The organism is Blautia coccoides, from assembly GCF_034355335.1.
Taxonomy (GTDB): domain Bacteria; phylum Bacillota; class Clostridia; order Lachnospirales; family Lachnospiraceae; genus Blautia; species Blautia producta.
The window spans coordinates 3,086,296-3,143,076 of the sequence record NZ_CP136422.1 but is presented as its reverse complement, the minus strand read 5'-3'; the positions used below and the strand labels follow the sequence as shown (position 1 = coordinate 3,143,076).

General features: G+C 44.9%; 60 protein-coding genes and 2 pseudogenes (2 of these 62 cut by a window edge). 7 read left to right on the top strand and 55 right to left on the bottom strand.

Annotated elements, in window-relative coordinates; genetic code table 11:
* The 10 genes from proB to BLCOC_RS13945 form a co-directional block, all read right to left on the bottom strand.
* On the bottom strand, nt 1-351 hold the 5' end (the start) of the coding sequence (gene proB, locus BLCOC_RS13990; protein WP_115622520.1) for a glutamate 5-kinase. The gene continues 492 nt to the left of window position 1, outside the view; 351 of the gene's 843 nt are visible here — the first part of the coding sequence; its start codon is at nt 349-351; its stop codon lies off the left edge, out of view.
* Nucleotides 352-429: 78 nt separating this feature from the next.
* On the bottom strand, nt 430-1,338 hold the full coding sequence (locus BLCOC_RS13985; protein ID WP_029469082.1) for a glycine betaine ABC transporter substrate-binding protein: 909 nt from the start codon (nt 1,336-1,338) through the stop codon (nt 430-432).
* A gap of 1 nt (nt 1,339) precedes the next feature.
* Entirely contained in the window at nt 1,340-1,930 is a 591-nt protein-coding gene (locus BLCOC_RS13980) for an ABC transporter permease (protein ID WP_131918393.1), read from the bottom strand.
* On the bottom strand, nt 1,931-2,563 hold the full coding sequence (locus BLCOC_RS13975) for an ABC transporter permease (protein WP_029469084.1): 633 nt from the start codon (nt 2,561-2,563) through the stop codon (nt 1,931-1,933). It lies immediately after the preceding gene.
* A gap of 1 nt (nt 2,564) precedes the next feature.
* Nucleotides 2,565-3,515 (bottom strand): ABC transporter ATP-binding protein, encoded by a 951-nt coding sequence (locus BLCOC_RS13970; RefSeq protein WP_049924074.1) that lies wholly within the window; start codon nt 3,513-3,515, stop codon nt 2,565-2,567.
* 297 nt (nt 3,516-3,812) lie between these two features.
* A complete protein-coding gene (locus BLCOC_RS13965) occupies nt 3,813-5,213 on the bottom strand; it encodes a trimethylamine methyltransferase family protein (protein WP_115622519.1) in 1,401 nt (466 codons plus the stop codon).
* Between the two features lie 60 nt (nt 5,214-5,273).
* Nucleotides 5,274-6,539 (bottom strand): MFS transporter, encoded by a 1,266-nt coding sequence (locus BLCOC_RS13960; RefSeq protein WP_115622518.1) that lies wholly within the window; start codon nt 6,537-6,539, stop codon nt 5,274-5,276.
* 534 nt (nt 6,540-7,073) lie between these two features.
* A complete protein-coding gene (locus tag BLCOC_RS13955; RefSeq protein WP_040198432.1) occupies nt 7,074-8,360 on the bottom strand; it encodes an IS110 family RNA-guided transposase in 1,287 nt (428 codons plus the stop codon).
* 148 nt (nt 8,361-8,508) lie between these two features.
* The gene (locus tag BLCOC_RS13950; RefSeq protein ID WP_115622517.1) at nt 8,509-9,156 is read right to left on the bottom strand and encodes a cobalamin B12-binding domain-containing protein; all 648 of its coding nucleotides are present in this window, start codon (nt 9,154-9,156) and stop codon (nt 8,509-8,511) included.
* Between the two features lie 13 nt (nt 9,157-9,169).
* Complete coding sequence (locus BLCOC_RS13945) at nt 9,170-9,988, bottom strand: dihydropteroate synthase (protein WP_226827667.1); 819 nt, start codon at nt 9,986-9,988, stop codon at nt 9,170-9,172.
* 226 nt (nt 9,989-10,214) lie between these two features.
* On the opposite strand from BLCOC_RS13945, the gene BLCOC_RS13940 reads away from it, so the two are divergent.
* From BLCOC_RS13940 to BLCOC_RS13930, 3 genes are read left to right on the top strand one after another with little or no spacing between them, the layout of a single operon-like run.
* On the top strand, nt 10,215-10,865 hold the full coding sequence (locus tag BLCOC_RS13940; RefSeq protein ID WP_165392515.1) for a cobalamin B12-binding domain-containing protein: 651 nt from the start codon (nt 10,215-10,217) through the stop codon (nt 10,863-10,865).
* A complete protein-coding gene (locus tag BLCOC_RS13935) occupies nt 10,849-11,562 on the top strand; it encodes a GntR family transcriptional regulator (protein WP_029469089.1) in 714 nt (237 codons plus the stop codon). Before BLCOC_RS13940 ends, BLCOC_RS13935 begins: the two co-directional genes overlap by 17 nt.
* Before the next feature lie 36 nt (nt 11,563-11,598).
* Nucleotides 11,599-12,261 carry a DUF1638 domain-containing protein gene (locus BLCOC_RS13930; protein ID WP_029469090.1) on the top strand — a complete coding sequence of 221 codons (663 nt, stop codon included), beginning with the start codon at nt 11,599-11,601 and terminating at the stop codon, nt 12,259-12,261.
* A gap of 75 nt (nt 12,262-12,336) precedes the next feature.
* On the opposite strand, the gene BLCOC_RS13925 is transcribed toward BLCOC_RS13930, so the two are convergent.
* From BLCOC_RS13925 to BLCOC_RS13865, 13 genes are all read right to left on the bottom strand, one after another.
* The gene (locus BLCOC_RS13925; protein ID WP_115622515.1) at nt 12,337-12,828 is read right to left on the bottom strand and encodes a hypothetical protein; all 492 of its coding nucleotides are present in this window, start codon (nt 12,826-12,828) and stop codon (nt 12,337-12,339) included.
* Nucleotides 12,829-12,957: 129 nt separating this feature from the next.
* On the bottom strand, nt 12,958-14,205 hold the full coding sequence (locus BLCOC_RS13920) for a DUF3048 domain-containing protein (RefSeq protein WP_018593950.1): 1,248 nt from the start codon (nt 14,203-14,205) through the stop codon (nt 12,958-12,960).
* 17 nt (nt 14,206-14,222) lie between these two features.
* Nucleotides 14,223-14,717, bottom strand: a complete 495-nt coding sequence (gene ybeY, locus BLCOC_RS13915; RefSeq protein WP_018593951.1) for an rRNA maturation RNase YbeY — start codon at nt 14,715-14,717, stop codon at nt 14,223-14,225.
* Between the two features lie 240 nt (nt 14,718-14,957).
* Nucleotides 14,958-15,962, bottom strand: a complete 1,005-nt coding sequence (locus BLCOC_RS13910; RefSeq protein WP_018593952.1) for a PhoH family protein — start codon at nt 15,960-15,962, stop codon at nt 14,958-14,960.
* Between the two features lie 496 nt (nt 15,963-16,458).
* Nucleotides 16,459-17,658: a hypothetical protein gene (locus BLCOC_RS13905; protein ID WP_115622514.1), complete on the bottom strand. Its 1,200-nt coding sequence runs from the start codon at nt 17,656-17,658 to the stop codon at nt 16,459-16,461.
* A complete protein-coding gene (locus tag BLCOC_RS13900; protein ID WP_018593954.1) occupies nt 17,642-18,349 on the bottom strand; it encodes an ATP-binding cassette domain-containing protein in 708 nt (235 codons plus the stop codon). The genes BLCOC_RS13905 and BLCOC_RS13900 overlap by 17 nt, the downstream gene beginning before the upstream one ends.
* Before the next feature lies 1 nt (nt 18,350).
* Complete coding sequence (locus BLCOC_RS13895; protein ID WP_018593955.1) at nt 18,351-18,527, bottom strand: hypothetical protein; 177 nt, start codon at nt 18,525-18,527, stop codon at nt 18,351-18,353.
* Between the two features lie 143 nt (nt 18,528-18,670).
* On the bottom strand, nt 18,671-19,972 hold the full coding sequence (locus BLCOC_RS13890; protein WP_115622513.1) for an ATP-binding protein: 1,302 nt from the start codon (nt 19,970-19,972) through the stop codon (nt 18,671-18,673).
* Nucleotides 19,969-20,688, bottom strand: coding sequence for a LytR/AlgR family response regulator transcription factor (locus BLCOC_RS13885; protein ID WP_115622512.1), 720 nt, complete (start codon nt 20,686-20,688; stop codon nt 19,969-19,971). Before BLCOC_RS13885 ends, BLCOC_RS13890 begins: the two co-directional genes overlap by 4 nt.
* A gap of 92 nt (nt 20,689-20,780) precedes the next feature.
* On the bottom strand, nt 20,781-21,113 hold the full coding sequence (locus tag BLCOC_RS13880) for a DUF5655 domain-containing protein (RefSeq protein WP_242999087.1): 333 nt from the start codon (nt 21,111-21,113) through the stop codon (nt 20,781-20,783).
* Nucleotides 21,114-21,126: 13 nt separating this feature from the next.
* On the bottom strand, nt 21,127-22,353 hold the full coding sequence (locus BLCOC_RS13875; RefSeq protein WP_242998952.1) for a metallophosphoesterase: 1,227 nt from the start codon (nt 22,351-22,353) through the stop codon (nt 21,127-21,129).
* 11 nt (nt 22,354-22,364) lie between these two features.
* Nucleotides 22,365-23,081: a nitroreductase family protein gene (locus tag BLCOC_RS13870; RefSeq protein ID WP_115622510.1), complete on the bottom strand. Its 717-nt coding sequence runs from the start codon at nt 23,079-23,081 to the stop codon at nt 22,365-22,367.
* A gap of 48 nt (nt 23,082-23,129) precedes the next feature.
* Nucleotides 23,130-23,657, bottom strand: coding sequence for a nitroreductase family protein (locus BLCOC_RS13865; protein WP_115622509.1), 528 nt, complete (start codon nt 23,655-23,657; stop codon nt 23,130-23,132).
* Between the two features lie 172 nt (nt 23,658-23,829).
* On the opposite strand from BLCOC_RS13865, the gene BLCOC_RS13860 reads away from it, so the two are divergent.
* The gene (locus tag BLCOC_RS13860; protein WP_115622508.1) at nt 23,830-24,444 is read left to right on the top strand and encodes a TetR/AcrR family transcriptional regulator; all 615 of its coding nucleotides are present in this window, start codon (nt 23,830-23,832) and stop codon (nt 24,442-24,444) included.
* On the opposite strand, the gene BLCOC_RS13855 is transcribed toward BLCOC_RS13860, so the two are convergent.
* The 7 genes and pseudogenes from BLCOC_RS13855 to BLCOC_RS13825 all read right to left on the bottom strand — a co-directional run bounded on the left by BLCOC_RS13855 (nt 24,395) and on the right by BLCOC_RS13825 (nt 32,250).
* Entirely contained in the window at nt 24,395-24,799 is a 405-nt protein-coding gene (locus tag BLCOC_RS13855) for an ACT domain-containing protein (protein ID WP_018593963.1), read from the bottom strand. The two genes, BLCOC_RS13860 and BLCOC_RS13855, sit on opposite strands and share 50 nt — an antisense overlap.
* Before the next feature lie 153 nt (nt 24,800-24,952).
* Complete coding sequence (locus BLCOC_RS13850; RefSeq protein ID WP_018593964.1) at nt 24,953-26,185, bottom strand: sporulation protein YqfD; 1,233 nt, start codon at nt 26,183-26,185, stop codon at nt 24,953-24,955.
* A 20-nt stretch (nt 26,186-26,205) separates the two neighbouring features.
* On the bottom strand, nt 26,206-26,481 hold the full coding sequence (locus BLCOC_RS13845) for a YabP/YqfC family sporulation protein (protein ID WP_018593965.1): 276 nt from the start codon (nt 26,479-26,481) through the stop codon (nt 26,206-26,208).
* Nucleotides 26,482-26,597: 116 nt separating this feature from the next.
* Nucleotides 26,598-27,134 carry a DUF2284 domain-containing protein gene (locus tag BLCOC_RS13840; RefSeq protein ID WP_026255334.1) on the bottom strand — a complete coding sequence of 179 codons (537 nt, stop codon included), beginning with the start codon at nt 27,132-27,134 and terminating at the stop codon, nt 26,598-26,600.
* A gap of 51 nt (nt 27,135-27,185) precedes the next feature.
* Nucleotides 27,186-27,332: pseudogene (locus BLCOC_RS27605) on the bottom strand (pyridoxamine 5'-phosphate oxidase family protein); the annotation flags it as partial.
* Nucleotides 27,333-27,434: 102 nt separating this feature from the next.
* Nucleotides 27,435-30,146 (bottom strand): hypothetical protein, encoded by a 2,712-nt coding sequence (locus tag BLCOC_RS13830; protein ID WP_115622507.1) that lies wholly within the window; start codon nt 30,144-30,146, stop codon nt 27,435-27,437.
* Entirely contained in the window at nt 30,124-32,250 is a 2,127-nt protein-coding gene (locus tag BLCOC_RS13825; protein ID WP_029469102.1) for an efflux RND transporter permease subunit, read from the bottom strand. The genes BLCOC_RS13830 and BLCOC_RS13825 overlap by 23 nt, the downstream gene beginning before the upstream one ends.
* A gap of 265 nt (nt 32,251-32,515) precedes the next feature.
* Here BLCOC_RS13825 and BLCOC_RS13820 point away from each other — a divergent pair, with 265 nt between their 5' ends.
* Nucleotides 32,516-33,118: a TetR/AcrR family transcriptional regulator gene (locus BLCOC_RS13820; RefSeq protein WP_026255335.1), complete on the top strand. Its 603-nt coding sequence runs from the start codon at nt 32,516-32,518 to the stop codon at nt 33,116-33,118.
* Between the two features lie 66 nt (nt 33,119-33,184).
* Here the strand turns inward: BLCOC_RS13820 and BLCOC_RS13815 are convergent, their stop codons facing one another.
* From BLCOC_RS13815 to BLCOC_RS13735, 17 genes and pseudogenes are all read right to left on the bottom strand, one after another.
* A complete protein-coding gene (locus tag BLCOC_RS13815) occupies nt 33,185-33,964 on the bottom strand; it encodes a GNAT family N-acetyltransferase (RefSeq protein ID WP_115622506.1) in 780 nt (259 codons plus the stop codon).
* A gap of 18 nt (nt 33,965-33,982) precedes the next feature.
* Nucleotides 33,983-34,687 carry a 3'-5' exonuclease gene (locus BLCOC_RS13810; protein WP_115622505.1) on the bottom strand — a complete coding sequence of 235 codons (705 nt, stop codon included), beginning with the start codon at nt 34,685-34,687 and terminating at the stop codon, nt 33,983-33,985.
* Between the two features lie 55 nt (nt 34,688-34,742).
* Nucleotides 34,743-35,213, bottom strand: coding sequence for a hypothetical protein (locus BLCOC_RS13805; RefSeq protein ID WP_115622504.1), 471 nt, complete (start codon nt 35,211-35,213; stop codon nt 34,743-34,745).
* A 97-nt stretch (nt 35,214-35,310) separates the two neighbouring features.
* Nucleotides 35,311-35,919, bottom strand: coding sequence for a sce7726 family protein (locus BLCOC_RS13800; RefSeq protein ID WP_115622503.1), 609 nt, complete (start codon nt 35,917-35,919; stop codon nt 35,311-35,313).
* 2 nt (nt 35,920-35,921) lie between these two features.
* The gene (locus BLCOC_RS13795) at nt 35,922-36,911 is read right to left on the bottom strand and encodes a DUF4003 family protein (RefSeq protein WP_115622502.1); all 990 of its coding nucleotides are present in this window, start codon (nt 36,909-36,911) and stop codon (nt 35,922-35,924) included.
* Nucleotides 36,908-37,810, bottom strand: coding sequence for a damage-control phosphatase ARMT1 family protein (locus BLCOC_RS13790; protein ID WP_226827637.1), 903 nt, complete (start codon nt 37,808-37,810; stop codon nt 36,908-36,910). Before BLCOC_RS13790 ends, BLCOC_RS13795 begins: the two co-directional genes overlap by 4 nt.
* Before the next feature lie 213 nt (nt 37,811-38,023).
* Complete coding sequence (locus BLCOC_RS13785) at nt 38,024-40,033, bottom strand: M56 family metallopeptidase (RefSeq protein ID WP_115622501.1); 2,010 nt, start codon at nt 40,031-40,033, stop codon at nt 38,024-38,026.
* A 3-nt stretch (nt 40,034-40,036) separates the two neighbouring features.
* A complete protein-coding gene (locus BLCOC_RS13780) occupies nt 40,037-40,426 on the bottom strand; it encodes a BlaI/MecI/CopY family transcriptional regulator (RefSeq protein ID WP_018593979.1) in 390 nt (129 codons plus the stop codon).
* A 277-nt stretch (nt 40,427-40,703) separates the two neighbouring features.
* Nucleotides 40,704-41,885, bottom strand: coding sequence for an iron-containing alcohol dehydrogenase (locus BLCOC_RS13775; protein ID WP_115622500.1), 1,182 nt, complete (start codon nt 41,883-41,885; stop codon nt 40,704-40,706).
* A gap of 275 nt (nt 41,886-42,160) precedes the next feature.
* Entirely contained in the window at nt 42,161-42,805 is a 645-nt protein-coding gene (locus tag BLCOC_RS13770; RefSeq protein WP_044953838.1) for a Dph6-related ATP pyrophosphatase, read from the bottom strand.
* 341 nt (nt 42,806-43,146) lie between these two features.
* A pseudogene (locus BLCOC_RS13765) lies at nt 43,147-43,356 on the bottom strand (helix-turn-helix domain-containing protein); the annotation flags it as partial.
* Between the two features lie 11 nt (nt 43,357-43,367).
* Entirely contained in the window at nt 43,368-43,859 is a 492-nt protein-coding gene (locus BLCOC_RS13760) for a DUF2975 domain-containing protein (protein ID WP_029469112.1), read from the bottom strand.
* Nucleotides 43,860-44,175: 316 nt separating this feature from the next.
* Entirely contained in the window at nt 44,176-45,054 is an 879-nt protein-coding gene (locus BLCOC_RS13755; protein WP_115622498.1) for a GNAT family N-acetyltransferase, read from the bottom strand.
* Between the two features lie 157 nt (nt 45,055-45,211).
* The gene (locus tag BLCOC_RS13750; protein ID WP_115622497.1) at nt 45,212-45,781 is read right to left on the bottom strand and encodes a GNAT family N-acetyltransferase; all 570 of its coding nucleotides are present in this window, start codon (nt 45,779-45,781) and stop codon (nt 45,212-45,214) included.
* Between the two features lie 240 nt (nt 45,782-46,021).
* Entirely contained in the window at nt 46,022-46,213 is a 192-nt protein-coding gene (locus BLCOC_RS13745; RefSeq protein ID WP_115622496.1) for a hypothetical protein, read from the bottom strand.
* A 66-nt stretch (nt 46,214-46,279) separates the two neighbouring features.
* Nucleotides 46,280-46,804: a DUF3877 family protein gene (locus BLCOC_RS13740; protein WP_018593989.1), complete on the bottom strand. Its 525-nt coding sequence runs from the start codon at nt 46,802-46,804 to the stop codon at nt 46,280-46,282.
* A gap of 95 nt (nt 46,805-46,899) precedes the next feature.
* Entirely contained in the window at nt 46,900-47,232 is a 333-nt protein-coding gene (locus tag BLCOC_RS13735; RefSeq protein ID WP_018593990.1) for a DUF6054 family protein, read from the bottom strand.
* A gap of 246 nt (nt 47,233-47,478) precedes the next feature.
* Here BLCOC_RS13735 and dapA point away from each other — a divergent pair, with 246 nt between their 5' ends.
* Together dapA and BLCOC_RS13725 are read left to right on the top strand one after the other, a co-directional pair.
* Nucleotides 47,479-48,441 carry a 4-hydroxy-tetrahydrodipicolinate synthase gene (dapA, locus tag BLCOC_RS13730; protein WP_029469120.1) on the top strand — a complete coding sequence of 321 codons (963 nt, stop codon included), beginning with the start codon at nt 47,479-47,481 and terminating at the stop codon, nt 48,439-48,441.
* A 95-nt stretch (nt 48,442-48,536) separates the two neighbouring features.
* Nucleotides 48,537-48,815, top strand: coding sequence for a hypothetical protein (locus BLCOC_RS13725; protein ID WP_029469121.1), 279 nt, complete (start codon nt 48,537-48,539; stop codon nt 48,813-48,815).
* A 148-nt stretch (nt 48,816-48,963) separates the two neighbouring features.
* On the opposite strand, the gene BLCOC_RS13720 is transcribed toward BLCOC_RS13725, so the two are convergent.
* The 8 genes from BLCOC_RS13720 to BLCOC_RS13685 all read right to left on the bottom strand — a co-directional run.
* Nucleotides 48,964-49,644: a YjjG family noncanonical pyrimidine nucleotidase gene (locus tag BLCOC_RS13720; RefSeq protein ID WP_115622495.1), complete on the bottom strand. Its 681-nt coding sequence runs from the start codon at nt 49,642-49,644 to the stop codon at nt 48,964-48,966.
* 124 nt (nt 49,645-49,768) lie between these two features.
* A complete protein-coding gene (locus BLCOC_RS13715; RefSeq protein WP_115622494.1) occupies nt 49,769-51,010 on the bottom strand; it encodes a hypothetical protein in 1,242 nt (413 codons plus the stop codon).
* Between the two features lie 13 nt (nt 51,011-51,023).
* Nucleotides 51,024-51,503: a 23S rRNA (pseudouridine(1915)-N(3))-methyltransferase RlmH gene (gene rlmH, locus BLCOC_RS13710; protein ID WP_029469124.1), complete on the bottom strand. Its 480-nt coding sequence runs from the start codon at nt 51,501-51,503 to the stop codon at nt 51,024-51,026.
* Nucleotides 51,500-52,195, bottom strand: coding sequence for a DNA alkylation repair protein (locus BLCOC_RS13705; RefSeq protein WP_115622493.1), 696 nt, complete (start codon nt 52,193-52,195; stop codon nt 51,500-51,502). Before BLCOC_RS13705 ends, rlmH begins: the two co-directional genes overlap by 4 nt.
* Nucleotides 52,196-52,277: 82 nt before the next feature.
* Nucleotides 52,278-53,672: an NADPH-dependent glutamate synthase gene (gltA, locus tag BLCOC_RS13700; RefSeq protein WP_029469125.1), complete on the bottom strand. Its 1,395-nt coding sequence runs from the start codon at nt 53,670-53,672 to the stop codon at nt 52,278-52,280.
* Nucleotides 53,672-54,559 carry a sulfide/dihydroorotate dehydrogenase-like FAD/NAD-binding protein gene (locus tag BLCOC_RS13695; RefSeq protein WP_018593998.1) on the bottom strand — a complete coding sequence of 296 codons (888 nt, stop codon included), beginning with the start codon at nt 54,557-54,559 and terminating at the stop codon, nt 53,672-53,674. The genes gltA and BLCOC_RS13695 overlap by 1 nt, the downstream gene beginning before the upstream one ends.
* Before the next feature lie 122 nt (nt 54,560-54,681).
* Nucleotides 54,682-55,809, bottom strand: a complete 1,128-nt coding sequence (locus BLCOC_RS13690) for a chitobiase/beta-hexosaminidase C-terminal domain-containing protein (protein WP_115622492.1) — start codon at nt 55,807-55,809, stop codon at nt 54,682-54,684.
* Between the two features lie 33 nt (nt 55,810-55,842).
* Nucleotides 55,843-56,781, bottom strand: the 3' portion of a protein-coding gene (locus BLCOC_RS13685) for an FtsK/SpoIIIE family DNA translocase (RefSeq protein WP_115622491.1). It continues 1,596 nt past the right edge of the window; only the last 939 of its 2,535 coding nucleotides appear in the window; the start codon falls outside the window, past its right edge; the stop codon is at nt 55,843-55,845.

Below are 56,781 nucleotides of genomic sequence, written 5' to 3'. Positions count from 1 at the left end.
ATTGATCATGGTGTATTTTGTCATAAGCACTTGGGCTGCAGTCTGATTGTATTCTGCAAAGAGCTTCTGATAGATCATCATAAGCCTGGCCTGTCCCACAGCAGCGCAAGCCTGCTTTTCGGCCAGCTCCTCCGGACGCCTGCGAATGCCCATGGCACTTCTTCCAACAGCGATAGCCCCGGATGACACCACGATGACATCCTTCCCTTGGTTGTGAAGGTCTGCCAGTTCTCTGACCAATATTTCCATTTTTGTGAGATTTAAACGGCCTGTCTCCTCATGGGTCAGGGAGGAGGAACCGATTTTTACCACGACTCTTTTTTTATCTTTTAGTTTTTCACGTAAGTTCATGCGTTTCGCTCCATAATTTTTATATCTTTTTTATATTACACTATTTTCACCCGTTCGTCCAGAGGAGCTTTGATTCGGTTATGAGAGAAAACCGTTTTCTTTTAAATAATCATATGCCACCTTGTAGGGATCTTTGTTTTCCACATCTATCATATAGTTCATTTCTGTACACAGTTCGTTGCTGAATTTGCCTTCCAGAGAATCGAATACCTCTTCCAATTCGGGGTAATCTTTAAATAAATCAGCTCTCACCAGATAAGCGCCATTGTATTCCGGGAAAAATTTTTTATCATCTTTCAGAGTGGTAAGTTCAAATTTGCGGTTCAATCCGTCTGTTGTATATACAATGGTAACATCCATGTTACCGGAACTCATTCCTGTATATTTGAGTCCTCGGTCGATGGTAATTCCCTCTTGAAAGGAGAGACCGTAAAAATCTACAAACGCATCATAATGGGTAGACCCTTCATCGAAGAACTCATGCTCAGCCGCAAAAACCAGATCGGGTGCGTGCTTTTTCAGATCGCTGACGCATTTAAGATTATATTTTTCGGCAAGTTCTTTATTCACAGCAACAACATAAGTGTTTTCTTCTCCCAGCTTAGGTGTCAGCATAACATTTGCGGATTCCTTCCCCAGTTGATTGGCATAGTCATAAAGAGAAGTTCCTTCCGGGACATCCGAAGGATCTTTGCCCAGATAGGCTGCCAATAACGAGCCGTCGTAGGACATATAAATATCCATCTTTCCTTCTTTTATCTGCTCAAATGCCAGATTGCTTGCCATTGAATCCTGTACATCTACTTTTAACGAAGTCTTATTTTCAATCAGGATTTTTGCCACCTGGGTAAAAAACTTCATCTCCGCAAAATCTCCGTCAATAATGGTGACCGTATTCTTATCCTTTTTATCTGAACAACCGGAAAAGGCACATACCAGAACAAGACATGCAGAAAGTAGAAATGCTCTGTTCTTCCATTTTTTCATATTATATTAATCTCCCTATTTTCTTTTCATAAAATCCAAGAAGGTAGTCAAAACACATGGACATGACTAACAATACCAAGGTTCCTTCCAGGATCAGATTCAGGTTTTGTATCCGAATCCCTTGGTACAGAATGCTGCCCAGTCCTCCGCCGCCCACAAATGTTCCGAAGACAGCCACACCGACTGCATTGACTACAGTAATACGGATACCTGTTAATATGAAGGGAAAAGCCAGCGGAAATTCTACTTTCACGAGCTTCTGCCGGCGGTTCATACCCATAGCGTCCGCCGTCTCTTTCAGCAGAGGATTCACATGATTCAGGCCTGTATTCGTATTCCGTACAACAGGCAGCAACAGGTAAAGAATCATGGCAGTAATGACGGTAAGGGAATTTGCCCCGAAGACAGTCATGAGCAGACCCATTACGGCAAGAACGGGAACCGTCTGAATCAAATCCACGGCGGTGAGCACTATTTTCCCCAACTTCTCATGGTAATAGGTAAAGATACCAAGAGGAATGCCTACTGCTATGACAACTGCACAGGAGACTACCACTAAATATAAATGTTCAAATACCAGTTCAAGACTCATTTAATCCTCCTGTATTCCTTTTGAGACAACTATTTTTTCCAGCCTGTCAATCAGCAGGCGGAATACAATAGCCAGTATTGCAATTGGGATTGAACCAATCACAATATATTCCTTGACATTTGCATCAATTCCCCTGTAAATAAATTCGCCCAGTCCGCCTTGGCCGATCATAGCTGCAAGTATGGCCCAGCTCACGGTATAGATAAGGGACATTCGGACTCCGGAAAAAATTGCCGGCATGGCAAGGGGAAGTTCCACCTGAAAAAAAATCTGCTTGCGGTTCATACCACATCCCTGTGCAACTTCTATGATACCCGGTTCCACTTCCACAAAGCCCTGATAAGCATTCTTCAGGATGGGGAATATGGCATAAATACTCAGCGCCAACACCACTGTAAACTGGGTCATTCCAAATTTAAGCATTAATAGTCCAATAAACACAATGCCGGGAACCGTCTGAAATACACTGATCACAGGCAATATAAACCCGGCGGCTTTCCGATACCTGGAAAGTACCCCTGCCAGAACCAGGGCTATGACAACTGCAATACCTACACTCACCAATACATATCCTATATGCTGAAGGATGGCTATTCCTAATTTTTCAGCGTATTTATCAATAAATTCCTGCATATCACACCTGCTTGATAGAATTGAGGATCAGGCTCTCCACAGTAATCTCTCCCACTACAGATCCTGACTGGTTTTGGACATAAATTTTCCTGTTGTTAGACAAATCATAATTTCTCCCGATAGTTTCCAGGCTGTCTGTCTCCCGGACAAAAACAGCCCTTGCCAATTCCACAGATCCCGCAAGGGGCTGCATCAGGTCTTTGGCAGACGTTTGTTCTTTTTGGGCTTCTACTTCCTGCAGACGTATGAACTGAGCAACCGTCTCATTTGCAGGATGCAGCACCATCTCTTTTGGGGAAGCTGTCTGGAGAATTTTCCCCTGATCCATAAAGACGATCCGGTCAGCCAGCTTCATGGCTTCATGCATATCATGCGTGATAAACAAAACAGTTATATGCAAATTTTTCTGGATTTTTTTCACTTCATTCTGTAGAATTTCCCTGGTTATCGGATCAAGGGCTCCAAATGGTTCATCCATAATAATAATAGGCGGATTGACCGCCATGGCTCTCAAAACTCCGATCCGCTGCTGCTGTCCGCCGGACAACTGGCGGGGATATTTCTTGGCATAGGAATCATAGGGCATATTCACCATGGACAATAATTCTCTAACCCTCTCTTTTGTTTTCTCCTTGTTCCATTTTAAAATTTGGGGAACAACCGAAATATTTTCCTCCACGGTCATATTAGGGAAGAGACCAATTTGCTGGATTACATATCCAATCATTGTCCGAAGCTGAATCAAGTCCATTTCTTTATTGTCTATGCCGTTGATCAGTATATTCCCATCCGATGTCTCAAGCAGACGGTTCAGCATTTTAATGGCAGTTGTCTTTCCACACCCCGACGGCCCGATTATAACAACAAACTCTCCGTCTTCCACCTTCATGTTTATGTCCTGAATGATCAGTTGATCACCATAATACTTCCTGACATTTCTGTATTCAATCATTCTTTTTCTCCGTCGAAAACACTCTGTAAGCTGTTGTGATAAATATTGTAATAATCATTCTATCTCATTTGTCTGCAATATTCAATGCATCCATATGTATTCTTGCAAAACAAATATAACCGTTCAGTCTTCCACTGTCACGCAAGGTGTTGCCTTTAATTGCAAAACAATCCCGGGACAGCTACGCGCCGGGCTATGGTTTATGCAGTCTGTATGCATAATTTTACGCTATGAACCCGGAAGGCTGAATAGTAACAATCAAATGACGGCAGTCCGCACGGGCTGCCGTCATTCCGGTTACAGATATTTTTCAATGATTGCCAGTTGTTCTGCCGAAATATCCGGTGCCTTGTAATCTGCGAGGCGCTGTTTCACCACCTGAGAAGCTTTTTCTTTTACACTGATGCTTCCCTCAGATTCCCAGGACTTGTAATCTTGTTTGACAAAAATATCAGGGACAAAATGTTCCGCACGGTATTCCTTGGGTGTTCTCCCTTTCAGGAAGCTTCCTCTTGGTCCCACTGCTTGGATTCCGGACGTATAATCTTTTGTCTTGTCAATCGCAATACCTTTATACAGCCGTTTTACCATTTTGATCAACTGTTCATCCACTACATATTTCTCAAGGGATGTAACATTAAATCCGCTTAACATTCCGGCTGCGAAATAAACCAGATCCACATCGCTCAGTGTGCCGCACATGAGATTTAAAGCAGACTCAGCTCCTGCCTGATAGTCAATATCTATGGCATCATTCAGCGCTCCAGATGCCCGGAAAGGCATATGATAATATTTTGCCATTTTTGCCGTAGCAAGAGAAATCAGCGCTGTCTCACTTGAACCCAGAGACATGGATGCCTTCCTGAGATTCGTTGATGTGGAGGTATTGCCATAAAACACGGGAAGTCCCGGTTTCATAAGCTGGATCAGCGTGATTGCGGCCAGCAATTCCGCATTATTCTGAATAACCGTTCCAAGAAGTGACGCCTGGCTTGTCAGTACGGGGAGTGAACAGGTTGCCAACTGGATCGGCTGGTTGCGTTCACAGTAAACATAAAGTGCATCCAATGCCTCTTTGATATAAGCCAGCGGGGAAATAGGACTGACACATCCAATCAGTACATGGCCTTTCTCCACACCTGTAAACTGAGCAACCATATCGATCAAATGGGAGGCGATCATTCCCGTATCTTCTTTTGCAGTCATCAGGGCAGTGATGGAGACCGGCAGTGTGGTGTACTTCAATAATGCCGCCATCATATGATATACTCTTTCGTTCCGGTCGATATCATAGACATCGCACAGATTCAAGTGTGTCATGTCGAGACAGTCACTTGTCTGTACCAGTTTACAGATATTTACATAATCATCCATAACCGCAAAGCGGAACTTATTCTCATCAAGGATGTATGGCGGACTACCTGCAGTACACATGGTCTTGCTCCCTCTTCCCATGGAATAAAGGGTTCCGTCCGGCCTGTAAATCTCGAAGGAATCAACTACTGTGGAGAGAGCTTTGTCTACTAATTCTTTTGTAAAATACACAGTGACTCCATCGATCTTTGCCCCATTCTTTTTGAAAATCTCAATGGCCTTTGCGTCGTCAAAAACACATCCTGTCTCGGCCAATACCTTCAGGGACTGTTCATGGATAAAGTCCGCGTCTTCCTGCGTAAAGAAAAATTTTTCTAATTCCATATTATTTTTTTCTCCCTTATTTTAAATCTGCTTCGTTACCGTTTTGTACCTTCACAGTTATTATGCCTGTTTCTTTTCCAATTTCTTTTTGTAAACTCTGACCATCCATGCACAGAACAATGCACCTGCAGCACTTACTGCAAGGACTCCGAAGATTCTCGTATATGCCCCCGCCGTATCATAAGTATCCAGCCATTTTCCGGCAATGGGTGAAACAAACATATCCGGAATAAAACCAACCACGGAAAGGATACCGGATGCAGAGCCAAAGATTGCCGTTGGTACTTTTGTCTCGGTCATCATTGAGGAAGTCACTCCATAAGCTCCATTTAGGAAAAATGACAGGGCAATGATCAGAATTACCGAAGGAATAATAAATCCGGAGGTCTTCGGCGCAAAGGCCATGACCACAAGACTTGCTCCGGTGATAAGTGTACATACTATAATTGTTTTGGATGGAGTCTTTTTCTCCGCAATGCCTCCTATGATCGGAGATGAAAAAAGGCTTGTCCCATAAGTCCTTATGGTTCCCACAACAGATGCAATGGCTGCCGTGGCTCCAATGGCAGTGAGGAAGGAAACGGTATATGCCAAAGAAGTATATATTGTATAGATAAAGAACATACATAAGGTGGTGAGCCAGACCCCCGGATGCTTAAAAGCCTGTACTATTTCGTTTAAGTTGAATTTTTGGCGTTCCCCCTCGAATTCATCCTTGAATTTTGGGATAAATATGAAGGATAAAACTGCAAATATTGCATTAATGATTGCAAAGAACATCAATACAACATTAAACCCTTTGGTCGGATCCGCAAACATGCCAAAGATACCGATGGAAACAAAGCTGATAATAAGTCCTACCACGCCCACAATGCCATAAGAGAATCCAATGGTGGTGGAGTAGTTCTCCTCGGTGCTGACAAGGCGGATGGCTTTATAACGAATGCCCCAGAAAATCAGTGTTGTACATAATCCGAATAACAAAAATATCACTTTTAATTCTGTATAACTCGGTACCGTTGAATACCAGAATGTGAGTACAGCACTCATGGCAAATCCAAGGGTAGCCAGATATTTAACTCTGACCTTGTCGGCCAGAACACCTCCGGGTAGATAAGCAATTGTGGCTGTAGTTCCATACAATCCATACAAAACACCCAACTGCGAATTTGTAATCTTCAGACCGTCAATAACTTGGTCATAAAACGTATATCTTGCCAGATATGTCAGATAGACCACATAGGCTCCAGAACTGATGATCGCCACCACCATCCACTTGGTAAATTTGCTGACAGAACCGGCTGATGATTGTAACTCTTTGCCCATAAAAACCTCCCTATATAGTCAAGTGTTTTTTCCTTATTTTTCAAGGAATTTTTAGTTACATATCTCAGATGAATGAGCCGTGAAGATGGGTATTTCTGTGTATCTGGTACGAAAATAGCTGATTTTGGGCATACAAAATAAAACGTCTCATTATTCCGCTTTATATGGCCTTGTGTATGCCCCTCCATCTATGGCAGCTTACCTCCCGTGTCTACCAGGATCATCCCACCTGTCGGTGTGAGTCCTAACTTCCTTCGTTCTGCCTGCCCATATCCAGGGTGTCAGCTTAGCTCCTTTGCAGGGTCTTGCCCTATGGTATTTATTTCTGCCGACTACTGGCTCATTCTTTATTTTAAGTCTTACTGACCTGTTAATATCCTTCCTGTACCGGCACCTTTCGGTGGACGTTTTTCCGGTCCATCCCTGATATTTCCAGCTTTTCTGTCATAGCTGGATTCAGCTTTCAATCCTCTTTGAAAGTTCAATCCAACCATGACAGAGCAGTGCTTTTAGTACTTGGATCGTTTGGTTTCGTTATGCTGTCTGCATCTGCGGATGCTTGATATCACCCAGCAGCCTTGCAGCGTCATAATCGACTCCTTTTGTCAGGATCGTATAAAACACCCTGATCACCTTACATGCCACTGCCACTACTGACTGCATCTTTTTCAGCGGATTCTCTTTTCTCGTCCGATAGTATTCATGGATCTCTCGAAATTCCGCATTCTTTCCGACTAGTGATATCGCCGCTTCATACAGTACATATCTCAGTCGTTTTCTTCCTCGGTAGCTGATACGGCTCTCTCCATTATGCTTGCCTGAATCGTTCGCCACGATCGCATAGCCTGCAAGCTTTTGCAGCTGTTTGGGGTTGTCAAAACGTCTAATGTCGCCCACCTCTGCAATAAATCCACTTACTGTCACCATACCGATCCCTTTGATCTCCAGCAGCTTATCTATATATGGTATTTCTTTCAGCTTACCTTCTATCTTTTGCACCAGTTCTTCCAGTCTTGATGTATATACATCCATGTCGTCCAGCAGATTTTTCAGTTCCATTCTCGCTGCCTCCGGTGCTTCCTTACTGCCTACGCTGTGCTCTGCAGCTGATACCAGGGTCTTTGCCCTCTTCATTCCAGCCCCTCTCAGCTTTGCGTCTCTCCAGATCTGGTTTACACCTTCCACGCCCAACTTCCCGATGTCCTCCGGCAGCGGCGCTGCCTTCAGTATCATCCGCCCGCTGACTGCCTTTAAATCCCTATAAACGTCTTTGTATTCAGGAAAGTAAATGGCAAACCATCTGGCAATGCGGTTCTTGATCCGGGTAACTTCCTCCTGTGTCTGGAAGCGTAGATTGGATAAGCTTCTCATCTCTGCATAAATCCCGGTTGGTATATAAGGGTAGGAAAAACGTCCCTCATTCACCAGTGCGGCAATCGTCTTTGGATCTTTGCGGTCATTTTTATTAGGATTGTTATCATCCAGTTCCTTGGATTTCTTGACATGATGGGGATTTACATGCACAGGTTTCATTCCGTTGTCCTGCAGGAACTTTCCTAAAGCGAACCAATAGTGTCCTGTTGGCTCCATTCCGGGAATTACAGCGGTTTTACCATTCTTTTCTTGTATTTCCTCGATCCATGCCTTAAATGTAAGGAACCCTGCTTGTGTATTGCTGAAAATCAAAGGTTTTCTGGTAAACTCGAAATTTCTCCAGTCAAATGCTCTCGCATAGTGCGTTTCGCTTCCGACATCAATACCAACGATCAAAGTTTTTTCAGTTATGGATGCAATTTTTGTGTTCTGTGTGTTACAATTCATTTTAGATACCTCTCTGTTTAATAAGATTTTATACTAACCGCCAAAGTCAGTAATCTTATTTTACACTGAGGTATTTTTTTCTCAACCTTCTTTCTTGGAATTCCCTATATTTGAATTATACAGGAAGCTCCTTCTACATGTAAAAAGCTTATGCCAGAGCCTGTTCCCACTCTTTGCAATAGCTGATGGTTGTCTGAGGACTGCTGGCCCACGCATTTGCGCCGGTCTGGTCACAGACTTCCTGATTCACCGGCGCCCCGCCAATGATAACCTTCACCTGGTCCCGCATTCCGGCTTCCTGAAATGCGTCTATGGTATTCTTCATGGAATCAATTGCCAGTGTCAGCACTCCCGATAAACCAATGATATGTATATCCTCTTTTTTGGCAGTTTCCACGATCACATCCGCAGGTACATCTATCCCCAGATCCAGGACATCAAAGCCGGAGGCTTCCAGCATAGATCTCACAATATTTTTTCCAATGTCATGCAGGTCATCTTTTACGGTACAAAGAATCATCTTTGTTTTTTCTCCGCCGGAACCGTCCTCTGTCACCAGGCCGTCTTTTAATATCTCCACAGCCTTTGTCATCAGTTCGCCTGCGTAGATCAAGTCTCCCACGTAATATTCTCCGTCCTCAAACAGGTTACCTACAATATCCATGCCCTTCTGACAGGCATCCAGAGCTTTCTGGGCATCCGAACCGCCTTCATCCATCACCTGTGTCAGGTTTTCCACCACCTTATCTTCATCCAGATCTCCCATTGCCTCTGCCAAAACATTAAAATCAATCATGACGTTTATCCTCCTATTTTTGTTTTCCTATCAATCCTTTCCTGTAAGCTCTGTTATACTTTCTGCCTCCTTTGTCAATCATACACAGCGCTTCACAGGCATAAATAGTACTCATCATATCCACATTGCAGGGGTCCATGATAGCCGAGTCGAGTCCCGCCCGAATGGCATAAGCCATACAGTTTGCGTTTATGTACTTTCTGGCCGGCATTTCATAACTGATGTTTGAAATAGCACCCGTCACTTTTACCTCCGGGGCATATTCGTGGATCCCAACAATACACTGCTCAAAATCTTTCATAGAAGAGGGCATTGTGGACAATGCCATAACGCAGGGATCAATATGCAGATGATCCAAAGCAACTCCGTACTTCACTGCTTTATCAATGATTCGTTTGGCAATATCCAGCTTTTTATCCACCTGGGCAGGAATCCCCTCCTTATCGCAGGTTAATCCAAGAACGTTCCATTCAGTACCTGCGATCAGTGGGAAAATGGTCTCACATTTGTCGCCTTCTTCATTCACGGAATTTACCATCCCTGGCTTTTGCAAGAGGCCCTCCCCGATGATCCTTGCCAGCAGCTTTGCGTCGGGACTGTCGATACTGACTGGCGTATCTGTCGCTTCCTGGATCAGGCCGATCAGCCAGACCATGGCATCGTATTCCAGACTTGGCGCGGTACTCGGCGCGCAGTCAATGTAGTGGGCGCCTGCTCCGGTCTGGGCAATGGCTCTCTGGCGTATTAAATCTGCATTTTTTTTCGCTATTGCCTCCCTGACGCTTGGAATCGCTCCGTTAATCTTTTCACCTATGATTATCACTTCTACCATCCTCCTCTCTTGTTTTGTATGTATATCTTGTCTATACAAGAATTATAACCTAAAACGCCAATAAGTCAACCTCTTTTTGATTTTTTATCAAAAAAGACTTTAATTTATTTTATTTTTTGTTATAATTGTATAATAACTGCTATAACTCAGCCCGCTAATGGGCTGCAAATTGCTGTTATAAGGATGAAAGACTGCTTTGCAAATAAATATGCAGATGGAGATTAGTATGAATTACCAAGAAGAATTGATAAAATCTATGGCACAATTGGATGAAGAAAACGTTCTCAAGTATATACAACTGATGCTTACATCAGGTTTTTCCAGGGAGGCCATACGCAAATATCTTACGGAAGGCTCTGAAGAAGTGGGATATTATTTCGCAAATGGGGAATATTTTATCGCCGACCTGATCGTGTCGGGAATGATTTATCAACATGCTCTGTCTCTTTTGACTCCACCGTTGGAATCCGGAGACCCCAAGCCCATCGGAAGGGCTGTGATCGGTGTCGTGGAGGGCGATATCCACGATATTGGCAAGGATATTGTAGTCAGTCTGCTGCGCTCCGAACGTTTTGAAGTGATTGACCTTGGGATAGATGTAAGACCTCAGCGTTTTGTATATGCTCTGCGCAGCTATAATCCCGATATTGTTCTGCTCAGCGGCCTGCTTGCCTCCTCCTCTTTGTCTGTTGCAAGGACAATGAAAGAGCTGAATGCCGACCCATGCCGCAAAGAGACAAGAATTTTTATCGGCGGCCAATGCGCAAGCAGTCAGCTTTGTTCTCAGACTGGTGCGGATGGCTGGGCATATGATACCATCGTTACCATTGACTTTTGCAAGAAAGTGATAAAAGAACATCATGCCAAGAACAAGTAAGAAGAAACCACTTTACACAACAATCCACGGACAGCTTCGTTCTAAGATTTTCAATGGGTCTTTTCTCCCGGGAGAAATGCTGCCCTCCGAAAGCCAGCTCTGTATGGAATTTCAGGCTAGCAGAGAGACGGTTAGAAAGGGTTTAAAAGAACTTGAGTCCGAGGGCTTGATTTACTCCCGGGCAAAAATCGGTTACTTTGTCTGTACTCCCCGTCATAGCGATTTTACAGTGAATTTTACGGAATATATAGAGGGGTGTACTACACAGTACAAAAATATTCACGGGATTCTTCCGGACGAACGTGTCCAGAAGGCTCTGGATATCCAGCCCAATCAGGTGGTCATTGAATTTGAGCAGCTCACGATCAACCCGGAGGGGGTTATCATTGCCTACAGTAAGAAGTATCTTCCCTATGAGAAAGCGCATCCGTCAGTGGAAGGGGAGTTGAATTATGCTGTATTTCCGGAGATTACCATGCCAAAACTGGATACTTTTTCACTATATACAAGTATCCGCATTTCGGCTGTTGCAGCGGATGATACGCTGGCTGAAATTATGCAGTGCAGCACGGGTGAGCCACTGCTTCTTGTGGAGCGCTTTTTCATCCAGCAGGATGAACAACTGGCCGGCTATGCTTTGTTCTATGTAAAACAGCCGTACGGGCAGTTAAACGGAATGTCCGGGTACCGTCTTTAAACGGAACAACGGCCGTGAATAGGAAAAGGAGAATGTATGAGCAGAATGATTGTTGCCTGTAAAACACTGAAAAATGAATTGAACACAGCTATGGCCGTCTGCGGATGTTCCTATGAGATCCGGTGGATTGAATCAGGCCTCCATAATTTCCCTAAAAAACTGCATAACACCCTTCAGGATATCCTGGACCAGTGCGTCGGCTGTGATGAGGTCCTTCTTGTAATGGGAGTCTGCGGAAATTCTGTTGTGGGAATCCGAACACATGGTTTTAAACTGGTTATACCCCGCATTGATGACTGTATTTCACTCCTTCTGGGTTCCGTCACCCAGCGAAGGCACAGCTCTGTCAGCGGCAGCACCTATTTTATGACAGAGGGATGGCTTGAAGGTGAACGCAATATCTGGAAAGAGTACGAGTATACAGTCAATAAATATGGGGCGGAACTGGGCCAGGAAATATTTGATACTATGTTTCAGAATTACCGAAACCTAGCGCTTATAGATACCGGTTGTTATGATATGAAAAAGGCCATTGCCGAGACACAGGAGATAGCCAAAAAACTGAATCTTACTTATATTCAGATACCGGGTACCATAGACTATCTGATAGAACTGCTGTCTCTTGAATGGGATCCTGAGAGATTTATCATTGTTGAGCCTCATTCCTCTTTGGAAATGTCCCAATGTACTTGTCAGTAGAAAAAAACAGGAAAGGACGCCCAGATTACCCTCTGAAGAGAGTATCAGGACGTCCTTATTATTATTTACCGATCTTTAGCTGGAATAATTCTCAAGAAAACTATAAAGCTCATCTGTTCCTACAATCTCCTTGCCTCCCAGGACTTCAGCCTGTTCTTCGCTGGGCAGTGCCTCAAGGGGGATATCCGTGTATTCAAAGACTTCCTTCCCGTCCTCCAGATAGACAACAAGACTGCCGTTTTCCATACGAACACAGTAGTGTGTCTCCTTGTCTGAAGCGGTTACGTCTCCCAGTTCCTTCCTAAGCACCACCTGATCATCCGCATAGGAGGACACCCGGTAGCGTTCCTTGACCAGTTTCCCTGTCTCGGAATTAAAGGACTCAAAGACATAGTCACTGTCCCTGGAAAAGGGGTTTGCGGAAACCTGTTTTCCCATCAATGCGCTCTCCTGCTCCAGACGGTTCATCCGGTCCCTCAATGAGGAAAGCTGATAACTCAGGAAAAACCCGCAGCTTAGAAAAAAAATGGCAAAGACAAAGCCGATACTATAAAAAATTCTTTTCATGAAAGAATCACTCCTTTATTCATATAAACTATCTATGAATATTAGTATCGGCCTTTTTTTCCACTTTATTCAGTTATTCCCTGCAATTTCAAAACTCTGTAAAACTTTCTCTATAGAACCTGTTTTTCTCTATTGAACTGACGTATCCGCCGCACCGGAATCTTCCGTTATCTCTCCCGATGCTTCCGCTTGTTGGACGGCTTCCGGATTTTCTGCTGCGTCCGGGTTTTCCGATGCTTCAGGAGCAGCTGGTTCCGGTCCTGCGATCTCCACCTGATCCGCATTGGTATCCTGAATGATGCAGATCCAGGTTTTTCCGGGGTTCAGGGTGATCTCATTGCCGTTTGCGTCATAGTAGTGGGTTGGCTCCCATTCGGAATCTTTTTTCCAGGTAATGTCAATGGCCTGGCCCTCTGTAATATATTTTCCGCTGCCTCCGGCCATAACATTGATATTCAGATAACCGTTTTCATCATAATTTTCCCACGGGCAATACTGGAGAATTACATTTTTATAGGCCAGCTGGCCGCCGGTCAGCTCGTCGATCTGGGGCGCTCCGTACTGGGAGCGGTAATAGAGCTTATCCTCCGCATTATAGTCAAACCAGGGATCATTTACTGAATAGTGGGGCTTTATCAGTGTTGCCGGTGTTCCGCCTGCGGGAGCTGCCTCTTTGCCCACCCACGCAAACTGGAAATGACCTTTGTAATCAGCAGAATACTCCTGGCTGTAGCCATTGATTTCCATACCTTTCTGCAGTCCCGCAAAGCTGGTGTATGCATTGTGAGGTGCCACGCGGTCTGTGGTGCGGTAGTAAACTTCTGCGCCGTAGCCTGAAAGTCCGCTCAGATTGTTGACTTCCGGAAGTTCCAGATAAGGAAGGGCGTAAGCAGCCTGCCCGAAATGGGCATAGATAGCTTCAAATTCCATTGCGTAGAAAATATAATAATCCCTGCAGCTTCTTACGGAACCGATTTTCTCCAGATTGTCGTAATCCTCGAAAATGCCCATAAGCCTTGTTATGCCTCCCTCCACCGGGGCTTCATACACCACGCCGGCATTGGCGATCCCCGCCTGGGGAACAGCCGCCTGAATATTGTTCAGCATAACAGCCACAGGTCTTCTCTGGCCTATGGCGGGACTGACATACTCACCTGTAAGATAGCTTTTCATCATACCCTCGGGAATCTGTTCTGTCTCAGGCTCTTTGGGCTGCAGTACAATTTCCTTAACCTCTTCTTTTTCCTCAGGTTCCTTAACAGTCTCCTGTGGAATCTCTTTTTTCTCAGCTTCTTTCTTTTTCCCGCATCCTGCAAGCAGTGTGGATGCACAAACAGCTCCAACCAGCAGCCATGTGAGATATTTTTTTGTTCTCATAACATTCCTCCAAATTCTTATCTGCGGATTCCCAGCCCCTCAAGGATGGCTTCCTGTTTTGTTTCCATGACAGCAGCCTCTTCTTCTGACATATGGTCATACCCCATCAGATGCAGCATACTGTGGGCAACCAGAAATGCAAACTCACGCACAGACCCGTGTCCAAACTGTTTGGCCTGTTCCAGCATTCTGGGTACCGCGATCATGATATCCCCTAAAATCAGCTCCCCTGTTTCAGGATGGAAGGCGTCCCCGGATTCCTCCGCAAAGGAAAAATCTCCGGGTGTATCATAATCCAGCATAGGGAAAGACAGCACATCTGTCACTCGGTCTATCTCCCGAAATTCCCGGTTTGTCCTTTGAATGTCCTCATCCGTTGTGAGGACCAGGCTCACCTCAGCCTCATATGGGCAGTTCTCGGAATCCAGAGCTGCTTCCACAACCTGCCGGGCAATGGTTTCATAGTCAAACTCCACATCACCGGGATATTCCTTGTCAATATTCAGTGTCATACAATTTCCTCCCCATTATTCTCATTTGTGTAAATTTTCGGTACACGCGCAGTAGCTTTATTCTATTTTTTGACAATCTTAAACCAGTTTATTATACACCTTTTGCGGCTGCTCTGTAAAGCCGCATTTCGTCCGCATAAATCGCTTCCCGGGATAAGGAACAGTGCTCCTCCCAGTACAGCGGCCTGTGCGCTGTGATCCCTTGGAGATGAAAAAAAGTCCGGCAGACCGGACTTTTTTCTATCTTCTCTTTAACTTTGACTGCCTTGGCGCCTGACTCGGCCGCTTATCCGCCTCCGCCTTTTCAAAGGCTTTGACAATATCTTTCACGATCCTGTTCCTTACAACATCCCGGTTGGTCAGTCTTAAGGCAGCGATGCCGTCAATGGAACCCAGAATCTGAGCACATTTTTCAAGCCCTGAGTCCTGGGCATGGGGCAGATCGATCTGGGTCACATCCCCGGTCAAGACCATTTTTGAACCTTCTCCTAATCTGGTCAGCGCCATCTTAAGGGTTGCAAGACTGGCATTTTGACTTTCGTCGATTATGACCCGCGCCCTGTTCAGGGTACGGCCGCGCATATAAGCCAGTGGAGCAATTTCGATATCACCCCGTTCACGGTACTTATCAGCTCTCTCTGCGCCCAGAAGATCATGAAGCGCGTCATATAAAGGCCGCAGATAGGGATCCACTTTCTGAGCCAGGTCTCCCGGCAGGAATCCAAGCCGTTCTTCTCCCGCTTCGATCGCCGGACGACTCATAATGATACGTTCGATCTTGCCCTCTTTCAGTTCCTTTACAGCCTGTGCGACTGCCAAAAATGTCTTGCCGGTTCCGGCAGGCCCGATGCAGATAGTCACCACATTGTCCTGCAGCGCTTTTACATAGTTTTTCTGGCCAAAGGTTTTACACCGGATCGGGACGCCCTTGTTCGTCAGAGCCACAATATTGTCCATGGCTTTAAAGGTGCTGTCCAAATCTCCGTCTTTTGCCTCTTCAAGTATTCTGTAAACAATATCCATGTTCAGGGCTTCCCCGCGGCTGTGAAGTTCCATCAGTGAATTGACTACATTGGCAGCCACGTTCACATTCTCTTCTCCCTTGATCTCCACCTTTGAATCACGTAACCCTATAGAAACAGACAGGGCCTTTTCAATATTCCTGATGTACTCGTCCTGCGTTCCGAAAACGGCCTGTTGCTGGTCCATGGTGTCAAAATCTATCTGTTCTGTATGCAAATACATTCTACCTCGCTTTCCTGTTCGGATATAAAATCTTAAAGCAATGGTTCCGTACAACCCGGTCACAAGCAAAATGTCATCTGAGACTGCCCTTGGGGACGGGCGTTTTTCCTGGCTGCGAACGGTCTTTCAGTCAGTGCAGTAACCGGGCTGTCCTGCTGGAACCATTACATCTTAAATCTCATTATAATAAAAAAAAGCTGCTATTTCAAGTGCTGTATTTCTTCATGTTTGCCATTTGTGTTTACAGTTTCACATGTTTTCTATTATTGTACAAAAAACTACATTTTTAGCAGTCTGGAAAACAGGAATAGTTTTTTCTATAAATATTTTGCTTTATTGTTTGCAGAGGAATTGCTATTTATCCTTTTTTGGCCCTAGTACATCGTTCATTAAATAACTACCCTATTCACTGGCCTAATTTTCCGATAGTGCAGTTATTTAATTTACGATGTACTAGATTTTAATGAAGTATACCAGATAGAAAGCAGAGATGTGATCAATTCATAAGTAAAACTGCTATTTCAGCGGCAAGCAAAATCATCAAAGCAGGTATGACCGCCGGTACTGTGCCCACAACTCCGGCAAGCAAAAGCATAGCCGCAGGAACGATGTACTTTCTCGGATGATGCCATAGATCACTTTCGATTTTCCAGCCCCGGATGGGATAAAACCATTCCAGCAAAACAGAAAACACAGCACTTTGCAGTGAAAAGAAAACAGCAGTCGCTGCTGTCACACCGGTAACACCGCCGGCCTGTATCTGCAGGCTGCAGAGAAAGATCATATCCGCAGTCAGGCTGCACAGAAAAAGAAACAGGCAGTATGGTACACAAAATGCTTTCTTCTGGCCCGGCAGGAAGCGGACGGCTTGCTCCAGTGAAGTGTCACAGGACAGCAAAATACAGACAGGCGTATTCAGAGACAGAATAGCAAAGCAAATAGGGACAAAGAACATGTTTTCCATCTTTCCAAAAAAGACAGGCAGCACACAGGCAACACACCACATGACTGCCGTATTTATCAGGAAATTTTTGTGGTCTTTCAGGTACCGAAAGAGATAACGCCGGACAGAATAATGCCTGTGGCTTTTTAGTGTTCGGCCGCGCACGCTCTCCCTAAGACAGAAGGAATATCCGTCCGCGGTTAGTAAAAGCAGAAATGCAGAGATACTATAAGCAGCCATAATGGGAAAAAAGCTGGGTTTCTCCCATCCAAAAAAAACAACGGCAGTGAATGCGGCTGCCCAAAGGACACCCATATACCAATATCTTCTCAATGGAAAAATACCCGCAGTCATAAGAACTGCATTGACGGCACAAAGGATAATTCCCATAAGCTTTGCCGCATTCCAAACCGTCACAGCCAGTAAAACTGCCAGAAGCACTGCTGTCTTCGTCAAAAGGGTATAGGTACCCAGAGCAGTTATATACGAAAAGACAAATGCCTTTCTATCAAAAGGAACCATAAGCATATTCTGCATATAAGCCGTGTTATCGTGAGAACAGAGAGCCTGCCACATGACACCGGCAGTAAAGGCAAAAACTGTTAAATACAAAATAACTGGTGCAATCTGTATCCTGAAACCGGAAATTCTTAATCCTGAAAAGACGATCATACAGATGAGAAGTGTCTTTATCAGTCTTTCATATTTCGCACCGAATAATTTTTTCGCAAACGCCTTAAACATCATATTCATAACGCAGGGCCTCCCGAATGTCAGCGGCATTGATCTCACCGCCCTTGAAAATATTCCGTACTGCTCCATCTTCCAAAACAAGAACCTTGTCAGAGGTCAGAGTGATACTTTCCAGAATGTGAGAAGAAAACAGGACCGTGCCGTACTCCTTATAACAGGCCATTTGCCGGTACAGATATTCTGTACTCTGAAAGTCCAGTCCATTAACCGGTTCATCCAACAAAAGCAGTTCCGGCTTTAACGCAAAGGCAGTGATCAGAAATACCTTCTTTCGGCTGCCCGCTGAAAGGTCTTTCAACAGAACATTAGTGAATTCTTCAAAGTGAAACCCGTGCACGAGTTGGGATACATCTGGCAGTGTTTTTCCATAAGCCGCAAAGACATAGGTCAGATACTCCTGAAATGTGAAATACTGAAAGGAATTGTCCTCAGAAAATACAGTATAACGGCAGGTCTTAAAATCCTTGTCACGAAGTTTTGCGGGATGACCCAAAAACCGGATACTATCCGCCCGGAAGGTTGGGATCAGACCGGATAATGTTTTTAAGAATGTGGTTTTTCCCGCCCCATTCAGCCCGATCAATCCCACCACTTCATGGCTGTCCAGTTCTATATCAAAATGAGACAATACCATTTTTTTGTTGTCGTACCAGACATCTAAATTTTTGACTGACAAAAGAGGAGTTTTCATGTTATCTGCCCCCTTTGTCTTCCTTATCTTTTTTCCCTGTGGTATAAGCAGAATACAGGAAAATGCCCCCTAAAAGCAGATAAAGCCCTGCCATTTCAAGACTGCCGGATACCCCGCTTATGATCGCCGCTGCTATCCAGATCACACCTAAAGTCCAACGGATATATATGTGTCGCATGATCATTTCCTCCTTATATGATTATTTATTGTGTCTATATCATAGCTGAAAAAGAAGGTGTCTGCGAAAATGTCCGTATTCGGCAGGTTTTTGTCCATGAAAAAGCTGCAGGGCGTGTAAACGCTTTGCAGCTTAAAGTATATTTATTCTTTTGGCGTTACACCGTGGTAAGATAACGTGGCAACTGCCCGGAATGTACTGTCTGTATAGGAGGTCTGTACCGTGCCCTCATATTTCTCCGCGGCAGTCTGTGCGCTTTTCAGACCCCAGCCATGCAGTTCCCTGTCCTTTTTGGTTGTCTTCAGGGAACCATCTTCTTTTTTGGGCAGAACCGCAAAACTGTTTTCAACTTTTATGACCAGCATCTGATTGATGCGGCGAATGGTAAGCCGGATGAAGCGGTGTTTTGGATCCGCTACTTTCCGGGAGGCTTCCAGGGCATTATCCAGCAGATTTCCCAAAATCGCGCACAGATCAGCACTTTTTATATTGGTATGACGGGGAAACTCAACCTGCACCTGTAAGGGTACGCCGCTTACTTTGGCCGCAAGCGCTTTGCTGTTGATCAGATAGTCTGCGGTTTCATCCCCTGTCCATACGGCATCTGCCATCTCCTGCACCGGTGATTGTAATTCATCCAGATACTGCACTGCTTCTTCTGTTTTTTTATGAGAGAGAAGCTGACGGAGCACACCGATATGATTATGAAAATCATGAAACAGCTTCGCGTTGGCGGCATAGGCATTGTTCAGCGCAGTATAATCATGTTCAAGTAATTCGGCCTGTTGGGATTTTAACCGGGCAAGCTCCTTTTCTGCCTCGTAATGCCGGTTTATGTTAAATACCAGAACAGACATCATAAGTACAGACGCCAAGATCGTCCACATATACAGGGTATCATCTGCAATAGAAAGTACCGACTGTTCAGATAAAGTTATGACTGCAAGAAATCCCGCCAGGACGATCACAGAGGTACGTCGAAAAGCCTCTTTTTCTGTCATATCACGATGCCCGGAAAGATAAATTTCCAAAACGATCAGCAGTCCATGCAGCAGCCACACTGCGGTCTGACCCTCTCCTGTTCTATAGTCAAGATAAGCCGGGGAGGAAAACAGCACGCCCAGCCATGCAGCAAAGAGAAACTGCCAGAACCAGACTGCGATTTCATAAAAAGTCCCCACAAACAGACTCATCCTGATATCTACCTTCTGCAGGCGGCCGGCGCAGAACGCGATCCAGACAGCCTCCAATGCCCCGCGGTAAAAATCAGGAAAACCTGTCACGAATGCCAGGATACATATGACAGTCACGCCCGCCAGTGCTGCTGCCGTACTTTTTTTCCCGGGCTTTTCCACAGATAAGAGCCGGAAAATAAGAAACAGACAGACATGAACACGAATGATCCCGGCGGCAATATTTGAGAGTAAAAAAAGCCAATCAGTCATATATGCATCCCCCAATATCCGTTGATCTGCTCTTTGACCTTCTGCAGATGAGAACGGCTTATGGGAAGCGACACATCATTTTTCAGAACAGCCATACCGTCCTTGATCTGCATAATATGTATCATGTTCACAATACAGCCCCGGTCAATATAGATAAACTCTTCTGTTCCCAATTCCTCATAAACCTGCTGCAGACTTTTACGTACCTTGGATATTCCTCCGGCGGTAATAATGCCAGCATTTTTTCCATCACGCTCGATATAATAAATCTCCCTGCAGGGTATCTTTTCAAGACGGCTGTTTGTCCGGATGGTATAAGTTTTTCCCTCTTCCAGCTCGATCAGCTTTACTGCGTCCCGTATGGCGGATGGGAGACGTTTTTCTATTTCATTTTTCGGAACATATCGGAAAATAGAAAGTTCAAAAGCATCTATGGCATATTCAATGTGGGAAGTAATAAAGATTATCTTTACGTTTGGCAGAAACGGCTTGATTTTTTCTGCTGTCTCCATTCCCGTACTCCCCGGCATTTCAATATCCAGCAGGATCAGATCAAAGAAAAAGCTGTCCTCAGTAATATCATAAAGCAGATTGTCGCTGGAAGTATAAGCGGCAATTTCTCCAATACTGCCATACTGCCTCAGACAGTCCTCCACAATTCCCTTATGGATCTGCACGGCGTCTTTATCATCGTCACAAACTGCTATGCGCAGCATAAGATCACCTCACTCATGAGATGTATTTTACTACTTTTTTTAAGAAGTTACAATCTAAAAGACCGCTTCACTGCCGGAAACGCCTATGGGAGCTACTTGCCTGCAGCAAAGACAGCAGCTTCTTTTACCCATCCCATAAGCTCCTCGTCTATTTCTTCCATTCCTTGAACAAGAACATGATGGGTCCAGCGGTTAGGATATGGCTCAACTGCAGCATCAATCCGCGGTGACTCCATACGATATCCGAGACCAAACGTTATGACCAGATAAATTTCCGGTCTGTCTTTTGCTTTCCGAACCGGTATAAATGATACAAAAGCAAAGTTATGCCTGTTAGAAAAGGCAATCTGCGTCTTCTGGACCTTGATACTGACAGAACTGATCTCTGAAAGGACCTTATGTTCAAATGCTTCATATAATGGCAGGGCCTCTGGTTTTTTAGACAGTTCCCTTTTCAGCAGCCGGAAAGGTTATCCGGATCACTGCGACTTCATTGTCTGTTCCTACCCGCATAGGCGGCCCCCAGGTTCCCGCACCGGAAGTCACCACAGCCTGGGGACTCTCCGCGTTTTTCCGGTAATATCCGTAATTCACATCCATGGAAACCTCATTGATCAGGTTGCCGGGGAAAAACTGTCCCCGGTGGGTATGTCCGCACAAGATCAAATCCGTACTTTTATGATACTCACCAATATTTTCCGGCTTATGATCCAGTACAACCCTGGGCAGTTCCTCTGTTTTTGCGGAAGCTTCCAATACTGTCCGTTTGCTGCCCTGATTCCCTATCGGACCGGAATCTTTTCTGCCTGCCAGAATTATCCGATCATCGATCAGCACCTCCTCATCCTGTAACAGATAAATCCCGGCCTTGTCCAAAAAATCCAGCATTTCCTCATATCCTGCTCCTGCATCATGATTTCCAAGACAGGCATACACCCCATAGGGCGCTTTGATCTCACGAAACAGTTCCTGTAGTACCGAAGGATTCTTAAGTGCTGTGATATCACCGTCAAAGATATCCCCTGCAATGCAGACAAGATCCGGTTCGGCTGCATTGATTGCCGCAACGATTTTTTCTACATGCTTTTCCTCGATCACGTAGCCCATATGGATATCGCTGATCAGGGCAATCTTCATGGAATCCGAGGCCCTTTTATCTGCCTGCAGCTCAATGTCATAATGTTGAGTTTTGATCACAGATGCATGGATCCCTCCGTAAAGGGTCAATACCGCAGACAAGCCTAAAGCTGCCGCTCCTGCAGTGACAGACACCCCTTGAGACAGAGGCACTGGAAGCAGACGGCACAGTTTAAGCAGGAATAAAATAAAGTCTGCAGAATTGACAAATATCACCACATAGACAGCCGCTCCCAAAGCGTAATGATCCACAAGAAAAAACACTCTGGGTATGGGGCTGTCCGGTATGCGGCTGAGTACAAAAAACACCAGGACGGCCGTCATGATCATTCCATATATAGCACCAAACACCAGTGGACTGGCACCTGCAAAAAGCGGCCGAAACCAAAGAAAGAGCTTTCGGCCCGTGTTTACGATCAAACCGATGACTGCTCCTAAGAGAATAAGTATCATAATAATCTGCATCACGTGTCTCTCCTCATATCTGTTCTGGTTGTTCCACAGGCTGTCTTCAGACTGTTTCTCCATGAAGTTCATCTCTATTGTACCGTTCCCACATAGACAAATCCCGACGGAGGTGTGGGTGCTCCCTCTTGGTTCACAGCAAACCGGAAGGGCCTGCCCTCATGTTCACCGGCCATTGCCAAATGACAGAGTGCGATTCCCACATCCAAATCGGTGAGGCTGTACATTTTGCTTAAAAGGCCTCCCAGGTTTTTCTTACAGTAAGTGTGTATCTTCCCGCCGTCTGCTATAAAATACCATGGCTGGCCGTTCATCCCGGATGGCGCCAGTCTTGCCGCTTCAAGGCGCGAGTCATTTCCTCTCGAAATTTCGCTGAGCGGCCTGCGTTTAAAATCATCGTGTTTCCTAACCGCCGGTTCTGCGGGCTTGCCGAAGGCCATTCCGATAATATGGCTTGCATCTGGTTCCTTAGGCTTTACACCGGCCAGCCAACGTGTGGCAAAACCCTGTGCGTATAACCACAGCTCTGCATGTTGGTACAGAAATCCCGCCGCCGTATTACGCAGCGGATGCTCTTCACCGGAAATTAGCAAATAGTGGGGAGCTTTCGGCAGAGCCATGCCCTTGACCTCGTTACCGCTCACGATCCGGTGCTTTACTTTTATGCCGGGAATCAGCGGCTTTACTTTTGAAAGAAAATCCTCCAATTGTAAAAGCGTGTCAGCAGGAAGCGGTGAAGAATCGAATCTGCGCGTGGATGCGCGGGTAAATATAGGTGAGTACAGATCCATAGTGAATCCCCTTTCACGTGCTGCTCCAGTTCACAAAAGGATTTATGATCACGGAGCGTAATTGACAGAGAGTGTAATACCCAGCTCTTTTTCACTGGAGCTTCGTTCTACCGCATATCCCAGGCCCGCAGCGGAGATCGGTGTAAATCCTTTTGGTACGCCCAGCTCTTTTTGTAGTTCGGGGATTTGTGCAAGTACATTCACCGCACCCCAGAGATAGATACTGTCCACCTCCAAATCCGCAGCCGCCAGTAACATATTTTCCATAACACATCCCACATTCGCATACTGGACATTTGGAAACTTGGGTTCGGATGATGACACCAAAACAAGAACGGGTACGCCATACAGAACATCACGTTCCACTTTGAGCACTGCCTGCACCGCTTTACTGATCTTATCAAGTGTTTCCCTGTTTTGGATAACAGTGAGATGAAGAGAGGCATAATCCCCGGCTCCCACGGGCGCCGCACAGCCTGCTGCCAGAATTGCATTAAGTGTTGACTCTGCGACTTTTTTCTCGGGGTCAAAAGCTCTGGTTGATTTTCTTTTTGCAATAGCTTTCATAGTTTCCATAGAAATTCTCCTTTGACTAATTATTTGATCATGGCAGAATGTGGTACGGGCCATCAGCACCTTCTTGTCTTTTTCCAACACCTGTCGTATAATTTGCATTATACTCATCCCGGTCAAAAATACAACCAACACTTTGGGGATATCTGTCGTAAAAATAAAAGGGGGGATTATCATGTCAAAACTATCGCCAACAGCCAGCGCCACAAGAGAAGTCTTTATTGATACCTTTTGTGAATTATACAGGACGAAACCCGTAGAAAAGATCACGGTATCAGAAATCACCCGCAAAGCGGGTTATAACCGGGCGACATTCTATGATTATTTCTTAGACGTGTACGATCTGTTGGAGCAGATAGAGGAAGAATTGATCAACCATATTGGAGAAAAGATCACTAATACTATTTCCAACGGAAACTTTGCCAATATATTTTTGGAAGCATTCGATGATATGCAGAAAAATGCAGAAAAGTATTTCATCGTATTATTGACAGGCGAGCACTCCTCTAAGTTTTCCGATAAACTAAAAAAGTCCATCATGCCTGTCATTATATCTGCGTTTCGCATACCAACCGACGATCTCAAAGCTGTGTATGCCCTTGATTTTTATCTATCGGGAATCATATCTGTTGTAAGCGAATGGCAGAAAAATGACAAGGAATTGAGTACAGATGAACTGGGGTCACTGGTGCATACACTCCTTACGGAAGGCGTATTAAAGGCCATCGGTCAAAAAGAGATCACACAACACAATGCCCTTTGGCCTGCAGACAGTTTTTCACCTCATTGATGCAGTCCACATGGAGGATCATGATCGGCATTCCTGAACTGCGGTTAAAAGACAGATAGAGATAATCCACATTGATATTACTCTCCAAAAGTGAGACTAAAAGCTTGTCCAGGGCACCCGGATCGTCAGTCAGCTCCACACCCAGGACGTCCGTGTCGCGGCAGATAAAGCCTTCTTTTGAAAGAGCTTCAAGTGCTCTTTCCGGGTCAGACACTACCATTCGGATGATGCCGTATTCGGCACTGTCGTTTGTGACTGATCCCATAATGTTAATATTTTCCCGTGCCAGGATACTTGTGATAGACTGCAGCATCCCTTTCTTGTTTTCTGCGAATATAGATATTTGTTTAAGCATGTACTTCCCTCCTGAAAGTGATAAAAATCATAAGTAAAATCTAAGACAAGTATATGTTCTCTTTTACAGTTCTGTCAATATCTTTTCCAAAAAGGCAGGAGGGGCAATAATCAGCGAGGGGCTGCCGGCAGCGGGAATAGCTGCCGGACAAGTCTATTCTTCTGTTTCTTCAGCGTTTTGGACCGGTTGTTCCAGAATTTCCACAGGCTCTTTTTCCGTAGTTTTTTCTATGATAGTCAGCCGGCCTTTCGCCACACACACCTTGTCGAGTACCTGTATTTTGACATTGTTTTCTTTTATCTGAACCTCTTTTTTGCGCAACGTTTCCAACAGAAGCTCCAACTGTTCCTGTGCCTTTTTTTCCGCACCTTCCTTTGTGTATTTGTATGGCTTTGTGACACTCTCGTAATCTGTGCTGTTCCCGTAGAATATGGGAAGGCGGAAGTTTTCTGTCACCCGTACCTGATGCAATTTGGTCACAGTATCGAATTGATCAAAATGATTTTTCCCTTTCAGACTGATAAAGTAATTCCCCAATTGCAGAACCGGCCCTTTTTTTGCGTCTCCGGTGTAGACATCCTTTTGAAAGTGCATATCAAACTCATGGTAATACTGCATCTGGGATTGTATATAAATGTCAGCATCAGACTCTGTGTATTCATATCCCACCACCTCTTTGCTGTCATTCATGATATCAACTCTGCCGGATACCAGTGTCTCCCCCTTTTCACATGACTCTCCCACCTTTTTGCAGGGTGTGCCTTTTCTTGTGATCATGGAGACGATGGTACCTGATTTTCCGGCAATGATGCTGCTGGGATTTTCCTCCGTCTGTTTTATGATCTTGTTTGCCGTGGCGTTTTCTTTTACCTCCAGAATGAGCCGGGTGCCTGATATTTTTGCGGATACCCAGGTGATATCGGGAAATTCCTTACGCATCTGTTCCGCTATGTAAGAGCAGTCCACATCCTTTTTCAATATACCGTGATGGATCTGAATGTCATCCAGATAATTGAGTATGGTCTGTGTGCTGTTGTGGCGGTTTCCCTCCACATGAATATTCCAAATGTGCTGGGATAGTACCATGAGCAGGCAGAAGCCAGCCAGAATGCCGATAAAAAATGCCTTTCTTTTTTTGTTTCGGTAAAAAAAGAAGGGCAGTCCGTATTTTTTTATGATCTTCACACGGGAACCGGTCTTTCGGCATATGGATCTCATCTGGTAGAATCCGGTGACACTCACATTCATTTCATAGAAACCGTCTCGGTTCTGCAAATCCCAGATAGGGATGTTGTGATGGGCGCACATGTTCAGGAAGCGTTCCGGACCCCTGCTTTGCAGCCGGATACGAACATAGCCTTTACAGTAATAATTCCAAGCCTTCAACTTTGTTACCTCCCATTTTCTTATAAAAAGGAAACACGGCAGATGCTTCCGGTTATTTTCATCTCTTCGTTGGTGTAGTAATCAATGGTGAGGTGGGTTCCCTCTATTTTTATGGCATCGCGCTTAGTGAGAAGAACAATGCAGTTGTCCTCGTATTGGCGAATGCATTTATAATTCTCTATGAAGAGTTCCCTGGAGCCGGTCATGGTGAAGATGGCCTCCCGGTATGCCAGGTCTTTGGGGATTTGGAGGGAATCAGCGATGCGGCCGGTAATAGGAGTGTTTTTTTTGCGCATGGAGTGCTCCGGGGTGATGTCTTACTATTATGAGTATGCAAAGAGGGGGAAAATGATGACAAAGGGGAGGTGGAAAGAGCCGGGACGATTGGAAAGTGCCGGCTCTTTTTACCGGATCATTCAATGAAGATGAGACCAAACCAGAGGATCTGTGTGGGGGACAAGGTGAAATCCAGGTTGTATTTTTCGGCCAGTTCACTGACGATGATGCCGTGGCTTTCCACACAGGGATGCATTTTCTCCGGGAAACGGCAGGGAGCTGCCGGGTAAGTACAGGTCTCACAGATATCACAGGATTCCGTGGAGAGTGCCATACAGCCGACCCCCTGGGATTTGATGAACTGTTCAATGGCAGCCGTTATGTTTTCATGCTCCCTGCGGGTGGACAGTGTCTCCTCAAAGTTAATAATATCGGACACCTCCGCAATGGTGGAAAACAGGAAGCATTCTTTGTAAGCAAGACAGCGGTGCCTGCACTCTTCCACGCTTCCCACAGCCGGCGGACAGGCCCAGGTAGTGTTGAAACGATCGCACTCTTTTTCACAGATCCATCTGACACGATAGGAAAAGTCAATCTCCTCCGGGCTGAAAAAAGCATACTGGTAAACAGGATACTGACAGATGAACGCTTCTAATTTTTCATGTGATATCATTTGTAACTCCTCTTCTTTCTCTTTTCTTTCCTCTATGATCATACATGTACTTTATGTATTCTGAATCTCAAAGGTCTCTGACTTAAAATTGCTGTAATATCTGCCGGTCTCGGCTGTAAACTTGAGAACACAGTAGTCCGGGTCAGTCACTCCCTTAGGATAATACATGGTATCCCCTTCCTGCCAGATCAAGTCTTTATAGGAACCAGTATAGCAGAAAAAGATCAGAGACTCAACTGCTGTCATGTCAAAAAAACGGTACAGCCGCTATGTGCTGTACCGCCTGATAAAGTCTCTGCTTTACTCTTCTGCCTCGATGGCATCTGTTTCTATGATGAATTTTACATTACTGTTCATGTTGTCTGCTTTTCCGCTGAAGGTGTCATAGGTACAGTTTTCTGAATTCAGGGCTTTTAATCTGTCCAGTACATCGCCCACTTCAACTTCAATGGTGTCCTTCATTTTTTTCGTACCCTTTTCATCGAACTCTTTCATGCCGTCCTTCAATGTTTTGGCCCCGTCTTTGAGCTGAGAGATGCCGTCCTGTACCTGCCCGCTGGCATTTTGCAGTGTATTGCTGCCCATAAGCAGTTCATCGGTTCCTGAGGTGAGCGAAGACGCGCCCTCACGAAGCGTGCTGCTGTTGGCGGAAAGTGCAGCGGCTCCAAAGGACAATTCTGTACTTAATTGGTCAAGACCTGAGCTTAGCTGGGAAGTACCTCCCTGGAGCGTTTGGACTCCCTGCACCAGGATAGGGGCATTTCTCTTCAATTCTGCTGCACCGTCCAATAGCTGTTTGTCTGCGCCTCCAAGAGCCTGAAAACCATCCAAAAGCGTTTGGATCCCCTTGCTCGCCTGGGGAAGTGTGGAAGTGTTCTGATCCAGAAGCTCCACGCTGCCTGACAGCTTGCCGATGCCGCCCTTTAACTGCTGCATGCCTGTGTTGAGAACAGAAACATTTTCTTTTAATGTCTGCATGGGAGCTGTGGGGATCTGGTCTTTTATGGATACAATACCGGCCAGCTTCTCCTGGATCAACGGCAGTTCGCTGCCGCAGAGTTCACTCACGGCTGCTTCCACTGTCTGATAAGCGTCTGTCATCTCTCCCATGGCATTGAGAATTTCAGAGGGATCAAATACAGGAATCTCCACCTCCACTGCAGGCGCCTGTACAGGCTGTAACTCCTCTACATTCTCCACGGATACGGATACACTGCCCAACTGGTTTTTTGCGGCTGTCAGAGCGCTTTTGACTGCCTCGTCATCCGCAGCGGCAATCTGCTCATCCAAAGTATCTCTTGCCGCCTGGAGCCGGGCATTGGCAGTGTCCTCCGCATTTTGAGCTGCGTTTTGTGCCGCAGAACGGAGTTGGTCATTTTTCTGGGCGATACTGCTGTTTACATTATCTGTCATAGTCTGCCCTGCCAGGGCAACGGCCTCTGATGTCTTTGTCTGGAGAGTGGTGAGGTAGGTCTGCAGAGAACCAAGGCCTGATTTGAGGCTTTTACCTGCAGCCATCATTTTGCTGACCGGTACGGCAATCTTTTCCTGCATGGCGGAGGAAAGGCCTTCTGCCTCCTCTATCAGCTCCTGACCGGTGCCTGTCATCTGATCGATCAATTCCATCATTTCATTGATATCCGCAGAATCCAGGGTATCCTTTAACTGCTGCGTTCCTGATGCAAGTGTGTCAGCGGCAAGGCGGATGTCATCCGTGGTGCTGCCCTTTCCGTCCAGAGCGCTGTTCAACTGTTTCACGGCATCCTTTATTTCTGTCAGACCGGTTACAAGGGGCCTGAGTCCCTCAGCTCCGGCGGCGAGCTGTTTTTCCCCGCTGATATAAGCTGCTGTACCGTCCGCAAGCTGTACTGCGCCGTCTGTGTACTGTTTTACGCCGTTTACCACTGTGCTGACACCATTCACGTACTCTGTGACCTTGCCCGTCAGAACCCCGCTGCTGCCCAGATATGTCTGGATCCCATCATTGAGCTGATCCGCGCCGTCGGTATAGCTGCCGATTCCGTCTGCAAGCTGTGCAGCACCGCTGTTCAGCGTCTCAATTCCGCTCTTTAATGTATTGACACCATCATCGAATTCTTTATATTTGCCATCCAGAGTGTCAGCTCCTTTGGATATGTCAGAAGAGCCGTCCACCAGTTTCAGTGCAGCGTCCTCCAGTTCATTTAAGGAATCCTTTAATTTATCCATGTCTGTGATATTTTCTGTATTCAGCTCTTTCATAACATCTGTCAGTGCTATGGTAAAAGTGGGGTCCATAGAGAAATTCTTTACATCCGCGGATACTTCCAGGCTTTCCGGCAGATGAATGCCCTCACTGTCACCGTCTTTGTTCAGGGCTTTGTCAAGTCCCAGGCTTTCTTTTAATCCGGGCATGGCAATGCCCAGTACAATGTTTCTGCTGCCGTCTGAGATCACCTTGCCGTTATCGATCACAACATTTGAGAAGGTCTCTCCCGGGAGGATCAGTCCTGTCATCATAACAAAGGGACTGTAGAGTGTTTCTTCTTTTCCTTCAACCTTCACGGTCTTTTTTGCATGGTTCTCGTAATTGATCCTGATCTGCAGATGTCCGCTTTTGCCGGCAAGCTCCTTGGGGGTCATTTTCTTTCCGTCCAAGTAATACGTAAAGTTTACGGAAACAGGAAGGTCCTTTCCCGTTTTTCCCTGATAATAGATATCCTGCCCTTCTGTATTCCAGGTAAGGGAATTTCCGTTTTCGGTATACGTCTCATCACCCTTTACATTTTTGATCTCTTTTAAGTCCGTCTGATCCTTCAGAGCCTTCTTTGTACCTGCATTTTTTAACCAGTTTGACACTGTTACATTTTTTTCCCTGCCTGCGGCGTCTGCATTTACATAGACGGTTTCCTCTTTGGATACTTCTTTATCATTCTCCCCTGCTGCGTAGACCGGCATAGCACCCATAACGGCAGCCATGCTCACCGCAAGTCCTGTCATCATCTTATTTTTAAGCTTTCTGTTCCTGTTCATTCCTATACTTCCTTTCCTGATGAGCACTATTTTTTTGTCCTTTTCCCAGAAATCCTATGGATGTCTTGCAGATCACTTTGTCAAATATCATAAACATGGCCGGGAGGACCATGATGACCACTGCCATACTGATAAGGGCACCTCTCGAAAGCAGTGTACAGATCGAACCGATCATATCGACCTTGGAGTAGCAGGCAACACCAAAGGTAGCTGCAAAGAAGCTGCACCCGCTGGTGATAATGGAGAGCATACTTGCCTTATGAGCAATGGATATGGCCTCCTTCTTGCTGTGCCCTCTCTGCCGCTCCTTTTGATATCGGCTGGTCATCAATATGGCGTAGTCCACTGTAGCGCCCAACTGGATCGTCCCTATGACAATACTTGCCACGAAGGGAAGACTGGTCCCCTGATAAAACGGTACAGCCATATTCACAGCTATGGCAAACTCTATTACCGCTACCAGGATAACGGGAAGGGAAATGGATTTAAATACCAGCATAATGATAATAAAGATCGCGGCAATGGAAATAATATTAACATTGCGCAGGTCCACATCAGTCACATCCTGCAAGTCTTTCATCAGGGGTGCTTCGCCGATGACCATAGCGGAATCATCATAAGATTTTACGATCTTATCAATGGCTGCGATCTGTTTATTTACCGTGGGTGTGGCGGATTCATATTCGGAGCAGACAAAGGCCAGTTCATACTTGTCGCTCTGCAGCATCTTCCTCACATCCCCGGGTATCATGGAATCGGGAATGGACGGGCCGAACAGGGAGTTCATGCCAATGGTCCACTTAATGCCGTCCACCTGGTCAACGGCATCTATCATGTCTCGTTTGTCCTTGCTGTCCATGTCTTTATTCATAAGTATCATGTGCATGGTACTCATGTCAAAATCCTCCTGCAGCTTCTCATTTGCCACATTGCCCGGGAGGGATGACGGCAGGGACTGGGCGATATTGTAATATACCTTTGTATGGTTGTTCCCGTAAATGGCCGGGAACAGCAGGACCAGAAATACCACCAGCCATATTTTATAGTGCTTTGTAATGAAACGGGAAGGTTTCTCCACATTCCGTATCAGCGCTCTGTGTCTTGTCTTCTCAATGGCCTTATCGAATATGAGGACCATAGACGGAAGCAGGGTGACACAGCATATCACGCCGATCACCACACCTTTTGCCATGACAATACCCAAATCCCTGCCCAAGGTAAAGGTCATACAGCACAGAGCCGCAAATCCCGCAATGGTGGTCACTGAACTGCCCACAATGGATTTAAAGGTATTCGAGATCGCATGCCCCATGGCTCTGTTCTTGTCTCCGGGAAAACGAAGTTTATTCTCCTCATAGCTGTTCAGAAGGAAAATGGAATAATCCATGGTAACTCCAAGCTGCAGCACTGCCGTCAAAGCCTTGGTGATGTAAGATATCTCCCCCAGAAATATGTTGGTTCCCATGTTGTATAATATGGCACAGCCGATACTGAGCAGGAAAAGCACCGGTACCAGGAAGGATTCCGTGGAAAGCTCCAAGACCAGAAAGGCGAGGCATGTGGCAATGACCACATAGATAGGCAGCTCCTGCAGAGATATATTCTTGATATCTGTGACGATTCCCGTCATACCGCTGATAAAGCACTGCTCATCTGCCGCTTTCCTCATCTGTGTTACTGCTTCCATAGCCTCATCTGAGGATGTGGTATTGTCAAACAACGCCAGCATCATAGTGGCATCTCCCCGGAAAAAGGCTTCCCGCAGGTCTTTTGGGATCATCTCCACCGGAAGGCTGATATCCGCCACATCGTCATACCAGAGCACATCCTTTACATGCGGTATCTTGCTGAATGTATCTTCCAGCTTCTGTGTGTCCTTTAGATCCATATTTTCCACGACCACCATGGAAAACGCGCCCATACCGTATTCATCCACCAGAATATCCTGCCCCTTTACGGTTTCCAGGTGTTCCGGCAGATAGCTGAGCAGATCGTAGTTAATTCTCGTTTTAGCCATACCTATTACGGATGGAACCAGCAGCAGAATTCCCAAGAGCAAAATGAGAACCCGGTGTCTGGCTATCCACTTACCCGTCTTGACCAAAAAATCATCCCCTATTCTGTTTATTTCTCGTTCGTAGCTGTTCAGTGTCCTTACCGAACCGTTACTCCCGCCTTCATTTCATCCTTCATTATATATGAAAATGACCAATAGTCAATATTTAAAACTCACAAGAATCCGCGATATAGCAAAATGAATTTTGGTCATTTTTTAGATATTGACTTTTAGTCATTTCTATAGGATAATGAGACTAATATGGAAATTCAGGTGTGCTTAAAAGTTACCGCATATGAAAGGTGAGAAAGCCATGGGAAAACTGGAGATAAACAAAAAACAGAAAAAGAATGCCCTCTTCCAGACGGCATTTGATCTGTTTACGAAAAAAGGTTTTGCCAAAACAACCATCTCTGATATTGTAAATCAGGCCGGTCTGGCAAAGGGAACGTTCTATCTGTATTTTAAGGACAAATATGATCTTAGGGATAAGCTGATCGCCTATAAAGCCGGACAGTTGTTTGCAGATGCGCATAAAGCTCTGTCAGCCAGGGAGGTTGCAGGCTTTGAGGATCAGATGATGTGGATGATGGACTATATCATTGAACGGTTTCAAAGAGAACATACACTTCTGCAGTTCATTGCAAAGAATCTCTCCTGGGGAATCTTCAAAAATGCTTTTGAAAGAACCGTACCGGAGGAATCACAGAAATTTTACGAATACTATCTGGAAATGATGAAAAAAAACGCGGTGGACTGTCAGGAACCTGAACTTATGCTTTTTACCTTTATTGAACTGGTGGGGTCCACCTGTTACAGCTGTATTTTATTTGAACAGCCTGTGACCATGGACCAATACCTGCCATACCTTCACAAAGCCATTCACCAGATTTTTCTTGCCTATACAACAAGCTGAACAACAAAAGGGCCGAAGGCTGTCTGCATCACTGCAGGACATGCCTCCGGCCCTTTTGTCTTATCTCTAAAGCGTGCCTTTCCATTCCCCGGTCCCGGACTCTGTACAGTACAGGATCCTCTCCTGCCCATCTTCCTCCAAAACCCTGAAATGGACCAGATCGGCATACTGTTCTCTCAGCATTTTCTCAATTTTAACCATACGGGAATCCCAGATTTCTTCATAGGGCACCGGTTCAAATCCCTCTAGGGCCGGATGTCCGGTCAAGGTTCTGAGGATTCCATACCCCTTTTGGCTGGCCAACGCATTTTTTACAGCAGGGCGAAATCCAAAATCCAGATAGAGTCTGGCAGCAACCCAGGTATTTGTCTGCGTGGGTATCCTGATGGAGGGATATCCCAGTTCCTTTAAGCGGTGCAGTGTGTGGGAGATGAGGGCTTTTGCAATCCCCTTTCCCTGGTATTCCCTTTTTACTGCAACCCAGTGCAGCCATCCGGCACCAAAGAGATCCTGTGGATCGTAGAAGGCAGTTGCCGTGGCGGCTTTTTCCCCGTCTGAAGTCTCCACAAAAAACATTCTCTCCTCCAGTTCTTTTTCCTTTCCGGCATAATATCTCTTCCAGGCAGATTCCCCCTCTTCGGGAAGGATAAATTCTCTGGCGGAGGTCTCAATGGCGATCCAGTCCTTTTTATCCCCCTCCCTGTAATACACATAGCGGTATCCCTCCGGCAGAGGATAACAGGGAAGATCATCCAGACTGCTGCGCTCCAGAATCAGCTCATAATATTTCAGGCGCATATCGTGGTTATCGGGTTTTAGGTTTATCAGTTCTTCTCTGTTTTCCATTTCTGCTCCCTTCTATCTTTAAACTGCCTGACCAGACAGGATATTGTCAATTAACCGGGAAGCCTCATTTCTGGTCAGGGTCTCCGGATCAAAAGCCGGCTGCAATCCCTTCTGCTTTACCAGGCGCATGAGAAAATCCAGTTGTTTTTTCGTGGCAGGCGGGTATTTTTTTGCCGTGCAGACCAGGGGACAGGGCTGAAAGATCTGAGGTTCTTTCTCCTCAAAATAATGTGCCATGGTCTGATACAGCTTGGCAGTAGCCAGTGCGTCATGATAAGCTCTGTGGGCTGCCGTATTGTTGATCTGGTAATGACTGCACAGCTCTCCCAGACTTTTGGACGGCAGATCTCTGTGGACTGTTCTGGCAATTTTCAGAGTGTCAATGCCGTCCCTTTCAAAGGTGTATCCCAGGGATTCCGCACTCAATTTGACAAAACTGAAGTCAAAGAGCACATTGTGCCCGATCAGGATATCCTGCTCACAAAACTGCAGGAAATCAGGGATCACTTCCTCCCGGCCTCTTGCCTCTTCCACCATATCATTGGTGATGCCCGTAATGCCGGTAATATTGGCAGGAATAGGCAGTTTTGGTTTTATAAATTCCATAAAACGCTCCTGCACTTTTCCGTCACGCACCTTGAGTGCGCCTATCTCTATGATTTCATTTTCTTCTGGACTTAGACCGGTGGTTTCAATGTCAAAAGCTATGTATGATTTCAACATGTCGCTCTGTGTCTTCCTCACTTTCTCTTAAGTTTTTTTGGGTCACGGGCTGTCATCAGGCCCTGAATGTCCAGTCATAAAGGCCTTCTGCACGCACCATGGACTGAAGCATCGCCCGCAGGGACTCACTCTCATTATAGACGGCAATGCTCAGAGTTCCGCCGCTGATGCTGAGCATGGAGTTCTCCCTGGTCAGGAGAATATCAATCTGTCCTTTCCTTTTCAGGATTGTCTTTTTAATAAGCTTTACTATGGTGTCGCAGCGCTTATCCTTCAGCCAGCCTTCCCTTGTACGGATAAGCGGAATATGTTCCTGCACATACATTTCAAAAGGATAATAGCATAACAGCTTCAGCACAATGGAGATCACCTTATCACAGAAGTTCTGAAGCTGTTTATCCTGCAGATAATACTGTTCTACTTCTTCATATAATGTTTCAGCATCGTCAGAGGCCCTTCCGGGCAGAAAATCGATCACCCGGTAATCTTCATTAAAAAGCTGGCTCATTTTCTCGTATCTTGTCATATAACCCCTTACTCCTTTCACCTGTATAAACTCTGTTTATCTCCCCTGATAAGTCCGTACCCTCATAGTTATCAGCAAAATCTCTCCCCTTGATATCTTACAGATCATAACTGCAAAGGTGCTTTTTCTTTTTCTTATACTCCGTTATTGTCTCTTCTATAGAGGTATAGTCCCGCTGAAACAGTTCCTCGCTGATCTGCAGCGTCAGAGTTTCCTTGGGAACCTTCAGCAGTATCTTGTCTATCACGAAGGCTTTGCTCTTTTCCCTGTATTTCGGCATTTTGTTCAGCTCCTGTATATGTGCCAGCTCAGGGCGCCATAAAATGCTGAGCTTTCTTTTTATATCCACTTTGGGATTGGGTGCCGGTTCACGCAGAGTATAAAAATCCACCGTACTGCCCGCTTTCTCAGCAGTCAGGATTCCCCACCACGCAGGCACGTGATCCGCAATGTGGAGCGCATGGGTGGAACCCACCACCACAAGGTTCGTGTCATAATAACGGTTATAATCGCTCACCTGTCTTTTCAGCCTGACATATGTGTCCGCGTCACTTTTTATCTCTATGCCGGCAACGGCGTCCGGCAGAACCATCACGATATCCGCGCGGGACTTTCCCATTTGTTTTTCTTCTATGATCCTGATCTTTCCATACCGTTCTTCCAGGAAATCGAAGAGCGGTTCCCGGATATCTCTGTCATACAGCATGATCAGGAGCTGGAGGATGAGGAAGCAGCCGCAGCGGCACTGGCGGCAGCGGCGGCGCAGATAGCGGCCTGCTGGGCAATGACCAGTGCGACTACACCGTTTAACGCTGCTGTCTGCATGGAATGCAGGTCAGGAACATAGTCACAGGATGCCATCATCCCGGCATACATCAGTCTCTGCTTAGAGCCCACGCCGAAAGCTCCGAACCCTTTCTGGGATTTCAGGAAGGATTCCGCATCTGTGATATCCTGTACCAGTATATTTTTGTCCACATCAAGAAGCGTCAGCACCCCCAGTGTTGCCAGTTCATAGCCTGTGCCGTATTTCAATCCGCATGATTTCAGGGCATTAAATATATCCAGGGCTTTTCTGCACTTTTGTTCCGCGGAGGCCTCCCCAAGTGCCAGAATATGGCTCAGGGACTGCACTGAATTTCCGGAGTAAAAGTAGGGCTTCAATAAGGTGTAGCACTGTTCCATCTCTCTTTCAATACAGGAATCGTTCAGGCCCGACATGGCAAGAAGCGCTGCAAAGGCACTGTCCTCCCCGGAAGTAAGGAAGGGATGGGCATTTTTCATGCGGCTGTAAATGCGGCCTGTTTTGTCTATGATCTCCTCATATTCAGACGGCTCTGCCATCTCCGCAATGGTAGCTGCCGCCACGGTCAGGTATTCCGAACCCCAGAAGCATTCTTTTAGCTTGCCGTAAAGTTCCAGCATCTGCTCCATCATGATCTCTGAATCTGTGCGCAGAGAAAGCATGGCTATGGTGGCCAGTTTGGAGACACCCCTGAAATTGGAAAAGATTCCGGTACCGGCCTTTAAAATATCACGGCATTCGAGCAGGCGCTGCGCATCTGCATGGACACCCCGCGCTGTCAGTATTCCTGAACACATGGGATAGACATAGGCGCTCTCCCAGCCAAATGCAGATTTTATGATATCCCTGTTTTCCACAAATAATTCACATCGTCTTCTCAGCTCTTCTCTCATATTCCATCCCTCCCAAGACTTCTGTCGTTTACAAAAACACCTTTATACTGCTCCAGACCGAATCTGTTCACAAACCAGGAACATTTGCAGAGAAACATGTAGTAGATATTCAGTCCGCTGTTATTCAGCGTCTCAAAATTGCCCTGGCCTTTTGAAAGGATCACATCTGCATGGCTGATCAGATCCCTGGCCTCCTCTGAGATATCCTTCAGGCTTGTGCCTGCAATTTTCGTGCCATTGCCGATCACAGGCACCAGGTCTGTAAGACCGATCATTTTGGCGTCCTCTATGGTGGCGTCGTTGATGACCGGCTCTCCCCGTACAATGACTGTGATATGTACCTGCGGATACTTCTTACTGAGCTGCTCGATCAAAAGTTTGTCAAGAACGATCTCGCCGCAGTTATCGGTAAGGTACACCAGGCTTTTGGCAGTCTCCATCTGCTCTGTGAACCGTCTGTATTCTGCCGGGTCCAGAGTCTCCTCCTCGGCTTTTTCTATCAGTTCCCGCAGCTTTTCATCACTGACACTTCCCATGGCCCCAAAATCAATATAATTTCCCACACGCGCATATAAAATCCCATGGTACACAGGGTCCTCTGCCCGGGCGATACGGGCGCCTATTCTGTCCTCTGCCTCCAGCATCATATGGTTGTAATCCTTTTTCAACTGCTCAAAGCTGTAGGCATGGCCGAAATATTTCTCATGCAGCACATTTATTTTGGCTATGAGGACCGGCGCGGTATCCTCCGGCAGGGCTGCGCCGATGATCTGAAATACTTCCCGCATGTAGGCGGATTTCATTTCCTCTGAGGCTGTGTCTTTTAAACCTTCCATCTGACGGGTGATCAGACAGCTCATACATTGGGCGCTTAGCTTTACGTTAGTAGATATTTTCATAGTATCTCCGTTTCTGTTTACAGAGTGTGATGCTTATTGTTTTTTCTCAATATACGTTTTCATTATACCCTATTGTATGGGGATTTCCAATAGTAAAAAGAATCCGGCCTGGATACGCGCTCAAAATACGGACAAAAAAAACAGGGCATTTTTGTAAAATGCCACTGTTTTTCTCTATCCTTTAATTCCCTAAAGTCTGATGATATGAAGGGCTTAAAATGCCCAGAAAGTATCGCCCAAAGCCGTAGCATCATCAAAGCCCGACAAAACTATAAGCCCGTTTTGAGAACAGTCAAAGGTCAATGTATACTGCTGTCCGCGAAATACTGCAGTTGTAGAATCCGCATCTTCAAAAACGGCTATATTGTCCATAAAGATCTGCCGGTCACCTTCGCCTTCCGTATATCTGTAAATGGAAAAATAAAAGCTGTAGTCATTGATCCCTGTGATCCTTATAGTGGAGTATTCTCCATCATTGGAGTTTCTGTAATTCCCATCAGCGGGCATATATTGGGTGGTAACAGGCGCGAAGTCACCCTGAGGCCAGTTCAGCCAGAACCAGGAACTTATGGAATCCCCTGATATATCAAATCCTATAATTTTATTTTCTGAATCCGAGATATATTCTTTGTGGTCCGGATTGCTGTCACCCATGTTTCGGTAACCGCTCTGCAAAAGACTGCTCTCTGCTTCTTTGTACGGCTGTCCGCAGTAAAAGCCTTCCATACTGACACTGCTGTTATTCTCACATTCTATAGTAATGGGAGTACGGCCCCCGATTCCCTCTGTTTCAGGATGCCATTCTACTTGAATCCCGCCGCCTTCATACCGCTGCCCGACTTCGCCAAACAAAACCCCTTCTGTTTTCTGAAGCCCCAGGCTCTGAGCCATGGCAGGCAGAGAATCCTGATTCATAAATCCGCTTAACTCTGTACGCTCCTCTTTTGCCGGAACCGGTTCTGGCGTCGGTGTTTCAACCGGACTTTCTGTCTGCTCCGATCCGGCAGTGGGATCTGTCTTCTTATCCTCCGCCACAGGAGTTGTATTACTCTTTCCCTTGATAACTGTCTCTTTGCTGTCCTTTTCCTCTTTGCCGGATGGATCTTCCTCCTCCTTGGAATCACCGCTGTCTGTCATAGTTTCCGTATCTGTATCGTTCTTCTTTTCACCGGAGTCTTTCAGGGAACAGCCGGTAAATATATTTGATGTAACTAAAATGATGGTAAAACAGATAACAGGAAGGATGCCGCGTTTCATTTTTCCTGCCTTCATAATATTTACCATTCTTTTTTTGAATGTGAGGAGACCGTCATTCAGGCTGGTAGACAACTCATAGGAGGGTCTGCCCAGTGCTGCCGTTTTCAAAATGAGCTGGTTGTACCGAAGTTTATCCTCCTGGTTCCTGCCCTTCATGACTTTCTCATCACATATAAACTCTATATCACGCTCCGCCTCTTTTTTCATAAAGTAAACTGCAGGGTTAAACCAATAAACAGTTGTTACGCATATCATGAGCAGTTTATACCACAGATCCCTGCTGCGGTAATGGCACAATTCATGCCTGAAGATCAGCTCACATTCCTCCTTGGAATACTCCCGTACAGGAAGATAGAGATATGTGTTCCTGATCCCTGCCAAAAGCGGCCCTGACAGTCTGCTGTCTGCCACAAGCTTAGGCGCTTTTTTCATATGCAGCTCTTTACACAGTTTATCATATTCAGCAAGCCTCTCACGATCCGTGAAAGGAATCCTCCAACGGCGCAGTTCACGTCTTCCTGCTCTTAAAACAAACACTTTATATACCGCTGCTGCGCAAATACCCGCTCCCCAGATAATTGCCGCGATCCATGCAATGGTATCCACTTTGATGTTTCTCTGCCCCGCGCTGTCCTGCATGTCTGCTTTTTTGTCTGTATCCTTTAGCGGCTCACTGCCGTTTTCTTTGGCATTTGCCGGAATCTGCAGATTCTCCGTATTGGGCACAGCCGTACTTCTGTTGACCTCTGCCCGTACGATTTGTTTTGGCACCTCAATGTTCAGCCCACCGGCATGGGATGGAAACTTGACCGGAATGAGAAGAAATACGGAAACAAACAGCCATATGAGGTATTTCCATCTGGAGGAATATTTCTTGTCCAACAGTTTTGATACTGCCAGCACAATAAAAATGATGACAGCCGACAAAACATTCACTTTAATTATGTGCAGCATAAACTCTGCCATAAACTATTCCCCCTTCTGTTCCAATTCCTTCAAAAACTCTTCCAATTCCTGTATATCTTCCTCGTGAATCTGTTTTCCCTGATAAAGAGACGCGACAAAGTTCTTCAATGAATTTCCATACAGTTTCTCCAGCACGCTTTTCCCCTCCTGCTGCTGGTATTCGCTCTGTGTCACAACAGGGCTGTAGAGATTTGTCTTTCCCTCTCTTTTTACAGAGACAAAATTCTTGTTTTCAAGCCGGGTGAGCATGGATAGGATGGTGGTAGGTGCCAGTTCCTTTTTTTGATTCACAAAATCTTCCACCTCAAGCCTGGTCATATCCGGATGACCGTTCCATAAAGCCAGCATCACATCCAGCTCTGAATCAGGTAGTTTTTGAATACGCTTTTTCATCTTATCACCTCCTGTACTGTCTGCAGATACCGAATTTACATATTCAGGTTAGGTTACAGAGTATTTTTCTACAATTGTAGTACCTACTGTCATTTTACATTAGTAGTAGATGAATGTCAATGCCTTTATGGAAATTCTCGGATATATTTGCAGCAGTTCGTCACTATTCACAGCCGGTGTCCCGTGAGGCGTTTTTATGTGCCTGCGCTTTTGACAGTCTATGAGAGTAAAACAAAAGCGGGGAATGCTCCCCGCCTTCGTCTGCTGTGAATGTCTGTTAAAAGTCCACTTCTGTACCATAGTAAATACAGGTGAACAATTTTTCCATTGTTTCCGGGTTGATCTCCCGGGGATTGGAACCTGTGCAGGCATCACCCACTGCAAGGCACGCGATTTTTTTGATCTTTTCTTTAAATTCTTCCTCTATAATGCCGAATTCTTTTAAAGTCTTTGGAATACTGAACTGTTTATTCAGTTCATCGATCTTAGTGCACAGGCTGTTGATCAGAGCTTTCTCAGATGTACCGGAAAGTCCCATTCTCCTGGCGATCTCCGCATAACGCTTTGCTGCTGTAGAATCTTTTGCGTTATATTTGATCACATAGGGAAGATACATGGCATTGGCGCAGCCGTGTGTGATATGACCGGTGGAGAAGGCTGCTCCTGTCTTGTGAGCCATGGAGTGCACGATTCCCAGCAGCGCATTGGAAAAGGCCATTCCTGCCAGGCACTGTGCGTAGTGCATCTGCTCTCTTGCTTCCATGTTGCAGTTGTAGGACGCAAGCAGATGATCCAGCACCATCTCAATGGCCTGAAGTGCAAGGGGGTCTGTAAACGGGCTGTTCAGTGTGGAGACATAAGCTTCAATGGCATGAGTCAGCGCGTCCATTCCTGTATAGGCAACCTGCTTTATCGGAAGCGCCTCCACCAGTTCGGGATCCACAATGGCTACATCCGGGGTAATGTTGAAATCCGCCAGAGGATATTTCACGCCGCTTTTGTAATCCGTGATAACAGAAAATGCAGTTACCTCTGTGGCAGTGCCGGATGTAGACGGAATCGCCGCAAATTTTGCTTTCTGACGAAGTTCCGGAAAATTAAAGGGGATACAAAGCGCTTCAAAGGTTGTATCAGGATATTCATAAAAAGCCCACATTGCCTTTGCCGCATCAATGGGAGAACCGCCGCCCATGGCCACGATCCAATCCGGCTCAAATTCCTGCATGGCCTTTGCTCCCTTCATAACTGTTTCTACAGACGGATCCGGCTCAACCCCTTCAAAAAGCTGTACTTCCATACCCGCTTCTCTCAGATATCCGGCTGCTTTATCTAAAAAGCCCTGGCGCTTCATGGCGCCGCCTCCTACTACAAGAAATGCTTTTTTGCCCTTCAGATTTTTCAGTTCTTCCAGGCAGCCTTTTCCATGATAAATGTCTCTCGGTAATGTAAATCTACTCATAGTATGCATCTCCTTATATGTATTATCGTTAATTTATTGACAATGTCATTATAACTTATTTGAGTAAATTAATCAATAATAAAAGGATTTTAGATTGTATTTAATGAGATACATCATGGAATTCCCAGGTAAATCAGAAGATGCTATAAGGAATTTCCGGTATTTTCCCGGAATCATCTCTTTTTCAGTCTGTATCGGTCATGTTTTCGGTAGTTTCCGGAGTAAAAGTTGTGATATTTTTAACGGTTTTAAGGAAGCTGGCTTTTCGTACCACATCAGACTTTTATATCGATCACTGACCTGTCTCCAAAGTCGAGGATCTCTCCCATCTGTATTTCCAGCTTATGTTTAAAAATAGGCCCATCCACGGCTATTGTATGGTATTCTCCGTTTTCCCCGCAGATATCAATTCCTCTGGCGGCCATGACCGCCACGGTTTCCGAGTCTAATGGTTTGCCTAAGATATCTCTTGGCAGGAGCCGGTTATTTATGGACTTAATGATACAGCGGTAACCTTCTGTGATAATTTCTTCTACTATCTTTTTGCGCCCCTGCTGCCACAGAGGGAATTCTGCCTTCAATCCTGCTGCATCGCATCGCTCCTGGCACCATCTGCGGTTGTTTTCAATGTCTATATCACCAAATCCGGCCATCTGCGCCCCCAGTTCCATGGCCCTTAGCAGTCCTTTTTCAAATTCCAGATGATAGTCCTCTCCTTTTGACGGGCAGAGGAGCAAGGGGATCTCCAAGGATTTTGAAAACTTCTCCAACAGCATATCGTCTGCTCCGTGAAACCAGGAACGATTTATATCTCTATTGACCATGACCAGCAGACCTGCCGGCTCGTGGCCGGCTTTTATCAGTCTGTGAAGCGCAAGGGTACTGTCCTTGCCGCAGCTATATGACATGACAAATTTCATTTTGATATCCTCTCTTCTGCTTTTATGTGTAATGCAAAAAACAAATCCGCCCTTTTATTTCTGATTTGTTTTCGATATAATGATAATGTACCTGTGAATTGATACCTCATTTAGGAGTGTTGTTATGGAAAAACAAGTAAAAAATGATGTTCAAACCTATACGGTTGTCAGTCAGATAAAATGTCCAAAGGACAGTGGAGATTCTATACATACTATAACATATAAAAAAGCCACCTGCACTCGTGTAGATAATATTATTCTAAACTTTCACTGCAGCCGGAATTCACAATGTCTGGATTGTCAGCAGGATTATTTGTAGTATCCTCCTTTCGGATCTTGACATCCGAAGTTCTATGATATTCTATAATATCTCCCGGCTGACAGTCCAGTACGTCACAGATTGCCTCCAATGTGGAAAAACGTATGGCCTTTACTTTGCCTGTCTTCAGGTTGGACAGGTTTACATTTGAGATTCCCACTTTTTCTGATAATTCATTCAGAGATATTTTTCTATCGGCCATAACCCGGTCTAATCTTAATATAATCGCCATAATATCTGCTCCTAAAGGATTTCATCCATTTCTTTCTGCATTTGTATACCTTCTTTGATCAGACTGGTAAATACGAGAAACAATATGCCTATGCCAAGCATATTTCCATCTATCAGCACAAAATCGCCGAACTGCATAATGACAAAACCACCTATGTGATAGGTTGGAAAATGTGTGATCGTAAACGCCGCTCCTACCGCTATCCAACCGATACACATAAAATATCTGCTCAGTGTACGGATAAAAAATTGCCTGCTGGCATAAATTCGTATCATGGAAATGAAAATCATGATATTAAACAGATATGCGATCAGGTTATAGGCCACAATTCTAATATCCTTACTTTTCCATGTTTCCTCCTCTAACATTTTAAACACATTAGCTGTCCCCGTTAATGCAAATATACCCGTAAATAATATGGCAAGAATCAAAAGAAATTTCATTTTTTTTGAAAACTTCTTTTTCGTTACATTGACATCCGTTATAAAATCATTTTTCTCCATACCTTCACCCTCTCCTTTTACAATGGATCCTGATTCTTTTCCGTTCTCAGTTTCTAGTTCCTTTATACCATATACCGGAAATATCGTCAATGACATTTAATGATTATCGTTAAATTATATTCAAATATCATTAATAGTTGATTGTTTTTCTCTTGTACACGATGTAATATAAACATCCAACTTCTATCAGTCCTGCAGAGATGACGTACCGGAAGAACAATAATATACCAAAAGACCAACAGGCATCTGCATTGTGCAGAAACTTGTTGGTCTTATTTTGAAAACAGAGCTTATTTTCTATTTTACAAGCCGGAATCTAGGCGTGTGACAATTGGGGAAAGCACAACTTTTCTTTCTCAATACTTTCCAAATCTTTTCCACGATAGAACAGGCGTGTATCGTTTCTGTCATCGCAGACAGATATTTCAAACATATCACGCTCTCCAAAAGCAGGCGGGAAACCAAGTATCAGAGAATTATACGGGATATCCATATGTGACACAGCATCTTTCATTGAGATATGCTGTTTACTTATAATGCTTTTGAGGATAAGCGTATCTTTCCATTTTTCTATGACGGCAAAACAGTCCATATCGTCTGCATAATATACATCGTGCAGATCAGCAGTGTAGAACATCTGCAGACCAAATTTGTTGATGTGTTCCAAAGCTGAATTTACGGCACTGTTTCTTACAGCATCCATATATTTCTGCCTTAACTGTTCGTCCTGCTCTGAGATTTTTCTGAAAGCAGCGTCTTTTTTCACACTGCATGACCAATCCTTTTTTAATGAGTATTGATATTGATCACTTTCTTTAAATCCCATTCTCCGATAGAAGCCTAAAGCGTCCGGATTACTGAACAAGTAGACTCCATGGCATTTGTCTTCATATTCCTTTAATATGTATTCGACCAGCTTTTTTGCAAGTCCCTGTTTTCTAAATGCCTCGTCAGTCATAACGGTTCCAAGCTGTATGTAATACTTGGGGACTCCTTCTTGAATAAAGTGCATTCTGTTTACTGAAACATTTGCCAGGATTTTTCCATCCTGCATAAATGAATACGGAATATAGTCACCTTCAAAATATCCTCCGGCCATCCAATTTTCAAAATCAAACCCATAAATCTTCTGCGTTAAAGTATTTAACTTATGCCGCAATATGTGATTTTCCATATAATCAAAAATGAATTCCATAGTTCCCCCGTAGTCGAGTAGACAAGCGGCTCACGCCGCAAGCCCCTCACAGATCCGTACGTGCGCCTTTCACGCATACTTACTGCTTTTCTAATCTTTACTTTGATAATAATTTCCCCCGTTCTCAGTAACCTTGTCCGGTAAGAACGCTGCAATTTTACCTGTTTTGCTTCAATACAAAATATGAATTGTACTTTGTTCCATCATGCCCAATAAGTTTTTCTGCTATAAGTTCAAATCCTAAATAGTTCAATGCCGTGATACGTTCTGTCGCGGAGGGAATTGCTTTCGTAGCAATTTTGTCACAATGAAACAGAGTATATGCAGGTTCAATTATTAATCCTAATATTTTGATAATCTCACTTGCTATTTCATGATCGCTCCGAATATCCATTCTAAGCAAACCACAGTTCGTAAAATAATCCCCGGCGTTTCTGTGAAAAAGTTCTATTGTCCCTATGGCCTCCTTAAGTATTTTTGATATGATAGTCCATCGGACAAATCCTTCTCTGTTATACTCAAAAAGCCAATAATCAATCGCTTGCTCCATTCTGCTTTCAGTTGTGTAATAGAAATCATCACCGCCGCAATTATCACTATTCATAAAAGCCACAGCCTTTTTGTCCGAATAAACTTTAAGTAAATCCAGTTTATCTTCTTTCCTGACCATTCTCAAAATATAGTTCTCATTCTCATATTTAGGACAATTTTTATAAACATCTTCCATACTTAAATCCTCTTCTATAACTTCAGATTTTTCTACCGGATAAACTGAATTTTATTCTTCCGAATAATCAATAACCACTTTCTTACAGTCTGAACAATGATAGGCAGCAGTAGAAATTGGAGCGATCCAATTGTCAGGACACACTACTCCACTTATCATTTCCTTGCCGCAATACGGACATTTCATTTGATCACCGCCTTTGTCAAATTCCGATTTTTCGGACAAACTGGAAGTCGTCTTTCAGACAAGTTTTTCTGGATGTTCTACATAAGAACGAACAATAGTTCCACATTCTTTACAAATCACATGGATAACGTTTTCTCCAGCTGATAAAGTAACTTTTTTAGCTGGCTTTACTCGACCGCGGTCTGTTTGTACCCCATATACCATTTTATCAGAACCGCACCAAGGGCATTTATATTTTTCCTGCATAATGATATCTCCTAATTTTTCATCACGATAGGCATTAATTTTTACTGTGTTATGGTTAAAAACAGATCAAATACTGCCTTTCAAAGCATCATAGGCCTGTTTTGTAAAGCGGTGATACTGCAGGCCAAACGCATCCTGCTCCAGATAATAGACGTAGGGGTCAATTTCCGGATCCTGAAAGGAAATTCCCCATTCTTCTTCATTTATTTTTTCGACGGTCACATCCCGGGAAAAGGTTCTGAAAATGTTCACAATATCAGCCACAGTATTTCCGGGTTTGAATATTTCATTTAAAAAGACTTTTAGAAATGGACTGTCCTTCACATTTTCATGGACATATTTTACTCCCGCAGACGGAATATGAATACAGTACCGTCCCTTTTCCTCTGTCTCCTTAATGGTCACGTCACCTAACTCCTGCGCTGCCAATCTGCAAAATGCTGCAATCTCCTCTGACAGGTGTTCCTGATCCGCCAAAAGCAGTTCCATTAAAGATTCCCGGGGATAATACAGATTCATATCCTCTTCCCGATATCCGATTTTCATTTCACACTCTTTAATATTATCAAAAAGGTTTCTTTTTAAGTCCATACGGTATGCTCCTTTTCTCCGATATAAGACGCACATTCAAAGGTTACATAGACATGGGGTACGTTCCCTGCAAATGCTTTTGTGATCTGCATGTTCTACAGACTGTCCACCACATCTGATATAGTCGCCAAAAAATTTTCTTCCCCAATTGTATTCACTTTAAAAAACAACGCCTGGCTTCCGCCGGAAGTGATGGCAGACAAATAGTATTCGCCTCTTCCTCCGACTAAGGTAATGGACAGGCTCACCCTGTTGCTTCCCATAGCACTGTAACGTTCATAAATTCTCACAGCACACTGAAAATCTCCGCTGCTGAAATTACTGCCGTCTTCATATGAGGCAGACATGCTTCCATTCATCACAGCGTCATGCAGCTTGGTTATGATCTCATCAAAATCACCGTGAACTACTTTTTCAAATTTTGCCATATGACATCTTCCTTTCACCTCAAGACTTCTGATCCTTTGATACCCGCTCTGTTTCATGCGGCTGTAACACTTATCACAGACTTATTATATAGTATATTGAAATATCTGACAATCATTATAACATCTCAGCCTCACTCTTCTTTAATCGAAACTTAACATCCCAGCCCGGAACTTCACTCCTATTTAATGACCAAACTGCTATAATTTCCATAATCTAAATTACAAAGGTTCAGGAGGTCATAAATTTTGAAAAAGATAATTTTTAAAGGTGTGGGAACTGCTATTGTCACTCCTATGAAGGAGGATTTTTCTATTAATTATTCTGTTTTTGATAATTTGCTGGATATGCAGATTGCCGGAAACGCAGATGCAGTCGTAGTGGCAGGCACAACAGGAGAAAGTTCTACCCTTACAGATGATGAGCATATAGAACTGGTAAGACACGCTGTCAAATATGTAAATGGACGTATCCCAGTAATCGCCGGAGCCGGAAGCAACAACACCGCACACGCTGTATATCTGTCAAAAGAATGTGAAAAAGCAGGCGCCGACGCGCTTCTCCATGTTACACCATATTATAATAAAGCCTCACAGCAGGGATTATTTCTGCACTTTTCCAAATGCGCCGGTTCAACCGGTCTGCCTATTATTTTATACAATGTGCCATCCCGTACAGGAGTGAACATCTATCCGGCCACCTATAAACGGCTCAGTGAAATAGAAAATATAGCAGCGGTAAAAGAAGCCAGCGGTAATTTTTCCCAGATGGCCAAGATTGCCAACCTATGCAAAGAGGATCTGACCATCTATTCCGGCAATGATGACCAGATCACATCTTCCATGGCACTTGGAGGAAAAGGTGTGATCTCCGTTCTGTCCAATATTCTCCCAAATGAGACACATGCTATCTGTGCCTCCTACTTCCGGGGAGACAGCCAGGAGAGCGACAATCTGCAGCTAAAATATCTGGAGCTGATCGAAGCGCTGTTTTTAGATGTGAATCCTATCCCTGTAAAACAGGCAATGCGTGCCATGGGATACGATGTAGGTCCATGCAGGCTGCCGCTCTGCGACATGGACAATACCCTGGCAGAAAAACTGTATGCGGTACTGGAAAAATTCAGTCTGACAGAACCGGCCAGGCGCAAAAGTTCTGTAACTGTTCACATGCCGGGGAACACAGGTACTGTTCTCAAACACAATGTATAATCTTATTTCCTGCGGGTGGCTGTAAGAGATTACCCTGATCCCATCCCTAAAGGCGGTTCTGCATGATATTTTTAAATACAAGAAGGAGATTCCATATGAAGGACGCATATATCATATTCAGAAATCAGTATCCACAGACCAGGCGAGAAGTTCTTGCCCTGATCAAAGAATTTTGCCAAAAACATGATCTGCATTATTCCGAACCCGCAAATACAGATTCTTTGACAGTGAATATTGAAGGGGAAATATATACCGTGGATGTCCACGAAGAAAAAGAAGAGTCAGGCAGTGTATACTGGATCATATATTGTCTGCGGAAAAAGCATCTGTACCTGTTCAGAAATATTCTGGAGCCTGTTCACGCGGAAGGTTGATCAAGACACCCACACTAGAATTACTGTTTTTAGCCGTTCATCTCTGAACGGCTATTTCTATATATAGCTATTTCTATATACGGCTATTTCCATATGCGGCTATTTCTATATACGGCTATTCACACAGACGCTGACCGGCTGCGTCTCATTAAAGAAATTCAACTTCATTTAAATCATGTATCAGATAATCAATCTTTATGTTCGTATTGTTTTCCAGGTTCTCAGGATTATACCAGCAGCAGTGTATCCCGGCATTATTACCTCCCTGCATATCGCTTGTCAGGGAATCACCTACGATCAGAATATCCTTTTTATCATAAATGCCTGTCTTTTTCCATACATATTCAAAAAAACGGATATCCGGCTTTTCAAATCCTATTTGGTCAGAAATGAAAACATCGTCAAACAGGACATCAAGACCCGAATTTTCAAGTTTGCGTTTCTGCGCAATATAAGTCCCGTTTGTGACCGCATATTGCTTTACTCTTCCGTTCAGTCTTTCCAGAAGGTCTTTACTGTTGTCATTGAAAAATATTTTATCTCCCAGACGTACCTGGTACTCAGCATTGAATTCTTTCACATGATCACAACAGATATCTTCCTTTTGGAAAAATTCTGAGAACCGATCCAGCAGTACCTGCTCTTTTGTGATTTCTCCCGCTTCAAGACGTTTCCAATAACGTTTGTTTATTTCTGCATATCTGGAAATCATGGCATCTGTACATTCTTCCAGATTGAATTTTATAAAGCACTGCCGCAGAGCATATTTCTCCGCCTTGTCAAAATTGAGAAGTGTTCCGTCTACATCCCATAATATTACTTTAAACATGTTTATACCCCTTTTCTAAAAAGAACCTTACTATTCAGCCTTTCGCCTCATAGCAACAAAAGCATGTATACAGACTGCAAAAACTGCTGCCCGGCGTATGGCTGCCTCGGGCTTGCCTTGCCGATCAACTTTCCAGCTTTTCAAGAATCTCCTCAACCGTATCATAAGCCCCCAATTCATATCCCTGTTTTGCTTTGGAGGTATCATACACCTCATTCAGCGCGCTGTTATAATCTTCCTCTGTCATTTCAATGCCATTCCAAAAGTATTTGTAGATGAGATTCCCGTTTTCATCCTGTTGGAGGTTGGTATGATCCTCAGCTCCATAGTTTCCCTCTGCGATCAGCGTCAACTGACCATCTATGATACAATATACCAGGTCATAATATCCGTCCATCACTCCGTCAGAATTACAGAGCAGATTTTCTCTTTCAATATACGTAAAATATGTCCTGCAAAGCTGCTTCTCATAAATCTGTCCATTGGCATAGGTGATAATCCTGCTGCCCGCTGCCTCACAGATTCCTATGACCGCCAATTCAGGGATGTCATCATCATCCACATATATGAGCTGATAGCCAGCCACGCCTTGATCATAGGAATTTTTTATATAATCAGCATATGCCTGTTTCCAGGCTGTATCCGTCTGGGAATCCTCCGGCACATCTGTCTGGGCATTTGCTGTGGAATCTGCGTCCTGATAAATGGAATCTAGTATGCTCTGGATCGTCTTTTCTACGACCTCCCCATTGACCTGTTCTGACAGATCAACATCCAGAGTGAAGCTGCCCTCTGCGCTCCCGAAATACAATCTCGCTTCCGAATACACGCTTTTTGTCCTGTCGTCCGGTATATAACTGCAGATAATAATAATATCCGTATAACCATCTTGGTTATAATCCCGGAAGGAAACTGCCTCTACTTTATGAAAAGTTTCCTCTTTTCTGGTATTAGACTGGTTCATTCCCGAAAGTACAGTAATCACCTGCTGATTTTGTAATAGCTTAAATTCAGCATCTCCATATGGCGACTGTGTTGTATCAGGCGCATAGGAGGCAAATCTCACATTTCCCAGTGGTGTCAGTTCCGTATCAAAGGTCTGGTCCTGAATCAGACGCTCTACTTCCGTTTTTTCGGCCTTGGGAGCAGTTTTTACTTCTTGTTTCTCCTCTGTCTTTTTCTTTTCTGTTTTATCGGTATCCTTGTCCCCCTTCTCCTTCTTATCAGCATCCTTGTCTTTCTCTTTTTCGGGTGCCTCTGCAGCAGGATGGGGTTTCTCCGGTTTTTCTTCTTTTTTCTGTCCGCAGGCTGATAAGATACAGCAGAATACCAGAGTGCATAGTAACATCTTTTTCTTTTTTCTCATACTTCAGCCTCCATTATTTATGATAAGGCTGCCCGCTCATGATCCGGTAGCTCCTGTAAATCTGTTCCAGCAGTATCACCCGCATCAGTTGATGGGGAAATGTCATTTTGGAAAAGCTGAGGGCAAAATCCGAGCGTTTCAGTACCTCTTTTCCAAGCCCGATAGAACCGCCTATGACAAAGATAATATGGCTTTTTCCCTGTATCCCAAGGCTCTCTATCTTTTGTGAGAGTTCCACAGAGTCCAGCATTTTCCCGTTTATCTCCAGTGTAATGACATAGGCATCCTCTCTGATGTATTTCAGAATACGCTCTCCCTCTTTCTGACGGATATTCTCCTCCACTGTCTCACTTGCCGCATCAGGAGTTTTTTCGTCTGCCACTTCCAGAATTTCCAATTTACAGTATTTACTCAGACGTTTTGTATACTCTGAGATGGCATCTCGATAAAATTTTTCTTTGATTTTTCCCACGGTAAGTATTGTGAGCTTCATTTTCCTGTTTCCTCCCGTTTCCATTTCAAGAGTCTGTCTTTTTCCTCTTTTGACACCTTGTAGGATTCTCTGATTTTTTGAATGGATTTATTATGTGTAAAGGTGTCCATAGTGTCTGTCTGCAGAAATGCGGCAGTCTTCTCCGGGAATTTTACATAACAGACGGAAACAGCCCAGGCCGCAGCCATCTGTACATAATAGGCATGGCTGTCTATATGGTTGAAAATGTTCAGCAGTCGGTCTATATACTCCTCTGTCACAAAATGATCCAGCATGGATACCAGGGCAAAACGGATCTCATATTCTCTTTCCGAGTTGAGATAACGTTCCAAAAAGGCAAACCAATAGGAAGTATCCTTTCTCATAAACTTATAGGTGATGCAGCTGCAGTCACAAATGGCCCAGTTATTAATTTTAGGCACAAAATGCTCTAGTGCCCGGGTCTGCTCCTCTCTCTCCATTTTTGCATACCCGATCACAATACCCTGGAGCATCAGCTCTTCATAACAGGTGTCATCCGCTTTTTCCAAAAAAGCGGCATAGTCACCCCCTGCGATCTTCTTTGCCATTTTCCGGAGCTGCGGCATTCGGACTCCCATCATAGTCGTCAGGCCCGGGATCAGGGATTCCTGAAATCTTTTGTACTCCTTATCGGCTGATTGTCTCAGCTCTTCTCTAATCGCTTCTATCATGATTTCCCTCGTGTTTTACATTTTCCTTCCTGCAACTGCAAAAAGAGCCGCCACATCCGGTGGCGGCCTTTTGTATGTTTAATTAATTATTTTTTCCTTTGATGAATTCATCAATTCCCTGTGCGGCAGATTTTCCTGCGCCCATGGCAAGGATAACCGTTGCAGCGCCTGTTACAGCGTCACCGCCGGCGTAAACACCGTCTTTTGTAGTCTTGCCGTTTTCTTCGTCAGCGATAATACATTTTCTCTTGTTTGTATCAAGACCGATGGTTGTGGAAGAAATCAGCGGATTCGGGGAAGTTCCCAGGGACATGATAACAGTATCCAGTTCTATCTCGAACTCAGAATCCGGAATTTCTACAGGACGTCTTCTTCCTGATGCATCAGGTTCGCCCAGTTCCATGCGGACGCATTTCATGCCTTTTACCCAGCCGTTTTCATCTGCAAGGATCTCTGTAGGATTGCACAGAAGATCAAAAATAATACCTTCTTCTTTTGCGTGATGTACTTCTTCTGCTCTCGCGGGAAGTTCTGCTTCACTTCTTCTATATACGATATGTACCTCAGCGCCAAGACGGAGCGCGGTTCTGGCAGCATCCATTGCCACATTGCCGCCGCCCACAACAGCTACTTTTTTGCCCATTTTGATCGGGGTGTCGTGATCGTCACGGAATGCCTTCATCAGGTTGCTTCTTGTCAGATACTCGTTGGCAGAGAACACACCGTTGCTTATCTCACCCGGAATTCCCATAAACATAGGAAGACCTGCACCGGAACCGATGAATACAGCTTCAAAGCCTTCTTTTTCCATAAGCTCATCAATGGTGGTAGACTTACCGATGATCACGTTTGTCTCAATTTTAACACCTAAGGCTTTTACATTTTCAACTTCCATCTTCACCACTTTATCTTTTGGAAGACGGAATTCAGGAATACCATATACTAAAACACCGCCCGGCTGATGAAGGGCCTCAAAAATAGTCACATCGTAACCCATCTTAGCCAGATCCCCGGCACAGGTAAGACCTGCAGGGCCGGCACCGATAACAGCTACTTTATGTCCGTTTTTCTCCTTCGGAGGCTCCGGTTTGATGCCGTTTTCTTTTGCCCAGTCGGCAACAAAACGTTCCAGTTTACCGATAGAAACAGGCTCGCCTTTGATACCGCGGATACACAGACCTTCACACTGTGTTTCCTGAGGGCATACACGGCCGCAGACTGCCGGAAGGGCGCTGGACTGGCCGATCACTTTAAAGGCCTCTTCAAAATTGCCTTCTTTTACTTCTTTGATAAATCCGGGGATATCAATATTTACAGGACATCCTTTGACACATTTTGCGTTCTTACAGGTTAAGCAGCGTGCTGCTTCTTCCATTGCCTCTTCTTTATTATATCCATAGCAAACTTCTTCAAAGTTTGTTGCTCTCACCTTTGGGTCCTGCTCTCTTACAGGAACTTTCTTTAATACGTCACCCATTATTCGTCACCTCCGCAGTTTCCGCATCCGCCGTGATGAGTATCCCCCTCACGAAGTTTTAATAATGCTCTTCCTTCTTCTGTCTTGTACATCTGCTGTCTCTTCATTGCCAGATCCCAGTCAATCAGATGACCGTCAAATTCAGGACCGTCCACGCATGCGAATTTCACTTCGCCGCCGACGATAACACGGCAGGCACCGCACATACCGGTTCCGTCAACCATGATCGGATTCATGGAAACGATAGTTGGCAGGTTCAGTTTCTTAGTTGTCAGGCAGCAGAATTTCATCATGATCATTGGACCGATCGCAACACATTTTGTATAAGTCTTGCCTTCTGCGGTTAAGTCCTCAATCACCTTTGTTACCATTCCGTGACGTCCATATGTACCATCATCTGTGGTGATGTATAAATTTCCAGCTACTTCTTCCATTTCTTTTTCCAGGATGATCAGGTCCTTTGTCTTGGCACCTACAATGACATCTGCATCAATGCCATGCTCATGCAGCCATTTCACCTGAGGATATACCGGTGCAGTACCAACGCCGCCGGCTACAAATAAAAGTTTTTCTTTTTTTAACTCTTCCAGATCTTCATTAACAAATTCAGATGGACATCCCAACGGACCTACGAAATCTTCAAAGAAATCTCCTGTCTGCATTTTAGCGAATTTTTCGGTGGAAGCACCTACCGGCTGGAACACGATCGTAACAGTTCCTGCCTCTCTGTCATAATCACAGATGGTAAGCGGAATTCTCTCCCCTGCATCGTCTTTTTTTACGATAACGAACTGTCCGGGTTCACAGTGTTTTGCAACCCTTGGTGCGTCAACAACCATGAGATATACTATCTCATTAAGCTTTTCTGCTTTCAGAATCTTGTACATAATGTCCTCCTCACAACTCCAAATATGGTAATTCTATTGCTATAGTCGCTCTTTTTAGTATAGAGCAAAATTAACAAAAATTCAATCTGAATTTTAGAAAAATTTCCAATTTACTTTATAAATCATTGATAAATGACATAAGTTGCACTTGCCGGACTGCTTATCTTTCCGTTTTCATCCACTATAATAGCGGAAAAGATATTCTCTCCCACCGGCATGGAAACCGGGCCTGTATATTCTGTGCTGTCTGTGGTGGGCGTTCCGTTAAATTCATAATATGCGGTGCACCCGCTGGGCACATATACTTTAATTGTCATGGAATCCTCATACTGTCCGGAGGCAGGTGTGATCCTGGGAGCGTCCGGCGCCTTGAATTCTATGGTATAGGACATAAGGCCGATATCACTTGGGATCCCTTTGGCATTATATGCCACATACTTCAGGGTATAGTCCCCCTCCTTATCCAGCATGATCCCTCTGGAGGAATCATACAGACTGCTGGTATTATCCGGGTCTTTCCCATCCAGAGTGTAATATACCTTGGTTCCGTCTTCTATGGCGCTGAAATCCACTTCCTCTTTGCTGTTATAAGTCCCACCATCCAGGGAAATGACCGGAAGGGTACTTATATATGAGGAATAGCGCTCTTTGACTTCAGCACTCTCGCAGTCATCCATAAGCTCCTTGATCTTCTTGACTTCGCCCTGTTTTTCATAGAGGCGCAGCAATTCTCCATAGGCACTGACACTGTCAGGAGCCTTGGCGATTGCAGTGATAAGGATCGCAAGAGCCTTTTCCTCTTCCCCGTCTTTCAGATATATCTTGGCCTGCAGAATGTTGGCTTCTGTACTGTCAGGCTGAAGGTTCAAAGCGCGTTCCAGATATTTCAGGGCAGTGTCATAGTCCTTATTGCTGAACTCAGATTCGGCCTGCGCCATCTGGAAATCAAAAGAATTGTACTGCTTTTGATAAAAGACAACACCGGCCCCAACAGCCAGCACACATACGCCTGCCGCTGTCAGGCCCACGGCCATACGTCTTTTCTTTCTGCGTTTTAATTCCTGTTCCTGTCGTCTTTTTTCTCGGAGCGCATGCTCCTCCTTTTTCTTCTTCTCTTTTTCCTGTATTTCACGCTGCTGGATGATCGTCTCCAGCGTATTATATTCCGGCACCCATTGAACTTCTTTGCCGCATACGGGGCAGAACAATATGCCATCTTCAAATTCTGTACCGCAGTTCGCACATTTCATGTAAATACCTCATTTCTCATCTATATCAACATTTTACAAACACTCTTCTATATATTGTTCAAATTCTTCCATGGACATAATTACCTTTCTGGGTTTGGTACCTTCCTCCTCACCCACAACACCGGCCTCACAGAGCTGGTCCATGATCCTGGCAGCACGGTTAAAACCAATCTTAAACACACGCTGTAGCATACCGATGGAGGCTTTGTCCTTCTCGATGATGAACTTGCCGGCGTCGGTAAAGTAGGCATCCCGGTCATTGCCGCCGGATGCCGCGCCTGCCTGATTGACAGAAGCGTCTTTCGCCGCTTCGATTTTGTCCTGGATTTCCTGGCTGTAGGCATGGGCAGGATTCTGCTCAGATAAAAATTTCACCACAGCCCCCACTTCCTGGTCACTGACAAAAGCCCCCTGAACACGGGCAGGCTTCTGATAACCCTGTGGGTAAAATAACATGTCGCCTTTTCCCAGCAGCTTTTCCGCGCCATTCATGTCTATGATGGTCCGGGAGTCTACACCGGAGGATACGGAGAACGCGATCCTGGAAGGCATATTTGCCTTGATCAGACCGGTGATGACATTGACGGATGGACGCTGTGTGGCAATGATCAGATGGATTCCCGCTGCACGGGCAAGCTGAGCCAGGCGGCAGATCGCATCTTCCACCTCACCTGGAGCCACCATCATAAGGTCTGCCAGCTCGTCCACAATGATAACGATCTGCGGCATCTTTTCCGGCTTTCCTTCCTCTTCAATGTCCTTGATCTTATCAACCTTAGCATTGTATCCTTTTAAATCCCTGACGTTGTACTCTGCGAATTTGTTGTAACGGTCTGACATCTCCGCAACCGCCCAGTTCAGAGCGCCTGCTGCCTTCTTGGGGTCTGTGACCACAGGGATCAGGAGATGGGGAATACCGTTATAGACACTCAGCTCCACAACCTTTGGATCTATCATGATCAGCCGGACCTC

What these genes read in the sequence shown, in the direction of transcription:
- BLCOC_RS13960 (WP_115622518.1), bottom strand. Translation starts at nt 6,539, where the DNA reads ATGGGCAAAGAGTTACAATCATCAGCCGGTTCTGTCAGCAAATTTACC.
- BLCOC_RS13780 (WP_018593979.1), bottom strand. Translation starts at nt 40,426, where the DNA reads ATGAAAAAGCGTATTCAAAAACTACCTGATTCAGAGCTGGATGTGATG.
- BLCOC_RS13755 (WP_115622498.1), bottom strand. Translation starts at nt 45,054, where the DNA reads ATGGAATTCATTTTTGATTATATGGAAAATCACATATTGCGGCATAAG.
- BLCOC_RS13900 (WP_018593954.1), bottom strand. Translation starts at nt 18,349, where the DNA reads ATGAAAACTCCTCTTTTGTCAGTCAAAAATTTAGATGTCTGGTACGAC.
- BLCOC_RS13920 (WP_018593950.1), bottom strand. Translation starts at nt 14,205, where the DNA reads ATGAGAACAAAAAAATATCTCACATGGCTGCTGGTTGGAGCTGTTTGT.
- BLCOC_RS13945 (WP_226827667.1), bottom strand. Translation starts at nt 9,988, where the DNA reads ATGGTAGAAGTGATAATCATAGGTGAAAAGATTAACGGAGCGATTCCA.
- BLCOC_RS13735 (WP_018593990.1), bottom strand. Translation starts at nt 47,232, where the DNA reads ATGGCAAAATTTGAAAAAGTAGTTCACGGTGATTTTGATGAGATCATA.
- BLCOC_RS13905 (WP_115622514.1), bottom strand. Translation starts at nt 17,658, where the DNA reads ATGAATATGATGTTTAAGGCGTTTGCGAAAAAATTATTCGGTGCGAAA.
- BLCOC_RS13695 (WP_018593998.1), bottom strand. Translation starts at nt 54,559, where the DNA reads ATGTACAAGATTCTGAAAGCAGAAAAGCTTAATGAGATAGTATATCTC.
- BLCOC_RS13790 (WP_226827637.1), bottom strand. Translation starts at nt 37,810, where the DNA reads ATGAAAATATCTACTAACGTAAAGCTAAGCGCCCAATGTATGAGCTGT.
- BLCOC_RS13830 (WP_115622507.1), bottom strand. Translation starts at nt 30,146, where the DNA reads ATGAACAGGAACAGAAAGCTTAAAAATAAGATGATGACAGGACTTGCG.
- BLCOC_RS13970 (WP_049924074.1), bottom strand. Translation starts at nt 3,515, where the DNA reads ATGATTGAATACAGAAATGTCAGGAAGTATTATGGTGATCAACTGATC.
- BLCOC_RS13980 (WP_131918393.1), bottom strand. Translation starts at nt 1,930, where the DNA reads ATGAGTCTTGAACTGGTATTTGAACATTTATATTTAGTGGTAGTCTCC.
- BLCOC_RS13950 (WP_115622517.1), bottom strand. Translation starts at nt 9,156, where the DNA reads ATGATTGATTTTAATGTTTTGGCAGAGGCAATGGGAGATCTGGATGAA.
- BLCOC_RS13940 (WP_165392515.1), top strand. Translation starts at nt 10,215, where the DNA reads ATGAATTACCAAGAAGAATTGATAAAATCTATGGCACAATTGGATGAA.
- BLCOC_RS13890 (WP_115622513.1), bottom strand. Translation starts at nt 19,972, where the DNA reads ATGACTGATTGGCTTTTTTTACTCTCAAATATTGCCGCCGGGATCATT.
- BLCOC_RS13815 (WP_115622506.1), bottom strand. Translation starts at nt 33,964, where the DNA reads ATGGAAAACAGAGAAGAACTGATAAACCTAAAACCCGATAACCACGAT.
- BLCOC_RS13930 (WP_029469090.1), top strand. Translation starts at nt 11,599, where the DNA reads ATGAGCAGAATGATTGTTGCCTGTAAAACACTGAAAAATGAATTGAAC.
- BLCOC_RS13845 (WP_018593965.1), bottom strand. Translation starts at nt 26,481, where the DNA reads ATGCGCAAAAAAAACACTCCTATTACCGGCCGCATCGCTGATTCCCTC.
- BLCOC_RS13855 (WP_018593963.1), bottom strand. Translation starts at nt 24,799, where the DNA reads ATGCTTAAACAAATATCTATATTCGCAGAAAACAAGAAAGGGATGCTG.
- BLCOC_RS13875 (WP_242998952.1), bottom strand. Translation starts at nt 22,353, where the DNA reads ATGGAGAAACAGTCTGAAGACAGCCTGTGGAACAACCAGAACAGATAT.
- BLCOC_RS13965 (WP_115622519.1), bottom strand. Translation starts at nt 5,213, where the DNA reads ATGGAATTAGAAAAATTTTTCTTTACGCAGGAAGACGCGGACTTTATC.
- BLCOC_RS13865 (WP_115622509.1), bottom strand. Translation starts at nt 23,657, where the DNA reads ATGGAAACTATGAAAGCTATTGCAAAAAGAAAATCAACCAGAGCTTTT.
- BLCOC_RS13705 (WP_115622493.1), bottom strand. Translation starts at nt 52,195, where the DNA reads ATGATAGAAGCGATTAGAGAAGAGCTGAGACAATCAGCCGATAAGGAG.
- BLCOC_RS13870 (WP_115622510.1), bottom strand. Translation starts at nt 23,081, where the DNA reads ATGGATCTGTACTCACCTATATTTACCCGCGCATCCACGCGCAGATTC.
- BLCOC_RS13795 (WP_115622502.1), bottom strand. Translation starts at nt 36,911, where the DNA reads ATGAGAGAAGAGCTGAGAAGACGATGTGAATTATTTGTGGAAAACAGG.
- ybeY (WP_018593951.1), bottom strand. Translation starts at nt 14,717, where the DNA reads ATGACACTGAATATTGACAAGGAATATCCCGGTGATGTGGAGTTTGAC.
- BLCOC_RS13750 (WP_115622497.1), bottom strand. Translation starts at nt 45,781, where the DNA reads ATGGAAGATGTTTATAAAAATTGTCCTAAATATGAGAATGAGAACTAT.
- BLCOC_RS13740 (WP_018593989.1), bottom strand. Translation starts at nt 46,804, where the DNA reads ATGGACTTAAAAAGAAACCTTTTTGATAATATTAAAGAGTGTGAAATG.
- BLCOC_RS13895 (WP_018593955.1), bottom strand. Translation starts at nt 18,527, where the DNA reads ATGCGACACATATATATCCGTTGGACTTTAGGTGTGATCTGGATAGCA.
- BLCOC_RS13810 (WP_115622505.1), bottom strand. Translation starts at nt 34,687, where the DNA reads ATGTTGAAATCATACATAGCTTTTGACATTGAAACCACCGGTCTAAGT.
- BLCOC_RS13785 (WP_115622501.1), bottom strand. Translation starts at nt 40,033, where the DNA reads ATGGCAGAGTTTATGCTGCACATAATTAAAGTGAATGTTTTGTCGGCT.
- BLCOC_RS13720 (WP_115622495.1), bottom strand. Translation starts at nt 49,644, where the DNA reads ATGTTTAAAGTAATATTATGGGATGTAGACGGAACACTTCTCAATTTT.
- BLCOC_RS13800 (WP_115622503.1), bottom strand. Translation starts at nt 35,919, where the DNA reads ATGCTGTATGACAGAGATATCCGGGAACCGCTCTTCGATTTCCTGGAA.
- gltA (WP_029469125.1), bottom strand. Translation starts at nt 53,672, where the DNA reads ATGGGTGACGTATTAAAGAAAGTTCCTGTAAGAGAGCAGGACCCAAAG.
- BLCOC_RS13775 (WP_115622500.1), bottom strand. Translation starts at nt 41,885, where the DNA reads ATGAGTAGATTTACATTACCGAGAGACATTTATCATGGAAAAGGCTGC.
- BLCOC_RS13745 (WP_115622496.1), bottom strand. Translation starts at nt 46,213, where the DNA reads ATGCAGGAAAAATATAAATGCCCTTGGTGCGGTTCTGATAAAATGGTA.
- BLCOC_RS13770 (WP_044953838.1), bottom strand. Translation starts at nt 42,805, where the DNA reads ATGAAATTTGTCATGTCATATAGCTGCGGCAAGGACAGTACCCTTGCG.
- BLCOC_RS13935 (WP_029469089.1), top strand. Translation starts at nt 10,849, where the DNA reads ATGCCAAGAACAAGTAAGAAGAAACCACTTTACACAACAATCCACGGA.
- BLCOC_RS13715 (WP_115622494.1), bottom strand. Translation starts at nt 51,010, where the DNA reads ATGAGAAAAAAGAAAAAGATGTTACTATGCACTCTGGTATTCTGCTGT.
- BLCOC_RS13690 (WP_115622492.1), bottom strand. Translation starts at nt 55,809, where the DNA reads ATGAAATGTGCGAACTGCGGTACAGAATTTGAAGATGGCATATTGTTC.
- BLCOC_RS13985 (WP_029469082.1), bottom strand. Translation starts at nt 1,338, where the DNA reads ATGAAAAAATGGAAGAACAGAGCATTTCTACTTTCTGCATGTCTTGTT.
- BLCOC_RS13860 (WP_115622508.1), top strand. Translation starts at nt 23,830, where the DNA reads ATGTCAAAACTATCGCCAACAGCCAGCGCCACAAGAGAAGTCTTTATT.
- BLCOC_RS13925 (WP_115622515.1), bottom strand. Translation starts at nt 12,828, where the DNA reads ATGAAAAGAATTTTTTATAGTATCGGCTTTGTCTTTGCCATTTTTTTT.
- BLCOC_RS13725 (WP_029469121.1), top strand. Translation starts at nt 48,537, where the DNA reads ATGAAGGACGCATATATCATATTCAGAAATCAGTATCCACAGACCAGG.
- BLCOC_RS13840 (WP_026255334.1), bottom strand. Translation starts at nt 27,134, where the DNA reads ATGATATCACATGAAAAATTAGAAGCGTTCATCTGTCAGTATCCTGTT.
- rlmH (WP_029469124.1), bottom strand. Translation starts at nt 51,503, where the DNA reads ATGAAGCTCACAATACTTACCGTGGGAAAAATCAAAGAAAAATTTTAT.
- BLCOC_RS13955 (WP_040198432.1), bottom strand. Translation starts at nt 8,360, where the DNA reads ATGAATTGTAACACACAGAACACAAAAATTGCATCCATAACTGAAAAA.
- BLCOC_RS13885 (WP_115622512.1), bottom strand. Translation starts at nt 20,688, where the DNA reads ATGCTGCGCATAGCAGTTTGTGACGATGATAAAGACGCCGTGCAGATC.
- BLCOC_RS13910 (WP_018593952.1), bottom strand. Translation starts at nt 15,962, where the DNA reads ATGTATTTGCATACAGAACAGATAGATTTTGACACCATGGACCAGCAA.
- BLCOC_RS13760 (WP_029469112.1), bottom strand. Translation starts at nt 43,859, where the DNA reads ATGGAGAAAAATGATTTTATAACGGATGTCAATGTAACGAAAAAGAAG.
- BLCOC_RS13805 (WP_115622504.1), bottom strand. Translation starts at nt 35,213, where the DNA reads ATGACAAGATACGAGAAAATGAGCCAGCTTTTTAATGAAGATTACCGG.
- BLCOC_RS13975 (WP_029469084.1), bottom strand. Translation starts at nt 2,563, where the DNA reads ATGCAGGAATTTATTGATAAATACGCTGAAAAATTAGGAATAGCCATC.
- BLCOC_RS13820 (WP_026255335.1), top strand. Translation starts at nt 32,516, where the DNA reads ATGGGAAAACTGGAGATAAACAAAAAACAGAAAAAGAATGCCCTCTTC.